The following is a 57,671-nucleotide window of genomic DNA, read 5'->3' as shown; positions in this document are numbered from 1 at the left end:
GCCGCGCTTGTTCCGATCATCAAGGAGGTGCTGGCCGAGGCGATTGAGGCAGGCGGTTCCTCCCTCAAGGACTTTCGGCAGGCGGACGGGGAATTGGGCTATTTCCAGCACAACTTTGACGTATACGGACGCGAGGGGGAGCCTTGCAACACGCCCGATTGCCCCAAGGTCATCCAAAGGATCGTGCAGTCGGGGCGGTCGTCTTTCTACTGTAGTCAATGTCAAAGATAGCTTGAAACGTGATCCGCCCGTGATATGCAGAGCGACCTGAGCGCAACAACAAAGAGCATTCTTGATGGCTTACGAAACGATCACGGTGGACGTGGACAATCATGTGGCATTGGTCACGCTGAACAGGCCCGATGCGCTTAATGCGCTCAACGACCAACTGATGAGCGAACTGGCCAGTGCGCTTAAGGCGGCACAAGACAACGACAAAGTGCGCTGTATCGTGATCACCGGATCGGAAAAGGCATTTGCCGCTGGCGCGGACATTGCCATGATGCGCGACAAGACTTTTGTCGAAGCCTTCGCCGGGGATCTGTTCACACCCGAATCCGATCAGATTATGCGGGTGCGCAAGCCGATCATCGCGGCTGTATCCGGCTATGCCCTGGGCGGCGGATGCGAATTGGCGATGATGTGCGACTTCATCATTTGTTCCGAAACCGCAAAGTTTGGCCAGCCCGAGATCAACCTCGGTGTGGTTGCGGGAATTGGCGGCACACAACGTCTGACCCGTTTGGTGGGCAAATCCAAAGCGATGGACATGAACCTTACGGGGCGTTTCATGGACGCCGCCGAGGCAGAACGGTCTGGCCTCGTGTCCCGCGTTGTTCCGGTGAAAAAGCTGATGGATGAAGCACTGGGCGCCGCAGGCAAGATCGCGGAGAAATCCATGATCTCTGTCATGGTTGTTAAAGAGGCCGTGAACCGCGCCTATGAAGTGCCGTTGCGGGAAGGTCTGTTGTTTGAACGGCGCGTGTTCCATTCGCTGTTTGCAACAGAAGATCAGAAAGAAGGCATGAGCGCCTTCCTTGAAAAGCGCGAAGCACAGTTCCGCGACAAGTAAACACCGCCCCGACAAAGGGGTTTGCATCGGCGGGCTTTCTCAACTATAGCCCGCCCCAATACATGCGCGTGCAGCCCGCTCTGGCTAGAATCACCTTTCCGGAAGATCCGGCATGGGTTTGGCGTCACGTGCCGAATTTTGAATTGAACCCGAAGGTAGATCCTCATGGCAAATACACCCCAAGCGAAGAAACGCGCCCGTCAGAACGAAAAGCGTTTCCAGATCAACAAAGCACGCCGTTCGCGCATCCGCACGTACCTGCGTAAGGTCGAAGAAGCGATCGCATCCGGAGACAAAGACGCAGCGACAGCCGCCCTGCAGGCCGCACAGCCAGAACTGATGCGCGGTGTGACCAAAGGCGTGTTCCACAAAAACACCGCCTCGCGGAAAATGTCCCGTCTGTCCTCACGGGTCAAAGCGCTGGGTTAATTTTGATCTTCTGATCAAACCAGAATCAGCTAATTGATTGATTAGAAAGGCGTCGCAATGCGGCGCCTTTTTTTGCAACTTTTTTTCCCGTTATACGCGTGAGAGATTCTTTTTGGTCGATTCACGAGTCAAGTTTGAAGATATGTTGAAGCGTGCCCGTGGTCCTTGCTATTTATGTCTTGCGAGTCACTTCGCAGGGGGGACAGGCCTCAGGCAATATATCGGTACGGGGGACGTGCCGCATTGTTTTGAGGTTGGTCAACGGCCCGTCTAAAAGGGGTCGTTTTAGGTCTGCCTCGGCGCTTATCGGCGCTGTGGCCCTGTCACAACAAAAGTGCGGACGGCGATGTTCGGCATCTGGATGTTCATCTTTTGGAACATTGGTGTTTGGTATGGCCGTTTTGCTCAAGGTCCGATGGACACAGGCCGATTCCGGGTGGGGTCGGAACCAAAACCTGTTTCCTGAGGGTAAAATAGGCATGTGTCCGGTTTCGCCGGTAATACATGGGCAGTTAGTACGTGGGACGAATAAAAAATGACGCAGGACCAATGGGGCGCAATCAGGCAGCGACTTCTCAAAACTGTCGGGCAGAACAATTTCACAACCTGGATTGAACCGCTTGTCCCCGGCCCCGTGTCGGAAGGAATTGCAACGCTCCATGTTCCAACCAATTTCTTTGGCAACTACGTCAGCCAGAATTTTGCCGACCTGATCTTGCATGAACTCAATGCCGAAGGGGTCGAGGTATCGCGCCTGAATTTCGCCTTGGCCGCGCCTTCAGGCGCCAGTGCCGCAAAACCTGTCATGCCCGCCAAAAAGCCCGCTGCGACACAGGCCGCGGCAAACACAAGTGTCCTGAACACCGCGCCGCTTGATCCGCGTTTCAGCTTTGACAATTTTGTCGTCGGCAAACCTAACGAATTGGCCCATGCCGCGGCCCGCCGTGTCGCCGAAGGTGGCCCCGTCACCTTTAACCCGCTGTTTCTCTATGGTGGTGTTGGCCTTGGTAAAACCCACCTGATGCATGCCATCGCGCTTGAACTGCAACAGCGCAAACCGCAGATGAATGTGCTGTATCTTTCCGCTGAACAGTTCATGTACCGGTTTGTCCAGGCGTTGCGCGACCGCAAGATGATGGACTTCAAAGAAATCTTTCGTTCCGTTGATGTTCTGATGGTTGATGATGTGCAATTTATTGCGGGCAAAGACAGCACGCAGGAAGAATTCTTTCACACCTTCAACGCACTGGTAGACCAGAACAAACAGATCATCATTTCCGCAGATCGCGCGCCCGGCGAGATCAAGGATCTTGAGGATCGCGTAAAATCACGGCTGCAATGTGGTTTGGTGGTGGATCTGCATCCAACGGATTACGAATTGCGCCTTGGCATCTTGCAAAGCAAGGTTGAGGTGCAGCGCCGCAACTATCCCGGCCTTGAGGTTGATGACGGCGTTCTGGAGTTTCTGGCGCATCGGATCAGTTCCAACGTGCGTGTCCTTGAAGGGGCTTTGACCCGGCTTTTCGCTTTTGCATCGCTTGTGGGCCGCGAGATCAACATGGAACTGACGCAAGACTGCCTTGCCGATGTTTTGCGCGATTCAGAGCGCAAGATCACCGTCGAAGAGATCCAGCGCAAAGTCAGCGATCATTACAACATCCGTCTTAGCGATATGATCGGCCCAAAACGCCTGCGCAGTTATGCCCGGCCCCGTCAGGTTGCGATGTATCTGTGCAAACAGATGACCAGTCGCAGCCTGCCAGAGATTGGCCGCCGCTTTGGCGGGCGCGACCATACCACCGTGATGCACGGAGTGCGGCGGATTGAAGAGTTGAAACAATCAGATGGCCAGATTGCCGAAGATCTGGAAATGCTGCGCCGCGCCCTTGAGGCGTGATCCGCAGACCATGCATGCGTGACCAAATGACAGGGGCCTTCGGGCCCCTCTTGCATTCCCCCCGCGAAAGCAACAAAAGTCTTGTGAAAGCGGGGGAACAAGGTAGTTTGCCTATCCCGGCAGTCCTGAGGGAGAAGGCACATGAAATTCAGCATCGAACGCGCCGCGTTGCTCAAAGCAGTCAGCCAGGCACAGTCTGTTGTTGAGCGGCGCAATACCATTCCGATCCTCGCCAATGTGCTGATAGAGGCGGAAGGCAGCGATGTGTCCTTCCGTGCCACCGATTTGGATATCGAAGTGGTCGACAAGGTTGGCGCACAGGTCGAACGTGCCGGTGCTACGACCGTTTCCGCCACTCTGCTGCATGAAATTGTGCGTAAGCTGCCCGATGGCGCCTTGATCAATCTGACCGCAGACAGTGCCGCCGGGCGGCTCACGGTTGAGGCTGGACGCTCCAACTTTAGCCTTGCGACCCTGCCCCGCGAAGATTTCCCTGTAATGGCCTCGTCTGAATATGCCTCGAACTTCAGCGCGCCTGCGCCGGTGCTGCGCCGCCTGTTCGACAAATCCAAATTCGCGATCTCAACCGAAGAAACACGGTACTATCTGAATGGTGTCTACATGCACACCGCAGATGCGGCGGGTGGCAAGGTGCTGCGCTGCGTGGCGACCGATGGTCACCGGCTTGCCCGGATCGACGCTGATCTGCCCGATGGTGCGGCAGAGATGCCCGGTGTGATTGTCCCGCGCAAAACCGTGGGTGAGCTGCGCAAACTGCTGGATGACGATGATTTGCAGGTTGCCGTGTCTGTTTCGGAAACCAAGGTCCGCTTTGCCACGCCAGAGATTACCCTGACGTCCAAGGTGATCGACGGCACATTCCCCGATTACACGCGGGTCATTCCGCAGGGCAACACCCGCAAGATGGAAGTTGACGCCAGCGATTTTGCGCAGGCGGTTGATCGTGTTGCTACGGTGAGCTCCGAACGGTCCCGCGCTGTGAAGTTGCAGCTGGACGAAGACCGTCTGATCTTGTCGGTCAACGCCCCCGACAGTGGCGCAGCCGAAGAGGAACTGGCGGTCGCTTACGGCGACGAGCGGCTTGAGATCGGCTTTAACGCCAAATACCTGCTGGAGATCGCCAGTCAGGTGGACCGCGAAAATGCGGTGTTCCTGTTCAACTCTTCCGGCGATCCGACATTGATGCGCGAAGGCAACGACGAATCTGCCGTTTACGTCGTCATGCCGATGCGTGTGTGAGGCAGGCGGAAACTTTCAAAGTTTCCGGCCGTTTTCTTTGAAAGAAAACGGGGCCGCCGATGGGTAAGTTATACCTCTCCCAGCTCACGCTGTCGCATTTTCGTTCGCACAAGCGGGCGGTGGTGGAATGTGGCGCGAGGCCACTGGCGATCTTCGGACCTAATGGTGCGGGCAAAACCAATCTGATCGAAGCGGTGTCTTTGCTGTCTCCGGGGCGCGGTCTGCGCCGGGCCAGCGCCGAAGACATGACGCGCAGGCCCGAAGCGCTGGGCTGGAAACTGACCGCGATTTTGCATTCGTTGCATCAAGTTCATGAAATTGAAGTTTGGTCAGAGGGCGGCAATGCCCGTCAGGTGCGCATTGACGGCAAAGCCGCGCCGCAAACTGCGCTGGGGCGGATCGCCCGCGTGCTTTGGCTGATCCCTGCGATGGACCGGTTGTGGATTGAAGGCGCGGAAGGTCGAAGGCGGTTTTTGGACCGCATGACGCTGAGTTTCCTACCTGACCACGCAGAGCATGCGCTGTCTTATGACAAGGCCATGCGCGAACGGAACCGACTGCTCAAGGATATGGTGCGCGAGCCGTCTTGGTATGCCGCGCTTGAGCGGCGCATGGCCGAGGCAGGCGCGGCTATTCACGCAGGCCGCCTTGAGGCGCTTAAGTCCATTGCAGAGGCACAGGAACAGGCACAAACCGCATTTCCGGCAGCGACCCTGTCATTGGAATGCGACATGCCCGCGGATGCAGATGGGTTGCAAGCCGCTCTGGCGGACAATCGCACCCGTGATCTGGCAGCAGGACGTACGTTGATCGGGCCGCATCGCGCCGAGCTGTTTGGCGTTTACGCAGCCAAAGGCATTCCTGCCAAGGATTGTTCAACCGGAGAGCAAAAGGCGCTGCTGGTTTCGTTGATCCTTGCCAATGCCCGCGCCTTGGCCAAGGACTTTGGTGCGCCGCCTTTGCTCTTGCTCGATGAGGTTGCCGCGCATCTGGATGCAAACAGGCAAGCCGCCCTTTACGATGAGATTTGCAGCCTTGGCGCGCAGGCATGGATGACCGGAACAGGGGCGGAAATGTTTGCCGCGCTGGGCGATCGCACACAGGTTCTGGAGGTCACAGAAGAGGCCGGAGAAAGCCGCGTGGCAGTCGCCCGCTGACACCTTGCCCGGCGGCACAAAATCTTGCCCCATTTGCGTGACAACCCTCTGCAAAACCATTATAAATCGGATAAAAGAAGAAGGTTTTTCCACATGTCCGAGAATGAGCAGACGCCACAGGAATATGGCGCCGATTCCATTAAGGTTCTCAAAGGCTTAGAAGCTGTCCGCAAACGGCCCGGCATGTACATCGGTGACACCGATGATGGCTCTGGTCTGCATCACATGGTCTATGAGGTCGTGGACAACGGAATTGACGAGGCATTGGCCGGTCATGCAGACGCCGTGACTGTCACAATCCACGAAGATCACTCCGTTTCGGTCAGTGACAACGGGCGCGGTATTCCGGTGGGTATCCACGAGGAAGAAGGCGTTTCCGCCGCCGAAGTGATCATGACCCAGCTGCACGCGGGCGGCAAATTCGACAGCAACTCCTACAAGGTGTCCGGCGGTCTGCACGGGGTGGGTGTCTCTGTTGTGAACGCGCTGTCAGACTGGCTTGAGCTGCGGATCTGGCGCGAAGGCAAGGAACACATCGCACGGTTCGAGGGTGGCTTTACCACCAAGCATCTGGAGGTCTTAGGCGACACCGATCGCACCGGCACCGAAGTGCGGTTCATGGCGTCTACCGATACTTTCTCGAACCTCGAATACTCATTTGAAACGCTTGAGAAACGCCTGCGCGAGTTGGCGTTTTTGAACTCTGGTGTCCGGATCATTCTGACCGATGAGCGACCGGCAGAGCCGCTGAGATCCGAATTGTTTTATGAGGGCGGCGTCAAAGAGTTTGTCAAATATCTCGACCGGCACAAAACCTCTGTCATGCCGGAACCGATCTTCATTGTTGGCGAAAAAGACGACATCGGTGTTGAGGTCGCAATGTGGTGGAATGACAGCTATCACGAGAATGTCCTGCCCTTCACCAACAACATCCCACAACGCGATGGCGGCACCCATATGGCGGGCTTTCGCGGGGCGCTGACCCGGACAATCAACAGCTATGCGCAGTCTTCGGGTATCGCAAAAAAGGAAAAGATCAACTTTACCGGCGATGACGCACGCGAAGGCCTGACCTGTGTTTTATCGGTCAAAGTGCCTGATCCAAAGTTCAGCTCGCAAACCAAAGACAAACTGGTGTCTTCGGAAGTCCGGCCAGCGGTTGAAGGCCTGGTGAACGAGAAATTGTCCGAATGGTTCGAAGAAAATCCCAACGAAGCACGGATCGTGGTCAGCAAAATCGTTGAAGCGGCCCATGCCCGCGAGGCGGCGCGAAAGGCCCGTGATCTGACCCGCCGCAAGACGGCGATGGATGTGAATTTCCTTGCTGGCAAGCTTAAAGACTGTTCCGAAAAAGACCCATCCAAAACCGAAGTCTTCCTTGTGGAGGGCGATTCCGCGGGTGGATCCGCGCAAACCGGACGTGACCGCCAGACCCAAGCGATCCTGCCCCTCAAGGGTAAGATCCTGAACGTGGAACGGGCGCGATTTGACCGGATGTTAGGCTCACAAGAGATTGGCAATCTGGTGATGGCGCTGGGCACCGGGATTGGCCGGGACGAATTTAACATCGACAAACTGCGCTATCATAAAATCGTCATCATGACGGATGCGGACGTAGACGGGGCGCACATTCGGACGCTGCTATTGACGTTCTTTTATCGCCAGATGCCACAGTTGATCGAAAACGGGCATCTCTACATCGCCCAGCCACCGCTTTACAAAGTGTCACGCGGCAAATCCGAGGTGTATCTCAAGGATCAGGCGGCAATGGACGATTATTTGATCCAGCAGGGCATCGAAGGCGCTTTGCTGCGCCAGGGCAATGGCGAAGAAATATCCGGCGCGGATCTGGCCCGGGTTGTTGATATGGCCCGCCAGTTGCGACGCGTGCTTGAGGCCTTCCCGACCCATTACCCCCGTCACATTCTGGAACAGGCTGCCATTGCCGGCGCGTTTGTTCCCGGTGCGGTGGACAGCAACCTGCAAGGCGTGGCCGACAAGATCGCAACCCGTCTGAACCTGATTGCGCTGGAATATGAAAAGGGTTGGGCTGGCCGGATCACCCAAGATCACGGTGTGCGTCTGGCCCGCATTCTGCGCGGTGTCGAAGAAGTGCGCACGCTGGATGGCAAGATGCTCCGCTCTGGCGAGGCGCGGCGCTCCGGCTCCTTTACGCAGCATTTGCAGGATGTCTATGACCTCCCCGCGACCTTGGTGCGCAAGGATCGCAGTCAGTTGATCCATGGCCCGCTTGATCTGTTGAGCGCGATCTTGTCCGAAGGGGAAAAGGGCCTGTCTTTGCAGCGGTACAAAGGATTGGGTGAAATGAACCCCGATCAGCTGTGGGAAACCACGCTTGATCCCGATGCCCGCACTCTGTTGCAGGTCAAGGTCGAGGACATGGCGGAGGCCGATGACCTGTTTACCAAGCTGATGGGCGATGTCGTCGAGCCGCGCCGGGAATTTATTCAGAAAAACGCGCTGAATGTGGAAAATCTGGATTTCTAAGAGATGTAGGATCGCGTGTTGTCGTGCGCGGTCCGAATATCCTGGCGCAAATTGCCCAGAAGCTTGCGTGAGCGTATTTCGCCAGACATCAATCCTTGCAAGGTAAGTCCACAGCCCCGTCGCTTTATACTTGGTCGTTGTCCACGAACGGCTTCAGCACTCCAGTGTTGACCAGCCCTTGTTCGACAGCGCTGATCACTTATTTCCCATTTCCAAAATCGCTCTACTTCTGACAGAATAGGGACATAGAATTCAGACGGGGACAACATAATGGTGCGTGGTACAGTTTTCGGTATCGTAGGATTAATCGGTATCGTCACAGGAGGAACCGCGTGGGCGCAAGATGCAACGCCTCGGCCTGCCAAGGTGGTGACGGTTGCGGCAAGTTCGGCGACAATTTCCCGCAAGTATCCCGCGATTGTGTTGCCCTCGCAGGAAATTGAACTGTCGTTCAAAGTATCAGGTCAGGTCGTTGAACTGCCGATCCGCGCAGCCTCAGAAATCAGCGCTGGCGATGTGATCGCGCAGATCGAAACGCGAGACTTTGAAAACCAGATCGCTCAGTTGCAAAGCAGCAAAGACCAAGCAGAGGCGCAGCTAGACGCTTTGCGCGCAGGTGCGCGACCAGAAGAAATTGCAGCGCTGGAAGCTGCCGTTGCTTCGGCGCAGGCGCAGGTCGAGCAAACCACAGATGCACTGGCGCGAGCGGAAACACTGCTGGAGCGCGGCGTTGCGACACGTGCGCAGGTCGAAGGTGCACAAGCCGAGGCGCGGGTGGCACAAGCAGGCTTGCGCGCGCAGCAAGAGCAGTTGCGCATCGGCGAGATTGGTGGGCGGCCAGAAGAGATCGCCGCAGCAGAAGCTGCGATGCGCGGGATCGACGCACAGATCAAAGTTGCACGCGACAACCTGTCAGACGCGACATTGACAGCGCCCTTCGACGGCATCATTGCCCGGCGCGATATCGAAAACTTCTCGAATGTGTCAGCCGGTCAAAGCATCGCGCTGCTACAACGGCTGCAGGTGGTTCATCTGGCGTTTGATATTCCCAGCCTTGATGTCACGGAACTGACCCGGAACGGGGCCAAGAGCATCAGCACTGTTGCGACATTCAACTCTTTGCCAGGTGAAGTATTTGAAACTGAGCTTGTCGAGTTTTCCGTTCAGGCCGATAGCGCCACGCAAACCTATCGCGGCCGCGTCTCGGTTGAAGTGCCGGACGGTGCTGTGATCCTGCCGGGCATGGTGGCCAATGTGGTTTCCTCAACCGGCGGGGCGGCGGCACAGGTCAGCGCGCCTTTGTCCGCAATCGCAGCCAAACCTGACGGATCACCCTTTGTTTGGGTTGTGGATGAAAACGGCAAAGTCTCCGGGCAAGACGTGACCCTTGGTGAGGCCAGCGGCGCGGGTGTCGTGGTCAACGAAGGCTTGTCTGACGGCGACACAATTGTGTCGGCAGGGGTGAGCGAGATCATCGAGGGCATGACCATCCGTCCCATCACACGCGTTGGGAACTAAGTCATGGATCTGGCCCGGTTTGCGCTGGAAAAGCGCCTGATTTCTGCTGTTGCAACAGTGTTGATCCTGTTTGCGGGATATTTCGCGTATACGGCTTTGCCTCGGTTCGAAGACCCTGAATTTGTCATACGGCAGGCCCAGATCATCACGCCATACCCCGGAGCCTCGGCTGAGGAGGTGGCAGCAGAAGTCACCGAAGTGGTGGAAAACGCCCTGCAACAATTGTCGGGTCTGGATGAAGTTCGATCCGTGTCTTCACCCGGTCTCAGCACGGTGACGGTCGAATTCACCATTGCGGCAACGCCCGGCTATTCAGAACTGGATCAGACATTTGCAAAAATGCGTGCAAAGATATCTGACTCGCAGTCGCAACTGCCGCCCAACGCACTCGAGAGCCAGGTCTATGATGATTTTGGTGACGTCTACGCACAGTACTACGCCATCACGGGCGACGGGTTCACGATCACCGACCTTTATGAATATGCCAAGGATTTGCAGCGCGAACTTGTGACTGTTGATGGCGTATCAAAGGTCGTGCTCAACGGCGTGCAGGAGGAAGTCATTTATGTCGAATATTCCCCTGAACGATTGACGGAACTGGGCCTCGCACCGCAACAAATCCAGCAACTTCTGGAAGGCCAGAACCTTGTCACACCCGGCGGTTCCATTGTGGCGGGCATGTCGCGGTTGTCCGTGCGGCCCGAGAGTGCTGTGGGATCGATTGACGCAATCGAGAACCTGCTGATTACCAATGCGCAGACGGGCACGTCGTTCCGCTTGGGCGATATCGCAACCGTGTCGCGGGGGCTGAAAGAACCGGCAGGCACTTTGCTGTTCCGCAACGGGGAGCAGGCGGTCGGCCTTGGCATCTCAAACCAGCGCGGCGGCAATGTGGTGAACATGTCGAACGCTGTGAAAGATCGCATTGCGGAGCTGGAGAGCGAACGACCGATCGGAATCAACGTTCTGCCGATCTCCGACCAGGGTGCGGCGGTCAAATCTTCTGTGGACGACTTTGTGGTGAACGTCGCGTTGGCCTTGGCCATCGTGGTGGGCACACTGCTGATATTTATGGGGCTGCGCTCTGGCATCCTGATGGGGGGCATCCTTCTGGTGACCATCGCAGGCACGCTCTTTGGGATGTATCTTTATGGTCTCAACATGCAGCGTATCTCGCTTGGCGCGCTGATTATTGCGCTAGGAATGCTGGTCGATAATGCCATCGTCGTGGTCGAAGGCACGCTGGTGCGGGTGCAGCGGGGCGAAGATGCGGGAAAGGCATCGCGGGCCGTGGTCAAGCAAACCATGTGGCCTTTGCTGGGCGGCACGGTCGTTGGCATTCTTGCGTTCTCTCCTATCGGTTTCTCGCCAGACAACACCGGCGAATACGCCGGCAGTCTGTTCTGGACCATTGGCATTGCCTTGCTGTTCTCATGGCTCGTGGCAATTTGGCTGACGCCTTACTACTGCACGGTGATGTTGAAGCAGGGGAAGGACGGCAATACGGACAAGAAAAACTTCATCCTGACAGGATACCGAAAACTCCTGAACCTCGCCATCAAGGCCAAGTGGATCACCGTTGGTGTCACCGTGGCGCTCTTTGTTTCGGCCATTGCGATGTTCAGCGCGGTGCCCGCTGGGTTCTTCCCGTCCTCCACGCGCGACCAGTTTGTGATCGACTATTTCCTGCCCCAGGGCGCCGACATCTCGCGGACCAACGCTGACCTGACCGAGATCGCCGCATACGCACGCGGGCTTGAGGGCGTCACGGGTACCAACACCGTTGTCGGCGGCGGTCATCTGCGCTTCATGCTGATCTACGAAGCGGAAGGTGGAAACGCGGCTTACGGACAGGTGTTGGTAGATGTCGAAGACTTCACCGTGATCGACGGGCTACGCACGGATTTGCAGGCTTATATTGATGAGACCTACCCAGAGGCCAACTCAAAGGTTTGGACATTTGTCCTCGGGCCGGGTGGTGGTTCCAAGATCGAAGCGCGTTTCTTTGGCGCTGATCCTGCCGTACTGCGCGATCTCGCTGGGCAGGCGAAGACCATCATGTCTGATGCAGGTGCCGTTGCGGTCAAAGATGACTGGCGGGAGCAAGTACAGGTCGTCCGTCCCATTGTTGACATAGAAAACGCCCGGCGGTTGGGCCTTACACAGGGCGAGATCTCCAATGCGATCTACAGCCATCTGACGGGAACAAACCTTGGTGTTTACCGCGAGCGAGACGAACTCAGGAATGTCATCATGCGTCCTGTTGAGGATGCCCGCAATGACATCAACCAGTTGCGTGACGTCCAAGTCTATAGCGCGGCCATCGGCGGCTATATCCCGATCTCTCAAGTGGTGGACCGCTTTGACATTGTGTTTGAGGCGGGCAACCTACGCCGCATTGACCGGGCTTTGGCGATCACTGCGCAGTCCGACAACGCACCCGGCGTGCTGTCGGGTGATCTGTTCGCGGCCGTCAAAGGCCCGATTGAGGATATCGCCCTCCCGCCCGGCTACAACATGGAATGGGAAGGCGAATACGGCAGTTCGCAGGAAGCCAACGCCGGTCTCGCCTCCACCATGCCCATCGGCTTTGGCGCGATGTTCATCGTGGTTCTGTTTCTGTTTAATGCATGGCGGCAGACGATCATCATCTGGCTTGCTGTGCCTCTGGCACTGATTGGCGTGATCTACGGCCTTGCGGGCACCCAAACCCCGCTGGAGTTCATGGCGATCCTTGGCATCCTGTCGCTGACTGGGATGCTGATCAAAAACGCGATTGTCTTGATTGATGAGACGGACACGCAGATCAGTGATGGCAAGGCGCGGATGTCTGCCGTGGTAGATTCCGCTGTCAGCCGTGTGCGCCCTGTGTCTTTGGGCGTGCTGACAACGGTGCTGGGCGTTGTGCCACTGCTGTGGGATCCGTTTTTTAAATCCCTCGCGGTTGTGATCATTTGCGGTCTCAGCTTTGCGACGGTCCTGACGCTCATCGTGGTTCCTGCGCTCTATGCTATCTTCTTTAGAGTGAAGCAGAATGAGATCGCAGCAGAGTAACAGACCAGGCGGGAGGAGAAGCATGAACGCACGCGTTCTCCCGCTCCTCCTGCTGCCAATTCTCGCAGGCTGTGCGCAAACGCCAGACAGAATTTCCTTTGCCCAGCCTCCCGCAAGCGCTTTGGTACAGGAGATCTATGTCACCTCCGGCAATCTACCGAGCGTTAAAGCGCGCGACCTCAAACAGGACCGAAACGCACGCACCAACTTTGTGCAGTATGACGTCTCAATCCCCGCCAACCATGCGTTGGGGCAGATCGAATGGCCGGATGGTGCAACCGACCCGCGAACCGATTTCGCGGTTGTGGATCAAAAGGATCTCGGCTCAAGTGCGGCGCTAATCAAAGCGATCCAGGCCGAGCAAGACGACGAGATCGCGCTCTTCGTCCACGGCTACAACAACACGCCCTCCGAGGCGCTTTACCGTTTTGCCCAGATCAGCCATGACTTTGAGATCACGACACCGCGTATCTTGTTCTCATGGCCCTCGGCCGGCACCGCAACCGGCTACATTTACGACCGTGACAGCGTGCTCTTCGCGCGTGATCCGCTGGCGGATCTGTTGACCGAAATTGCACGCAAGACGAACAAAGAGGTCACCCTCTTGGCCCATTCAATGGGTGCCCATCTGACAATGGAGGTGCTGCGCCAGCTTGCCATCACGGGCAGGCGCGACGTGCTGGATAACCTGCGCGTGGTGGCGCTTTTGGCGCCCGATATTGACCCAGATGTCTTCCGCGCGCAGGCCACAGCTATTGGCAAACTGCCTGACCCTTTCGTGATCCTGACAAACCGCGACGACAAAGCATTGAGTCTCTCGGCATTCCTCAACATCGGCCGTCAAAAAGTGGGTGATCTCAGCCGCGCTGCCGATGTGTCAGGGTTTGATATCACTCTATTCGACTTTACCGCGCTGGCCGATGGATCAAACCTCGATCATCTGGTCCCGGTGACATCCCCGGCCGCAATCTCGGTTCTGCGCGATCTGGTGCGTTCTGATCGAAAAGGTCAGATTGACCTATCTCAATTTGATGTCGGCGACGATGGCGTCATCCGGGCGCGACCCAGGAAAGGACTATAAAGTCATGCCAGAAATCATTGTCCCAGCGTTCATATCGGTAACTCTTGGCTTTGTGGTGTTTTTCCTCGGTGTGTTTTTGACGCGGAAAATTGTGGTGCTGGGCGACTATAATATCCCCGAACCGGTGTCTGGGGGCCTTGCCGTCGCGCTGCTGACCTGGGCGTTTTTCGCTTTCACAGGCCAGCAAATCACCTTTGATCTGGAGGTCCGCGATTACCTGCTCGTCGTGTTCTTTGCCACTATCGGCCTGAACGCGCGTATCTCTGATCTTTTTAAGGGCGGTCGCCTGTTGGTGCTGCTTCTGGCTCTGACCCTTAGCTTTATGGTTCTGCAAAATGTCGTCGGTTTGCTAGGCGTCACCCTCTTTGGCTTGCCAGCCGCGACATCAGTACTTGTCGGCTCCGCCTCTCTCATCGGTGGACATGGCACCGCGATTGCTTGGGGCCCTCAAATTGAGGAACTTACAGGTTTTGGTGCTGCTCCCGAGATGGGCGTGGCCTCTGCAACGCTGGGTCTGATCCTTGCAGCCGTCTTGGGTGGGCCGATTGCCAAACGCCTGATCGACCGCAACAACCTGCAGAGCGACGACAGCGAGGGCCCGATCGTTGGACTTGAATTTGACGACGCAGACAACCCTGAAGATCTGATAAACCATATTAGCCTCATGAGAGGCATGCTGGCGGTACATGTCGCAATCCTGCTGGGTTTTATCCTGCATATTGGGATAATCGAGGCGGGCGTGAAGTTGCCGCTCTTCGTACCCTGCCTTCTGGTTGGTATCGCGATGTCGAACACCATACCCTACTTATTCCCCACTATGACTTGGCCCGCACGCACCAAATCCCTCGCGGTTATTTCAGATTATTGCTTGTCGGTTTTCCTCGCCATGTCGCTGATGAGCCTGCAACTCTGGACCCTTGCCGAACTTGGCGGCCCCATTCTCGCTGTATTGGTCCTTCAAGTCATCATGACGGTCTGCTTTATCATGTTGATCTTCTTCCGCCTGATGGGCAGCAGCTATCAAGGTGCTGTCCTGAGCGCAGGGTTTGCAGGTTTCACGCTGGGGGCCACACCGACAGCCATCGCCAATATGTCTTCGGTGACCAAACGCTATGGCCCGGCACCACTGGCGTTCATTGTGTTGCCGCTAGTGTCGGCGTTCTTTGTCGATCTGGCGAACGCAGTGATCATTCAGTTCTTCGTCAGCTTTTAAGCAATCGATCCGTTCACTGTCTCCTGCGCTTAAGCAAAACGTAAGACCTTTCAGGTCAGCGTGTTACTCATCATCCGCTTGTTTTACGGCCCTCAAATGATCAAGGGAGGAGTGCGCACGGTTACGCGGCGTCTAATCGCGCGGTCTGTTACTTCAGCCCATTCACGGCAATATAGCGGGATAAATCCAAGATCAGCTGTCCGCGCGCCTTTGCAATCGCATTGGGCCCACCTTTTGGATCAAAACTCACGCTCAGGTCAAACAAACCTGACCTTTCGCGGCCCCCATCGCGGACTGCCACAAAGTACTGCCCGGTGGTGCGGAACACCCCGTCGCTGGTCGCAACGAGATCGGAAAACCGCAGTTCCAGCCGTGCGGAGGGAAAAGCCTCAAACGGCCAAGGCTCGGATGCGATGGCGCGGCCGGTCATCTGGGCGAGGTTGCGGCTCAGCTCAAGCGCGACCGCCCGTTCCGGCGCATCGGCCCAAAGGACGTCTGACGAACTTTTGAGCGTGCCGTCCGCCGCCTGCAAATGGATCTCATCTGCTGCTGCATAGCTTGGCAAAGACACATCGCGCACTTCAACCGATGAAAATGCAATGCGCACTTCTTCGGTCACAGGGGGCGTGCTGACGGCAAAACGTTCGGCGCTGCCGCAAGCGGCCAGCAGCAGCGTCAGACCCACAATCAAAGACCGGCGGTGAAATGTCATCTTATCGTCCCAGCAACAAAGAATTGGGGTTACGTTCAATGGTCCGCGCCAAAGATGCAAGGGCATCGGCGGCTTTCTGAATATCGCGCAGGGTGTCTTGAGCAGAGCGGCTGATCTCTTCGCCCTTGTTGTACCCTTCAATTGTGCGGCTCGCTTGGGCGAACAAGCTGGTCAGGCGGTCGACGATATTTGGCAGATCCTTAGCCGACACCGCTATGTTGTCCGCTGCATTCCGGGCCGATGCCAGCGTCTTGTTCACATTTTCAATCGCCCCGCCCTCGCGCAACTCCTGCAAGGTGTAGTTCACCTCATCCAGCGCCCGTTTCAACGATCCGGGCAAGGCGACCGCCGCATCCGTTCCGATCACCGCGTCTGCAGATTTGGTCAGCGCGGTCAGCTCATCCACCAGTTGGTTGAGCTCAAGCGTTTCGGCCTTGGCCGCAACAGCCTGGATCTGCTCCACCATTGCCGGCACCCCTTCAACAGAGGTCGTCACAGAATTTGCAGCAGCGGTTGCCCCCTCCAGAGCAGCGGACAGCCGTTCGGCAATCTGTTCGCGTTCCAGCGCCGCCACCAACGTTTCCACCCGCGTCAGCGTGGCGTTCAGGGCCACCGGGATATTTTGCACATCATCCGAGGTCACCAATCCCTGCAATTCAGCCAACAACAGGCGCAAATCCTGCGGTGTTTCACGCAGGTCTTCGTCGGTGACCAAGGCCTCGGCCGAGTTCAGGAATGAAATCGCGCTGTTGAGCAATTCTTCGATGGGCAAGTTGTTGATACGGGTGAAAACCCCCTCCACGGTCGCGGCCGCGTCGGATGTTTCGCTAAAGGTGGTGGGCAAGATGGGCAATGCATCGCCATCCGCGACCAGACGCGCGGGCGGTGCATCTTCTACCATCACCAACTCAACCTTGAGCCCGCCAGTCAGCAAACTGGCCGAAGCCAGCCGCGCGCGCAGGCCATTCGTGACACGTTCTTGCAAAAACAGCAGCGCGTTTTCTGCGTTGACGTCCACCGGCAGGCCCAAACGCGCCGGTTGGATAGAGAGATTTACGTTCAACCGCACACGGCTGTCGCCAAATTGATTGTAGTCCACAATGCCCGACAGCGCCTCAACCTCGCCAATCTTAAGGCCGCTCAATTCAACAGGTGCACCGACCACAAGGCCGGAAATATTGTCTTCGAAAATCACGCTCATCTTGAGCGGAGTGACCTCTGAGGCATTGAAGACCGAGTTCCGCGCCGTTTCCTTGTCCGGAAAAATCTCAAACACGGTGCCATCCTGAACACGGTCACCGCCCGACACAAAGGTATCAAAGGTGATCCCGCCGCCGACCAGTGTCGCAAGTGAGGAAAAATCAATCTCGGCACCCGCGGGGCCAAGCGTCACGCTAAACCCGGAGGCGTCCCAAAAGCGGGTGGAATTGTTGACGAGCGTCCGGTGCTCTTCGAATATCAACGCCTCGACCACGGCGTAATTGTTGCGCGGATCAATTTTGGCTCGGCCCACGCGGCCCACTTCGATACCCTTGTAGAGGATCGGCGCATTGTCCGTCAGTTGGCCGTTGGCCGTGGTTCTAAACGCAATCTCAAGGCCGGATTGCCCCGGACGGATCAGCGGTGCCTCGGATGCACCTTGAAAGAGGTTGGCAAAGGCACCGATCTTGTCGTCCCAAGACCCCTCGATATAGACACCGCTCAGAACGGTACTCAGGCCCGTGATGCCCTGCGCGGTCACCTCCGGTTGAACAATCCAAAACACCGCGCTGGCATCAATAAATGGTGCAACGTCCTTTTCCACACGAATCTGGGCCGTGACCTTGGACAATGAGGCGGTAAAGCCGACCTTTTCGACAACACCAATTGTCACATCCCGAAACTTCAGCTCGGTCTCGCCAGCCTGAATACCTGCGCCATTCTCAAACTCAACCGTGATCAACGGCCCGCGTTCGTTGTAGGATTGCCAAGCCACCGTCAACGCCACAAGCAGTGCAAGAATGGGAATGATCCAGATCACCGATGCCCCGCTCAGGAACACCTTGCGGGCGGGCGATACAGACACATCTGGCAGGTCGTCATTCATTGATCTCTGCGCCCCCATCACCGGCTGATTTGTCTTTGGCTTGAACGTCCCAGATCAGACGGGAATCGAACGCCTGCGCCGACAGCATCGTAAAGATAACCGAAAGCGCAAAGAACATAGCCGCAGTGCCGGGATTGATGGCGGCCAATGCCTTGAGTTGCACCAGAGATGACAGGATCGCAACCACAAAGATATCAATCATCGACCAGCGGCCGATGTACTCCACCACCTCATACAGGAATTGGCGCATGTTCTTGGAGACCATTGACCTGTTCTTGACGCTGAGCGCGAGAAACGCCACCGCCCAGAACTTGCCCAGGGGGATCACCACAGAGGCAAAGATGATGATCGCGGCGATGCCCAGATTGCCATGATGCGCCAGTTCAACCGCGCCGCCGATGATCGTGCTTTCATCCACCTGAAACAGCGTTCTGGTTTGCAGCATTGGAAACAGATTTGCGGGCACGTAGCAGATCAGCCCCATTACCCAATAGGCCCACACCCGTTGCAGGCTCATTGGGTCACGGGACACCAGCGCGTGACCGCAACGCGCACAGGTCTGCGTGCCCAGCGGCCATGCTTTGGAGCAGCGGCTGCAGGCGACGATACCCAGATCACGGGCGCTTACGATCTTTTTGGGTGTTCCAGAGAGTTCCATACAGACCATTTACACATGAAGCTGTCCTGCGCGATCACCAGAACAACAAGAATACCAAACATCCAGAACGCCGGACCAAAACCCACATGGGCCAGATCCGCGACTTTTACCAATGCAACAGCGCAGCCTATTGCAAAAATCTCGGCCATCGACCACGGACGCATTGCCTCTGACAATCGGAACGCGCGGATCGCGTGGCGGGCCGGTGGGCGGTCCAACACGACAGGCACCAACACATATAACGTCAAAAGCACCCGAAACAGCGGGAACAGAATTATCAATGCGGCAGTGGCCAATGACAGGATAATCATTGGTCCGCCTGAAAACGCCAAGGCCGCATCAAGGATAGAAACGGCGTTTTTGTTCCCGGCCGCGTCGATGGTCAAAAACGGAAATATCGCCGCACCAATGATCAGGAACAACACCGACAATGCCACCGCGATGATGTGCAGGCCTGCGTTTCTGCGCGGCGCAATCAGAACTTTGTGACAGCGTTGGCATTTGGCCCGCTCACCATGCTGCGGGCGGACAAGTTGAAAAACCGCATCGCATTGCGGGCAGACAATGACCTTGTCCAAATCCAATTGGCTATCTGTGGTGACGCTGTCTTTCATGAAAGCAGACTACCCGATCCTATATGGCGGCGATACGGGAATGTGGGGTTTCCGCCTGGCAGATCAAGTGGCGCCGGTTGGGGTTTTCATTGGCAGGTACGCCGAATTAGGCTCTGTTAAAGCGCTGCGATCTCTTGTTCGGAATACCCCAAGCGCCGCAGGATCTCTGACGTCTCAGCGCCCACTGCCCCGGGCGCGGCTGGTGGCCTTGGCTGGCTTCGCGAAAATCGGGGTGCTGGGGCGGATTGTGTCTTGCCTCCCACATCGACGAGCGACTGCCGGTGGGCCATATGCGGGTGGTCCGGCGCTTCGGAGAACCCAAGAACAGGGGCAACACAGGCATCCGATCCGTCAAAAACCTTGGCCCATTCATCCCGGTCCTTGCTGGCAAAAATATCGGCAAATCGATCGCTCATCTCTGGCCATGTTTTACGGTCGTTTTGTGAAGCGCGAAGATCCTCTGGGAGGTTCAACTTCTCCAACAGGATGGCGTAAAACTGCGGCTCTAACGCGCCCACAGAGATGTATTTACCATCGGCGCAGGCATAGCACCGATAAAAATGTGCGCCGCCATCCAACCAGTTCGCGCCGCGGTCCTGGCTCCAGAATCCCTGAGCCACCATTCCATGGATCAGCCCCATCATCGCGGGCACCCCGTCCACCATTGCGGCATCGACCACTTGCCCTTTTCCCGAGACCCCGCGCTCAATCATCGCAGACAGAATTCCAAAGATCAGAAACATTGTGCCACCGCCGTAATCCGCGACCATATTTAGGGGAGGCACGGGCGGAGCGTCCGGCGCCCCCATGGCATGAAGCGCCCCTGTTAGAGACAGATAATTGATGTCATGACCCGCTGTTTGCGACCACGGACCCTCCTGCCCCCAGCCGGTCATCCGCGCATAGATCAATGTTTCCGGGCAGGTGTCCGGGCCAAGGCCCAACCGCTCCATCACGCCGGGGCGGAACCCTTCGATCAACACATCACTTGCCGCAATCAGCCGCCGCGCGGCATCTAGACCCGCATCTGTCTTGAGGTTCAGCACAATGGATTTCTTGCCGCGACGATTTATGTCTGTTGGATCGGCGGACGCTGCGGCACGGTCCACGGTGATCACTTCGGCCCCCATATCAGCCAGCAATTGACCCGCAAGCGGCGCAGGGCCAAGGCCGGAAAATTCAACAACTTTCAGTGATGCTAGCGGACCTTGAGACATTTTGCGTTCCTTCGATGGCAATTGACCGCCAACAAATGCAAGCACCGCGCAAATAGCAAGTGCTTGCGTCAGCAGCCAAACCCGTCACATTGGAAACACCGCCTCACCCAATCGGAGACTTTGATGCCAGACCTCAAAAACATGACCCGCTTTGTACCATTTGCCGGGGTTGTCCTGTTGGGGTTGCTCTGTCTGATTTTGGTTTTTGCTTGGTCCGTTTGGTTCCTGCTGCCCTTGGCCGTTCTGACCGTGCTCAGCCTCATGGGCATCTATGACGTCCTGCAACCCAGCCATTCGATCCTGCGCAACTACCCCGTTCTGGGGCACATGCGTTTTTTCTTTGAGGGGATCAGACCGGAGATCCGCCAATATCTGATCGAATCCGATCAGGACGAAGAACCGTTCAGCCGCGATGACCGGTCTTTGGTCTATCAACGCGCCAAAGGGCAAGAAGACGCGCGGCCCTTCGGCACGCGAAAACGGGTTTATGAGGCGGGATATTCCTGGGTCACCCATTCGGTGCAACCAATACATATCACCAATCCTGATTTTCGGACGGTGATTGGCGGGCCGGATTGCAAGCAGCCCTATTCCGCCTCTCTGTATAATATCTCCGCGATGAGCTTTGGTTCGCTCTCCGCCAATGCCATTCAGGCACTGAACACCGGGGCGCAGATGGGCGGCTTTGCCCATGATACCGGCGAAGGATCGGTCAGCCGTTATCACAAGGCGGGCGGCGGTGATCTGATTTATCAGGTGGCGTCGGGCTATTTCGGATGCCGGGCCGAAGATGGCAATTTTGATCCGGAAAAGTTCCGTAAAACCGCGTCGCTGGACCAGATCAAGATGATTGAGCTGAAGCTGAGCCAAGGGGCAAAGCCGGGGCATGGCGGGCTGTTGCCTGCGTCCAAAATCAGCCCCGAGATTGCCGAGGCACGCGGTGTTCCGATGGGCAAGGATTGTGTGTCACCTGCCGCGCATCCGGCGTTCTCGACACCCATCGAAATGATGGAATTTATTGGCACCCTGCGAGAATTGTCAGGCGGCAAACCCGTGGGGTTCAAATTGTGCATCGGTCACAGGCGAGAATTTATGTGCATGGTCAAAGCGATGCTGGAAACAGGCATCACCCCTGATTTTATCGTCGTGGACGGGGCGGAAGGTGGCACCGGCGCCGCCCCGGTGGAGTTCTCCAACCATGTCGGCATGCCAATGATCGAGGGGCTGACATTTGTGCACAACACCCTGCGCGGGGCGGGCCTGCGCGAAGGGATCAAGATTGGCGCGGCCGGCAAGATCGTACACGCCTATGACATTGCCCGCGCCTTGGCCCTGGGGGCGGATTGGTGCAATTCGGCCCGCGGTTTCATGTTTGCTATCGGCTGTATTCAGGCGCAGGCCTGCCATACCAATCATTGTCCCGTCGGTGTCGCCACCCAAGACAAACTGCGGCAAAGGGCGCTGGATGTTGGCCACAAAAGCCAGCGGGTCGAGCGGTTTCATCGCAACACGATGGAAGCACTCGCCGAAATGACCGGTGCCGCAGGGTTGCATCATCCTGATGAGTTCCTGCCCCGGCACCTGATGATGCGGCAGGGCGACAACAGCGTCGTCGAAGGGAATGAGGTCTATCACTACCTGCCCGAGGGGTATCTTTTGGACGACAAGGCGGAGGATTTGCACGGCAACAAAACCCGTTGGGCTCGTGCCCGTGCAGACAGTTTTGCACCGGTGGATTAAGCTGCGTTAGTGCGGGCCAGACGCAAAGTGTTGCGCGGTTTGCCATTCGGACAGCTCAAAACGGCCCAATTGCCCTGGCGGCATCACCGCATCCAGCGCCTGCACAAAACCCGGCAGCGCGTCCTGCCCCCCAACGATGGCGACGCGGCCCAGTTTGTCCAATTGCGCCAGCAGGCGTTGTGACACCGCATTTTCGGCTGTGGGGCAATCCATTTGGGACGGCTCTGACAGGTCGATCACCGCATTCACGGATCCTTCATCCTCAAGATAAGGGTCAAGCCGGGCCTCAAGCACATCAAGATCAGTCGCGGCGATGTTGCCGGTCAGATGTAGCCGCAATGTTTGTGGTGCCAATTCTTCAATCGCAATCATTCCATGCATCCCTCAACTGAGCCAAAGCCAGCCTTATTGGGAACAGCAAAATATGAGGATTTCGTTTACGCGATGACGTTTTGTTCCGCTTGCGCATCAATCTGGGCGTTGATGGACCCGCCAAGAAGCACCAGAAAACTGCTGATCCAAAGCCAAATCAACATCGCGATCACGGCTCCGATCGACCCGTAGACCTGATTGTAATTGCCAAAGTTCGCCACATAGAACGAGAATCCGACCGACAAAACGATCCAGGAAAACACCGCAAGCACCGCACCCGGCGACACCCAGGACACCCGCGCCCGGTGCCTGTTCAACCCGTGGCGATACAAAAGCCCGACACCAACAAACAGAACAATCAGCGCAATAGACCAGCGCAGAAAATCCACCAGAAGGCCCGCAAGAAATCCAAGAGGGAAAAAGGACAACACCACAGGGATCACAACCAATGTCAGCAGCGCAACGATGCCCACCGCAACCATTGCCAAGGTCACCAACAAAGCGCGCAGGTAGTGCCGCGCGGTGTTTCTGTTGGGGCGGTTATAGACATTGTTAAGCCCGGTCATCATCGCGCCCACACCGGCCCGCGCGGACCAAAGTGCAAACACCAGTGACAGAAACCCTGCCCATCCCAATGTATCCGCATTTGCAGTCACCAACGCCACCACCTGATCATTGATGATCTGGTACACGTCATCCGGCAGCAGGCCGCGCATCTCTTCCAGCTGGGCCACGACGACAACCGGATCAGATATCAAACCAAGCAAAGCGATCAGCGCGGCCAAAGCCGGAAACAGAGATAGCATTGAGAAAAACGCTACGCCTGCGGCGATCAGGGCAAGGTTATTCTCTGCAATCTGGGCAAAACTTGCCCGCATCGCTTGCCAAAGCACGCCGACGGATAGGGCCGGGCGACTGGTCAAGGATGCCACCTTGTTTTGGATCTATTCCGGCTCCACGTCATCGCGCACTTGTCCCAATGCCACGAGGGTAAATATCAATGTTCCACCAATAATGTTACCCGCCAAAACCGGCAGGAAGAACCCGAGTATTGCAGGGCCTGCCGGCAAGCCGCCTTGCAGCACCAAAACCGCCATTTCCACCGATCCGGCAACGATATGGGTGAAATCCCCTGCCGCGATCAGCCATGTGAACACCAAGATCAACCAAAACGCCGACGCGGAAGCTTGCGGCAGCATCCAGACAATCAGCGCCACGATAATACCAGCCGGAATGGCCCGCCAAAACGACTGGCTCGCACCCATTCCTGTGGCGTGTTGGGACAATCCCTCAATCGCGGGCATCAGATCTGGTGACAGCGCCGGAGTGAATACAAACAGGGCAGCGGCGGCAAAAGCGCCAACAACATTGGCCCCCAAAACAATGCCCCACAGGCGCATCATACAGCCAAAAGCGTACCATGTGCGTTCCTGCATGATCGGCAAGACCGTGGTGATCGTGTTTTCCGTAAACAGCTGCATGCGGCCCATGATCACCGCCAAAAAACCAAGCGAATAACCAAGGTTCTCAATCAAGTACCGCCCCGGCGTATCGGGCAGATAGGTACGCAAAACAGCCTCGCCCAGTACTGAGAGGCTGATCAACATACCTGCCGCGATCCCTGACCAGATCAGTGATCGTTTGGTGCGGCGCAATTCTTCTTCGCCGTCGCGCCGGATCACTTCGTAGATCAGTTTGGGCGACAGCGCGGCGGCGTCATTAACGGATTGCTCTTCCATCTCTTCTTCGAGTTCGGGGTCTTGGGTCTGGTTCATTTGGCAATCCTGTTATCCGCAACAGCCTTGAACTAGCGCAGACCGCCTCAAGGAAAAGGCCTGTCAGAAAATCGGAGGTATTGTGCACCGCTACTGGCAGGGGGCTTGCCTTACCGCGCGATGCGGTAAACGATGCGGCCATGACAACATCTCTTGCCTCCGCCATTGCCGCCAAACGTGACGATCTGATCGCGCTGACCCAAGATCTGATCCGTATTCCAACGCTCAACCCGCCCGGTCAGGACTATCGCCTGATCTGCGAATATCTGGACAAACGCCTGTCGGCGCATGGATTTGAAACACAACTGATCCGCGCACATGGCACACCGGGTGACAGCACAAAATACCCCCGTTGGAACATCATCGCCCGGCGCGAAGGGCGTCATGCGGGCGATTGCGTACATTTCAATAGCCACACAGATGTGGTCGAGGTCGGCGCAGGCTGGACCTTTGATCCCTTCGGCGCCGAGATTTCGGATGGCAAGATTTACGGGCGCGGCACCTGCGATATGAAGGGGGGGTTGGCGGCTTCGATTATCGCGGCAGAAGCCTTTATCGAAACGCATCCCGAATTTGCCGGCGCGATTGAGATTTCAGGCACCGCGGATGAAGAATCCGGCGGCTATGGCGGTGTCGCCTATCTGGCCGAGCATGGCTATTTTGACCCGGCGCGCGTGCAACATGTGATCATTCCCGAACCCTTGAACAAAGATCGCATTTGTCTGGGCCATCGCGGCGGCTGGTGGGCAGAGATCGAGACAAAGGGCGAGATTGCCCATGGGTCTATGCCATTTTTGGGCGATTGCGCTGTGCGACACATGGGCGCGGTCCTGACCGAATTTGAGGACAAACTGTTCCCGGCGATGGCGGCGCGTTGGACGGAGATGCCCGTGGTGCCCGAAGGGGCGCGGCAATCGACCATGAACATCAATTCTATTCATGGCGGTCAAAAGGAACAGGATGACGATTTCACCGGCCTGCCCGCCCATTGTGTGCCGGACAGTTGCCGTATCGTGATCGACCGGCGGTTTTTGGTCGAAGAACCCTTGGACCAAGTGCGCGGCGAAGTGACTGATCTGCTGGAAGGATTGCGCGAGAGCCGTGCCGATTTTGACTATGAACTGACCGAGTTGAATTCCGTCCTGCCCTCCATGACCGATAAGAACGCGCCAGTGGTGCAAACCGTGGCTAAGGCCATTGAGGATGTGATGGGCAAACCGCCTGAATATGTCGCGTCTCCGGGCACTTACGATCAAAAACATATCGACCGGATTGGCAAGTTGAAGAACTGTATCGCCTATGGGCCGGGGGTTCTGGAACTGGCGCATAAACCCGATGAATGGATTGGCATCGACGATATGATCGACAGTGCCAAGGTTATGGGCGCGGCGCTGCAAACTCTGCTGTTGCCTCAGGGCTGATCGTCAAAGGCCGTCGCAGACCGGATCGCAAGGCCGCTGACAATGGCGGTCATAGCCGCGCCGCGATGCATTTGCGCCGCGGGAAGCCTTTGGCGCAGGGCATCTTCGACCACCTGCATTAGGCCGGAACCACCCACAAAAATCAGCTTGTTCACCTCTGCCGCAGATACATGCCCCATCGACAAGGTGGCCTCCGCCGCCTCGCCAATCTGATCTGCGAGCGGCGTGAGCTTTCTGTGCATAAACGTAGCGGGCAACGGCAGAGTTGCGCCGCGCTTTAACATGCCCACATGGATCACCGGATCCGTTTGCGCGGGGTCATTGGCCATGATCTTGCCGGCCTCCACCGCAAAGGCCAGATCATGACCCAATTCATCCTCCAGCACTTTCTCAAGCCGTGCCAGACGTTTGGGGTGCACGGCGAATTTGGCCAATTCCCGCGCTGCACGGCGGGTGTCAGGGCCGTAAAGAAACGGAATCTTCTGCCACGTTGCCAGATCATTAAAGATCGCGTTGGGCGCAACATGGGTGTCATTGCCAAAGGCATGCCGGATGTCACTGCCCATGCCCAGCTGCGGCATCACCTTGGCGATACTCAAACGCCGGTCAAAATCGGTACCGCCAATGCGCACACCGTGGCTGGCCAGAATATCAATGTCACCGCCCTGCCCCTGCCGGAAAAGAGTGAAATCAGAGGTACCCCCACCAATGTCGACCACCAGACCAAGGTCGCCGTCTTCCAGCACGGCCCGATTGGCGATCGCAGCCGCCTCGGGCTCATTCAGGAAACGCACATCGGAAAACCCGGCGCGGGTGTAGGCTTCGGTCAGATCCAGCAAAGCTTGATCATTGCGGGCCTGATCTGCGGTGTGAAACTGGACAGGCCGCCCGGACAGCGCCCGATCAAAGGTTTCACCGGTTGCCGCCTCGGCGCGGCGTTTCACCTCGGCCAAAAACCGGCCAACAATGTCGATGAAATCCAACCGTTCCCCCAAAAGCATCCGGCTTTCACGCATCAAACGGGTGCCAAGCAGGCTTTTGAGACCCCGCATATACCGGCCTTCCTCGCCCGACAAAAGCGCCTGCGCGGCCCGCTCTCCAACTCTCATCTTCTTGGCGTCAAAGTCAAAAAACACCGCCGTCGGAAGGGTCTGCGCCCCCGCCTCAAGGTCAATCAGAACCGGCGCGCCGCCGCGAACATACCCGGCCGCCGAATTGGATGTGCCAAAATCAATGCCCAACGTGGATGACATCACAGGCCCCCGCCCCATCAAAAGGCCGGTGCATACCTCCACTGCTGACCAAAGGCAAACAGAGCCAAGGAAAGCTGGCCTTAAGCCCGATTCTTTTGTTAACGTCAGGTATAACCAATCGGGAGACCACCATGTTCCACCTTCGCACCATTCTGCTGGGCGCAAGTACCGCCGCCCTGATGGCAGGCACAGCCATGGCCAAAGATGATCTTACCTTGGCCATGCAGCTTGAACCGCCGCACCTTGATCCGACCTCTGCTGCGGCTGGGGCTATCGATTCTGTGCTATATTCCAATGTGTTCGAGGGGCTGACCCGGTTTATGGGCGATGGCTCCGTCGTTCCGGGCCTGGCTGAATCCTGGGAGATTTCCGATGATGGCCTGACTTATACGTTCAAACTGCGCTCAGGTGTGACATTCCATGATGGAACCACCATGGACGCCGAGGATGTGAAGTTCAGCCTTGACCGGATCAACGCCGAAGACAGCGCAAATGCGCAAAAGGCGCTGTATTCCGCGATCTCGGGCGTGACCGTGATTGACCCCATGACGGTTGAGATCACGCTGTCCGAACCCAACGGCAACATGTTGTTCAACCTTGCCTGGGGTGACGCTGTGATCGTTGCGCCGGAAAGCATTGAGAACATCAAGCAACAGCCCATCGGCACTGGCGCGTTCAAATTTGACAGTTGGTCCCAAGGCGACAAAATCGAGATCAGCCGCAATCCGGATTACTGGGGCACCCCTGCGGTGCTGTCCAAGGCCACGTTCAAGTTTATCTCGGACCCAACGGCGGCTTTTGCTGCTATGATGGCCGAAGATGTGGACGTTTTCAGCGGCTTCCCAGCGCCCGAAAACCTGCCGCAATTCGAAGCCGACCCGCGTTTTCAGGTTCTGATCGGGTCTACCGAAGGCGAAACAATCCTGTCGACCAACAACAAGATGCCACCCTTTGACAACGTCAAAGTACGGGCCGCCGTGGCGCATGCGATTGACCGTCAGGCCATCGTGGATGGCGCGATGTTCGGCTATGGCACCCCTATCGGCACCCATTTCGCACCACACAATCCGGCCTATGTCGATCACACCGGGATGAGCAATTATGACCCCGAACGCGCCAAGGCGCTGCTGGCCGAGGCAGGCTTTCCAGACGGGTTTGAAACCACATTGCACCTGCCGCCGCCATCCTACGCCCGCCGCGGCGGCGAGATCATCGCAGCGCAGCTTGCCGCAGTTGGGATCAAGGCCGAGATCAGCAATGTGGAGTGGGCGCAGTGGTTGGAAACCGTGTTCAAAGGCAAGAACTTTGGCCTGACCATCGTTAGCCACACAGAGCCGATGGATATCGGGATCTATGCCAACCCGGATTATTACTTCCAGTATGACAACCCTGCCTTCCAAGAGCTGATGACGAAACTCAACAGCACAACAGACCCCGACATGCGCACCTCGATGCTGGGTGAAGCGCAGAACATCATCTCGAATGATTATGTGAACGGTTACCTGTTCCAGCTTGCTGCGATGTCAGTGGCAAAAGCTGGTGTTCAGGGTTTGTGGGCCAATGCGCCGACACAGGCCAACGACCTTACAGCGGTCAGCTGGGCGGAGTAATCTTGGAGCCAAAAAATACGAAAAGGCCCCGCGGTTGTCGGGGCCTTTTCTTTTTGGTCACTTGCGGCGCGTCACGCCATTTTCATTTTGAAATCGAAGCAAATCGCCGGCTGAAACTGTCGATACAATAAGACCGGTGCCATAAGCTGTCAGCCCTGCAACACGAAATTCGCCCGCCGGGAGGACGCTCTGCACATCCACTGCATAGGTGGCGCCATCAGGCGATTTGCAGCGCACGGGAGCTTTGGCATTTGCGGCAGGATAGTCGATCTTTCCAGGCACTGCTGGTGTCTGCAATCTGCCCGACGGTAGGGTCACAGAACATTCGGTTCCGGCAGGAAAATCCTGAAACAGGATTGAGATTTTCGATTTGGGGTTCAGGCTCGGTGCGCTTGCTGTTGGCGCATTTGATCCAACACAGGCCGCCAGCGCCACCATCATGGCCGCGCTCATTATGATCTTTTTCATTTTGTCACTCTTGAACATATTTCAACTTTTGCGGGCATATTGCTACATTGCTTCCCCGTCAATGTATGACACCGGCACAGCGGCGCGGCGTTTTTGCCACAGCCTAGCCTCCGCGCTTTACCGGCTCTTGTCCTTGGATGCCAAAGACCAAACATCATGCCCATGACAAACGCCCAAAACCCCGCCCCGCAAAGCCGACTGGCTGGTCTGGACCTTGCCAGATACCTCGCCTTTGTCGGGATGGTCATCGTGAATTTTAAGATCGCGATGGGCGCGGACAATGATGGTGGAGTGCTTGGCCTGCTGAGCGGAGCCTTGGAGGGGCGGGCGGCGGCGACTTTTGTTGTGCTTGCCGGGATCGGGCTTGGCCTTGCCGGTAGCAAAGCCTTGGATCTGACCATATCGGTGTCGCTGCGCCGGGCGGTGTTTCTATTGGCGATTGGCCTGTTGAACATGCTGATTTTTGAGGCCGACATTCTGCATTATTATGCCTTCTACTTTCTGTTCGGCGTGTTGCTTTTGCCTCTGTCCTCACGTGCATTGGTCTGGGTCATTCTGGCGCTCAACCTTGGGTTTGTCGCGATGGTGTTTGTATTCGAATATGACACTGGCTGGAACTAGGAGACCTTTGCCTATGCCGATTTCTGGACGCCTGCGGGCTTTGTCCGGAACTTGTTTTTCAACGGCTGGCATCCGGTTATTCCCTGGCTTGGGTTTCTCTTGTTCGGGATCATTCTCAGCCGCTTTGCTCTGTCAGAACGCAGGGTTCAAATGGCGCTTGTCGGCTTTGGCACTGGCGCACTTGCGTTTGCAGAGGGCTCCAGCATCGGCCTGACAAATGTGCTGGTGCCGCTTGACCCTGAGTTTGGGTTGCTGGTCACAACCGATCCTATTCCGCCAATGCCGCTTTATAGTTTAGCGGGTTTCGGGGCTGCGTCATTGGTGATTGGGCTGTGCCTTTTGTTGGCTGGGCCTTTGGGCAAATGGCATATTTTGCCGTTGATCGTCCCTGCGGGGCGGCAAACGCTGACGCTCTATATTGCGCATATTCTGGTGGGCATGGGCACCATTGAGACATTGGGGATGTTGGGCGGCCAGACCACGGCGCAGGCGGTTAGCGCCGCATTGTTGTTCAGCCTTGGCGCAACGATGTACGCCTATCTATGGTCTAAGCTGTTTAAGCGCGGTCCGATTGAGGCCTTGATGCGCAAACTGGCGGGCTAATGCCCCCAGATCAAAGCACTGGTCGCTTCAACAACTGACGCACTGCCTCTTTGACCTCGTCGCGCACATCGCCTTGGCGGGGGTCATCTTGCAACGTGGTGAACCAATGCTCTGGCGGGTTCTTGCCGCGGCGGTTGCCGTCAAACCGCAAGGCCCGAAGAACCGCTTCGGCCTTCTCCGGCATCGTTGCGGGCAGGTGATGCCCGTTCAAAATACCCCAAACCCCGGTCCACAGACGGCCAACTGACCACGGGTTATAACCGCCGCCACCCAGCACCAGCAGCCTTGGCGCCATGTTCATGAGGCGGCGCAGGATATCCCAATGAGCGTTATTGCTAAGCTGGAGATGTGAGAGCGGATCTTCTTCGACCGCATCTGCCCCGCATAGCAGCACAATCGCATCGGGCATAAAGGCCTGTACACGCGGGAGGATCAGCGCATCGCGCACAAAGGTCATTTCACTGTCATTAAACCCACGCGGCACCGCAACGTTTAGCGCATTGCCGCCGCCATCGTTTTCCACCGGCCCGCTGCGCGGCCAAAGCCGTGCCTCATGCACCGAGATCATCAGGCAATCGGGATCACCGCCAAAACCAACTTCGACCCCGTCAGGGTGGTGGGCATCAATATCGACAAAAGCGATCCGCCGCACACCAAACCGGCGCAGGCTAAGCATCGCAAGCACCGGATCGTTGAGATAGCAAAACCCGTTGGCGCGGTTCGGCATTCCGTGATGGGTGCCGCCAGCAGGGTTATAAACAACACCGCCTTCGCGCAGCAACTCTCCTGCCAGGATGGACCCGCCTGCCGCTGTGGCCGGGCGGCGAAAAATCTCGGGGAACACCGGATTTGTCACGCTGCCAATATCGTGACGGGCAAGATCCTGAGCGGTTGCGATCTGATCTGCTTCGACCCGCTGCAACGCGCCGATGTAATCTGCTGTGTGCCAATTCACCAATGCCTCAGGCTTGGCCCGAGGAGAGGTGACAAATTGGCTTATCGGCAACCAACCAAGGGCCCGCGACAGGTCCATCACGGTGGACACTCGCGGCACACGCAAAGGATGCCATCGACCATAGCTAGAGCCGCGATAAATTTCATGTCCGATGAAGAGGGGGCTGATCATGCGTCTTACTTAACCCAAGCGCCGGGTCTTGCCATCATCGCATACAAAAGGGGCACCCAAAAGGATGCCCCAATTTGTTCAACTGCCCGCTGTTTTAGCGTGTGCCAGCGGATCCGATAGCTGCTTCGGAGATCATTGCGTCCAAGTTGGTGTCGCAAGTCCGCTCAAGCAGCGCCATTTCGTCATCGCCGATGGTATTTTCATCAGCGGTCAGCGAGGATTCGTTCGCTGTCGCCTCGGCGCCCGTCGCATTGCCGTTGTCGCTGTCGGTGGCTTCTGCGGCTGTCACGCCGTCACCATCGTCTGTCGCAGTGGCGCTGTCTTCCATGCTTTCACCGTCATCGCCCGTTGCGATCTCGGCCAAGGCCATCTGTGCCACTTTCATACGGTCCTCGGCGCCCAGATCTTTCCACTCGGCACATGTCATGGATGTGCTCATGTGGCCGTCTGCAAATGCAGGGGCAGACACGGTGCCCATAAGGGCGGCGATGGCAAGGGTTTTTACAGTCGTGTTCATTGTTACTCTCCAAAACTCATTAACTTCACCAAACCAACCAGCCGCCCGGTATTTGGTTCCCAAAGAAAACGGCTCGGCCATTGGGCCTCTCGCCAACTCGTTATTAATAAACACTTATATTGCACGTCACGAAAATGGCATCCGTGTGAATGACCAGTCAAACCCTACTGACAAAGCGTCAATTCACCGCGTTTTCGTCGCGGCAAAGCGGCCAAACCCCTCTGGACCCGCCCCGCTCCTGCGCCTAACCTTCCTGCAATGCTACGCTATACGATCAAACGCCTGATTTCGCTGTTTATCAGCCTTGCTGTGGCGTCGATTGTGATTTTTGCGGTGATTGAGATCGCCCCGGGTGATCCGGCTTCCTTTATGCTGGGAATGAACGCGCAACCCGAAACGCTGGCCGCATTGCGCGCCGAGCTTGGCCTCGATGTCCCCAAGGTGCAGCGCTACCTGACTTGGGTGGGCGGCATGCTCAGCGGTGATTTCGGCACCTCCTATACCTACCGCACCCCCGTGATGGATATGATTTCTGACCGTTTGTGGGTGTCTTTGCCACTGGCCCTTTACGCTTTGGTTCTCAGCACCGCTTTGGCCTTCCCTGCCGGAATTTACGCCGCCTCCCGTCGGGGGCAAGCGGGCGACATCGGCGTGATGGGCGCGACACAACTGGGCGTGGCGGTGCCAAACTTTTGGTTTGCGATGATGCTGGTGCTGATCTTTGCGATCAACCTGCGCTGGTTTGCGGCGGGTGGTTTTGTTGGCTGGGACAAAGGGCTTTGGGCCGGTCTGCATGCATTGACCCTGCCCGCCATCGCGCTGGCATTGCCGCAGGCCGCCATTCTGGCCCGCGTCATGCGATCCTCCCTGCTGGATGTGCTGGGCGAAGATTTTATGCGCACTGCGCGGGCGAAGGGTCTGACCGCCCGGCAAGCGCTGTGGCGGCACGGGCTGCGCAATGCGTTGATCCCGGTGCTGACCATCATTGGTTTGCAGTTTTCCTTCCTGCTGGCCGGATCCATTATCATTGAACAAGTGTTTTACCTTCCGGGCCTTGGCCGATTGGTCTTTCAATCCATTTCTGCCCGCGATCTGATCGTGGTGGAATCGGTGGTGATGCTCTTGGTGTTCTCGGTGATCACCGTCAATTTCCTTGTGGATCTGGCCTATGCTGCCGTTGATCCGCGGCTGAGGTCGCGCACATGATCCGCAATTTGATCATCGGCGGCGTGCTGTCTGCGGTGTTTGTCTGCGCCGCATTGATCAGCTTTGTCTGGACCCCTTATGACCACGCCGCCCTGGACATCGCCAACAAGCTGAAGACGCCCAATGCGTTGCACCTGCTGGGCACCGATCACTTTGGCCGCGATATACTCAGCATGATCATGGTTGGCGCTCGCACCTCCATCGCGGTGGCGCTGGTGGCTGTTGGCATCGGGATGGGCCTTGGTGTGCCTCTGGGCCTCTGGGCTGCTGCGCGACAGGGGACCTGGCTGGATGAATTGATCATGCGCGGCAATGATCTGGTGTTTGCTTTTCCCAGCCTTGTGATTGCCATTCTGATCACCGCGATCTTTGGCGCTGGCGCGATCAATGCGATCATTGCTATTGGCATCTTTAACATTCCGGTCTTTGCCCGGATCACCCGTGGTGCGGCGCTGTCGCTGTGGCGACGGGAGTTTATTCTGGCCGCGCGGGTCGCTGGAAAATCCGCCGCTCGGATCTCTGTGGAACATATTCTGCCGAATGTGACCAATCTGCTTATTGTGCAGGGGACAATCCAGTTTTCCTTGGGCATTCTGGCCGAGGCGGGCCTTAGCTATGTTGGCCTTGGCGCGCAACCGCCAACGCCATCCTGGGGGCGGATGCTGGCCGATGCGCAAACCTTGGTCAGCATTGCACCGCATATGGCGCTGGTGCCGGGGTTCGCGATCATCCTTACAGTGCTGGGCCTGAACCTGATGGGCGACGGGTTGCGCGACTATCTGGATCCCAGGTTGCGGGTGGCGCGGGTATGAACTTGCTTGAAATCACCAACCTGTCGCTGTCCATTCACGCGCTCAAGATCCTGCGTGACGTGACCCTCTCTGTCGCGCCGGGTGAAATTGTCGCTGTGACAGGGGAAAGCGGTTCTGGCAAATCCCTGACCGCGCTGGCCACGATGCAACTGTTGCCCAAGGGGGCCGAACTGAGCGGCCATATCATGTTAGGCGATCAAGATCTGACAGAACTGACCGAGGCACAATTGTGCGAGATTCGCGGCAATGATGTCGGCATGGTGTTTCAGGAACCGATGACCGCGCTGAACCCCGTGCAGACCATCGGCGCACAGGTGGCCGAGACCATTCGCGTACATCACCGCGATGTTTCCCGGCAAGAGGCAGAGGCCCGTGCCGCTGAAACCCTGGCCCGTGTTGGTCTGCCTCAGGACCGCTTTCCCCTGTCGCGCTATCCTCATGAGCTGAGCGGCGGTCAGCGCCAGCGGGTTGTGATCGCCATGGCCATCGCCCTGCGCCCGCGTTTGTTGATCGCGGATGAACCGACAACGGCATTGGATGTGACCACGCAAGCGCAGATATTGGCGCTGCTGAAAAAACTGGCCCAAGAAGACGGCATGGGCCTGCTGATGATCACCCACGATCTGGCCGTGGTGGCGGATATGGCCGACCGGATCATCGTCATGCGGCATGGCGAAGTGGTGGAGCAAGGTGAGACGCGGTCATTGCTTCAGAACATGCGCCACCCCTACACCAAGATGTTGTTCGAGGCCTCCGGCCACCGCGTGTCGCTGCCTGAGCCGCCACCGCCACAGCCGCTGCTTGAGGTGCGCAATGTGATCCGCGATTACCGATTGCCGCGTACCAGCCTGTTTGGGCATCCGGGGCATTTTCGGGCGGTAAACGATGTGTCTTTCACCATTCAGCGTGGTGAACGGCTGGGCCTTGTTGGGGAATCGGGTTGTGGCAAATCCACTTTGACCCGTGCCCTACTGGGGCTGGAGCAGGTACAGGGTGGCAGCATCACGTTGAACGGTGCGCCGGTGTTCAGTGGAACACGGCCCAATCTGGATGTCCGCCGCCAGATGCAGGTGGTGTTTCAAGATCCATTCGGCAGTTTCAATCCACGGCACCGCGTGGATCGTTTGATCACCGAGCCATTTCATCTGCTGCATGACCCGCCGCAGGGCGCGGATCGCACCCGTGCAATTGATGAGGCGCTGACGGCCGTGGGACTGACCCACAAAGACGCCAGCAAATACATCCATGAGTTCTCCGGCGGTCAGCGCCAGCGCATCGCCATCGCCCGCGCCCTGATCATCCGGCCCGAGCTGATCTTGTTTGACGAGGCCGTCAGCGCCCTGGATGTGTCCGTGCGGGCGCAAATCCTTGATCTGCTGGCGGACCTTTGCGGCGCTTATGATCTGACCTATCTGTTTATTTCCCACGATCTATCCGTGGTGCGCACCGTGACGGATCGGGTGCTGGTGATGAAATCAGGCGAAATTGTCGAACAGGGCCAAACCGAAGACGTATTTGAACGCCCCGCGCATACTTATACGCAATCTCTGATCGCCGCCGCGCCGGTGCTTCCCCAGTTTGAGCAGGCCCGCGCATGACCCGTCGCATCAGCATCACGCCCGTGTCAGAGCAGAAACGCGGGGTTATCGACGCTATGTCGAAGGCCTATTTCAGAGAGCTTCTGCCGGAGGGGCCCGTCTATTATCCAAACGCTCTGGATCGTTACTGGATCGAACCCGGCCGGCATCCTTACGTGATTGAATTGGATGGCACGCCTGTGGGCTTTGCCCTTGTGTGGAACCATGAGGATGGTTGCCACCAGTTGACGGAGTTCACCATTCAACCTGCCTTTCGCAATCGTGGGATCGGGACAGAAGCGGCAACGCTGATCTTTCAGGCGCTGGGTGGTGATTGGGTCTTGGGCGTTGCCAAGAACGCACCAAATGGCATGGCTTTCTGGCGGCAGTGCCTTGAAAGCTGTGACGCGATATTCGAGATCGCCGAAGGTCCGCCGCGCACTGACAATCAATGCGGCAGCTATGCATTTCGGGTCGGGCGATGACCCAGCGCACTTGCACCCAAAACCAAAGGACAATTGCATGAAACCCGGACCAAAGAACCTGATCACCGATGTCTCCGGTCTGTTGGTTGGTAACGCGCAGGATGATGCGCTGAAGTCAGGGACAACAGTTGTCACAGCCGCCGATCCCTTTGTGGCCTCTGTGCATGTGATGGGCGGTGCGCCGGGATCACGCGAAACGGATCTGCTCGCACCCGATAAATCCGTGACAGAGGTAGAGGCGCTGGTGCTTTCCGGCGGGTCGGCCTATGGGCTTGATGCCTGTTCCGGCGTGGTGGACGGGTTGCGCGCGCAGGGGCGCGGATTTCAGGTGCGCGGCGCGGTGATCCCTTTGGTGCCGGGGGCCATCCTGTTTGATCTGCTCAATGGCGGTGAAAAAGACTGGACCGAGAACCCCTATCGCGCACTAGGTCGTGCGGCGTTTGAGGATGCCTCGGATCAGTTTACGCTGGGCAGTGTTGGGGCAGGCACGGGCGCATTGACGGCGATGGTCAAAGGCGGGCTCGGATCGGCCTCGTTGGTTTTGCCAGACGGGAGCACGGTCGGTGCGCTCGTTGCGGCCAACCCTGTTGGCGCGGTGACCACACCCGGCGACGAACACTTTTTCGCGGCACCATTTGAGATCGGGGATGAATTTGGCGGCCAAGGCGTTGATCCCGCGACGGGTCTGGGTCTGCAATTGGACAGCCGCAAGATGCAAGCCATGTCACCACGTGAAAACACCACCATCGCCATCATTGCTACCGATGCCCCATTGACCAAGGCACAATGCCAGCGGGTAGCGGTGGCCGCCCATGACGGCATTGCCCGCGCCACGGTTCCGGCCCATACGCCGCACGATGGTGATCTGGTCTTTGCCCTGTCCACGGGCACCGGCGCATCGGTGCCAGACACCACCTTGATCGGTCATGCTGCCGCGCAATGTCTTGCCCGCGCTATCGCCCGCGCCGCCTTTGAGGCGACACCGGCCCCCGGCGACCTTTTGCCCTGTTGGAGGACACTCAATGCCTGATCTGGCACTCGAAGATATCACCTTGCACTATGAAATAGACGGCAGCGGCCCGCCGCTTTTGCTGCTCGCTGGGATGATGGGTGACAATGCCAGTTGGGGCGCTTTGCTGCGACTTTTGACACCGCATTTTACGGTCATTCGCCCCGACAACCGCACCACCGGCCAGACCACCCCTTGGGATGCGCCGGTGAGTGTGGGCCAAATGGCCGAAGACGCCGTCGCGCTGATGCGGCATTTGGGTCATAAGCGTTATCACGTCACCGGCCATTCGATGGGCGGGCTGATGGCGATGGAATTGTCGGGGTTGGTGGGCGATGCGATGGCCTCGCTGACCATTCTGGCCTCTGCGCCCGTGCGGGTTCCGCGCACGATGCATGTCTTCGATACATTGCTGGCCATTCGCCGCAGCGAGGGTGGCGAGACGCATTGGCTCAATGCCCTATACCCTTGGGCATTCCGGCCCGCGTTTTTCGAGAACCCAAAGAACAGCGCAATGGCTGTTGAGGCGGCGCTGGCCTATCCCCATGCTCAGACCGCCGATGCCATGGCCCATCAGATCGAAGCCCTACGCAACTTTCGCCCGCGCACCCGCGCATCAGATATCAAGACACCGACACAGGTGATCTTTGCCGCCGATGATCTGATGATCCCCGAGGCCGCAGGGCGCAAAGCCTTCGCCGCCATCGAAGGGGTCTCACAGATCACGCTGCCCGATGCAGGCCATTCGATTCACTGGGACGCACCCGAAGCCGTGGCAGAACGGGTCATCGCCCATGCGCAGGCTCACACCGCGTCAGGCTGATTTGCAGGTGCGGCCTGTGCCAAGGCTGGCACCGCCATGCAGGCCTCATGAATGCGGCGGATCGTTGGGTATGGGGTCATATCGACCTCGAACCGTGCGTTGTTAAGGACTTGAGCGTAAAGGCACAGATCGGCCAAACCAACCGTGTCACCATGGCAGAAAGTGCCTATCTCCGGCTCCGCTGCCAGCCGTGTTTCTAGCGCCTCCATGCCCGCGCTGGCCCATGTGCGGAACCACGCCGCCTTGCCCGCTGCATCCACGCCAAATTCGGCTTCGAGATGTTTGAGAATGCGCAGATTGTTCACTGGATGAATGTCCAGGGCGACGATCTGTGCAAGGCTACGCACCCGCGCCCGCGCCCATGGATCGGACGGCAGCAGTGCTGGCTCGGGATACACCTCATCCAGCCATTCCAAAATCGCCAGGGATTGCGGCAATGCGCCCTGCGGAGTGACCAAAGTGGGCACCAGTCCGGATGGGTTCAGCGCCAGATGTGCGGCGCTGGCTTGTTCACCTTTGAGCAAGGACAATGGGATGTAATCATAGCTAAGCCCCTTGAGGTTTAGCGCGGCCCGCACCCGAACCGATGTCGAGGAGCGGAAGTAATTGTGCAATGCCAGATCAGTCATGCGCGGTCTCCTATGGTCACTTCGAGGGTTCCGATGCCATCCACACCCCCGGTGATCACATCACCAGGGACCACCGCGCCAACACCGGCAGGGGTGCCTGTCATGATCAGGTCGCCGGGGGCCAGCGTCATCGCCCGCGACAGGATCGCAACTGTTTCGCGGACCGACCAGATCAGATCGGACAGATCCGCATCCTGCCGCAACTCTCCGTTCACCGACAGCCAGATGCGCCCGGTCTCGACACTTGGCACATCCGCGATCGACTTGATCGCAGAGATCGGCGCAGAGTTGTCAAAGGCTTTGCCCCAATCCCACGGGCGGCCCATCTTTTTCGCCTCGCCTTGCAGGTCGCGGCGGGTCATATCAAGGCCCACGGCTGCGCCCCAAACATGGGTCATCACATCCGCCTCGGCAATGTTTGATCCGCCCTTGCCCAGCGCAATCACCAGCTCAATCTCGTGATGCAAATCTTCGGTCAGCTTTGGGTATGGCAAGGTGAAAGGGGTATCCACAGCGGCATCGGCCGGTTTGGTGAAAAAGAACGGCGCCTCTCGTGTGGGGTCTTTGCCCATCTCGCGGGCATGTGCCTCGTAATTCCGGCCCACACAGAAAATCCGCCGCACCGGAAATCGGTCTGAGCTGCCCTGCACGGCGAGGCTGGCCTGTTTCGGCGCGTTGATCACATACATCGGCATTCCCTTTCGTTTGCCCTGCGAGATACAGGCCGCGCCACCTAAACGCAGGTCGGCGGAAACCTCAATGCCATGCCACTTGGCTAGGACGGGGTCGCAAGATCCTTAAGGATCGGGCAATCGGGGCGATCATCCCCTGCGCAGGCCTCGACCAGATGCCCAAGGGTATCGCGCATCGCCGAGAGTTCGGTAAGCTTGCGATCAATCTCGGCCAGGTGTTCCTTGGCGATTTGTTTCACATCCGCACTGGCACGGCCCTTGTCATCATAAAGGGCCAATAGGCTGCGACAACTTTCAACCGGAAACCCCAGTGACCGCGCACGGGCTAGAAACGCCAGTTTGTGTTGGTCGTTTTCACTGAACACGCGGTATCCGTTGCTTTGCCGGTTTGGGCTGACTAATCCGATGTCTTCGTAATAACGGATGGTTTTTGCGGGCAGACCTGTGGCCGCCCCGACCTCTTTGATGTTCATTTGGCCCCTCCTGCACGTCTCAGCCGCAGCGCATTTGTCAGAACAAAGACAGACGAAAATGCCATCGCGCCCGCCGCCATAGCCGGCGACAAAAGCATCCCGAAGGCAGGGTAAAGCAGACCCGCCGCGACCGGAATCAACAAGATATTATACCCAAAAGCCCAGACCAGATTTTGCCTGATGTTGCGCAGGGTCAGACGTGAAATGTCAAAGGCGGCGACAACTCCGTCCAGCGTGCCGGACATCAGCACAACATCCGCTGTTTCAATCGCAACATCGGTGCCGGTTCCGATGGCGATGCCCACATCCGCATGGGCCAGCACGGGTGCATCGTTGATCCCGTCGCCAACAAAGGCAACGCGCCGATCCGGCCCGCCAAGCCCCTCAAGCGCGGTGATTTTTCCCTCTGGCAGAACCTCTGCGATCACCTTGTCGATGCCCAGCGCCCGCGCCACGGCTTGTCCGGTTTTTTCCCCGTCGCCAGTGATCATCGCAACCTCGATCCCGCGAGACTTGAGCGCGGCAATGGCATCGCGGCTTTCGGCTTTGATCGGATCAGACACCGCAATCAGGGCAATGGCGTGAACTCCACGCGCGGCAAAGAAGACTGTTTTGCCATCCTCGGCCAGTTTCGCTGCATCCTGTTGCAATTCCGAAATGTCGATCCCGGCGTCAGCCATCATCGCCGCGTTACCGATCCGGATCAGATCGGCCCCGACCCGAGCGGTAGCTCCCTGACCTGAAACTGCGGTAAAATCTTCGGCCACCGGGATCGGAACGCCCTCTGCTTGCGCTGCTGCAACAACGGCCCGAGCCACCGGGTGTTCTGACAACGCCTCAACCGCTGCGATGTGGGACAGTACCTCTGTCCGGCCAAAGCCTTGCGCAATCTGCAACGCCGTCAGGCTTGGCCGTCCCTCCGTCAAGGTGCCGGTTTTGTCAAAGGCAACCACATCCACCCCGCTCAGCGATTGCAGGGCGTCCCCTTGCCGGAACAGCACACCCAATTGCGCCGCTCGCCCTGTGCCGACCATGATTGAGGTTGGCGTGGCGAGGCCCATCGCGCAGGGGCAGGCGATGATCAGTACCGAAACACCCGCGACCAAAGCATGTGAGACCACCGGCGCAGGCCCGAACAGGAGCCATATCACCACCGTCAGCACGGCAGTCAAAAGAACAGCGGGCACAAACCACAGGGTCACCCGATCTACCAAAGCCTGAATGGGCAGGCGTGCGTTCTGGGCTTGCTGCACCATCTTAATGATCTGGGACAAGGTCGTATCCTGTCCGGTGCGGGTCACCACACAAGTCAGGCTGCCGTTGCCGTTGATCGTGCCGCCGGTGAGCGCATCGCCGGGAGATTTGACCACTGGCATCGGCTCTCCGGTGATCATGCTTTCGTCAACGTTGCCGGAACCTGATTTCACACTCGCATCAATGGCAATCCGTTCGCCGGGGCGCGTGCGAAAGATGTCGCCGGGACGCAGGTCTTCGATCGAGGTTTCGATCCAATCCGCGCCCGATTGGACCATTGCCGTTCTTGGTTGCAGGCCAATCAGCTTTTGGATCGCAGTGCCGGTCTGGCCTTTGGCGCGGGCCTCAAACCAGCGGCCCAGCAGGATCAATGCCACAATCACCGCCGCCGCTTCGAAATACACAACGCGGCTGTCTTGTGGCAGCAAGGCTGGCACAAACAACGCCACAGTCGAATAGCTCCACGCCGCCCCGGCACCGAGGGCAACCAAACTGTCCATATTGGGCGCACGGCGCAGCAATGCCCGACCGCCCTGCACAAAGAACGCCCGGCCCGGTCCGATCAGGACAAGGGTCGTAAGGATGAACTGGATGATCCAACTGGTCTGATGCCCAATGGTGCGTCCAATGAGGTGATGCAGCGCAGGCACCATGTGACCGCCCATTTCCAGAATGAAAACCGGCAACGCGAGACCCATCGCGAGGATCATCGCGCGTTTGTGAGTTTCGGCCTCTTCGGCCTTGGTGGCGGCGCGGTCTGGCATTTGGCCCTGCTCAAGAACCGTTCCGGGGTAGCCCGCATCAGCAGAGGCGGCGATCAATTCTGTAGGCGAGGTGATACCCGGCACGTACCGGATCTGCGCCGACTCATCGGCAAGATTGACCTGTGACGCCACAACGCCCGGAACTGCCTGCAACGCCTTATCCAGACGTCCGACGCAGGATGCACAGGACATGCCGGTGATCGCCAATGTCAGGGTCTGCGTGGCCGCCGGATATCCGGCCTGGTCCAAGGCGGTGATGGCTTTTGTCTTGGCTTGGTCGTCATCGGCAGAAAAATGCGCCGTTTCATCGGCAAGATTTACAGTGACACCTTCAACCCCCTCAACAGCTTCCAGCGCCCGCGCCGCACGGCCCACACAGCCGCCGCAGGACATATTCATCACCGGAATTGAGATTGTTGGTGTTTGCGACATGGCCCTGCTCCTTGGCTGACAGCCCTCACATAAGGGTTCCAGTCACTAGAAGGTCAAGGGGCAACTGCCGCCGTTTTCAGGTTTTCAGCAATGCGCCGTAGTGATCCATCCCGCGCAGTAGCTGCGCCTGATAGGTCGCGGCATCAATATTGGCACCGCAAACCACAACGCCAACCCGCTTTCCCTGCAAGCTTTTGCGCAGGGGGCCCAGCAGACCGGCCATCGCCGCCCCGGCGGCGGGTTCCACCGCAAGTTTCGCCTCTTGTTGAAGTGCAACCATACCAGCGCAGATCTGATCATCGGTGACACGCACCATGTCATCCACGTAAGCCGCGCAAAGAGCATGCCCCAAAGGCAAAGCCATGGGCGGTCCAAGGCTATCGGCGATGGTTTCGACCTTGTCCAGCGTCACGGGCTGACCCGCAGCCAAGGACCGCGACATACTGTCAGCGCCGGTGGGTTCCACGCCAAAGACCATGCAGCCCGGCTTGTGCAATTTGACCGCCGCCGCGATGCCACTGATCAGCCCGCCGCCGCCCACGGAGACAACCACCGCATCCAGATCGGGCATATCCGATATGAACTCATAACCAACCCCTGCCGTGCCGAGGGCCGTGTTCACCCCTTCGAACGGGTGAATAAAGGTCCGCCCTTCTTCGGTCGACAAGCGCTCAGCCTCGGCAAAGGTCGGCGCACCGGGGGCCCGCAAGATCACCTCGGCGCCTTCGGCCTCCGCGCGGGCAATCCGGAATGGGTTTGCGTTGTCTTGCATCACCACCTTGGCAGAAAGGCCGGTCACACGTGCCGCCCATGCTGCAGCGATGGCATGGTTGCCCGCACTGGCCGCGGTGATCCCCGCTTTCTTGTCCGCCTCGGGGATCGACATGGCATTGGACAGCGCCCCGCGCGCCTTAAAGGTGCCAGTGTGCTGAAAACACTCCAGCTTAAGCGCGACATGACCGCCGCCCATAACTTGCCTGATCAAATGCGAGGGCAACGGGATCGATGGCGTATGGGCAATATGCGCCCGCAATTGTTCTGTTCGTTGGCGGATGAGATCTGCTGTGATCTCGCTGATGTCCACGGTGTTGTCTGCTCCCATGTCGTGTCCTTTATGGTTTTGCACCCAAACCGGGCCATGTTTGAACTCATCCACAAACAGGGCGCGGTCAAAAAAACCGGCAAACCTCTGCTTGTCTTTGCTAATGTCGCTTGAAACTTGGTAAACTGCTAGCCTAACAGGCAATTGAATTATCCGGTTGCCTTGCAACCCAGGCAAGACGACGGGCAAAAAGGACAACCGATGGCAGCGAACAACATCACCCCTGTTATTCTGTGCGGGGGATCGGGCACCCGACTTTGGCCTGTTTCACGCAAGAGCTTTCCCAAACAGTTCATCAATCTGATAGGGGACGGAAGCTTGTTTCAACAATCCAGTGCCCGTCTGTCAGGGGCGGGATTTGCTGCGCCGTTGATTGTCACCAACTCTGATTTCCGGTTTATCGCAACCCAACAGCTGGGCGATGCGGGAATTGACCCCGGTGCGGTTCTGATCGAACCCGAGGCCCGCAACACAGCCCCGGCCTTGCTGGCTGCGGCGCTGGTTCTGGCGCAGGACGATCCGCAAGGCCTGATGTTGGCAGCGCCGTCAGATCATTACATCACGCAGGCAGACGCGTTTCGCAGCAGTATAAAACGCGGTTTGGACGCCGCAAAGGCCGGTCAGATTGTGACCTTTGGCATTACACCTGACCGCCCTGAAACCGGCTATGGTTATCTTGAGCTGGGGGATGGCGGGCAAAACGGGGCTGTTCCGCTTAAACGATTTGTGGAAAAGCCAGAGCTGGGCGAAGCAAAGCGCATGTTGGCCGATGGTGGCTATCTGTGGAACGCGGGTATCTTTATGTACACTGCGCAGACGTTGATTGATGCCTTTGCCGCCCATGCGCCCGAAATGTTGGCCGATGTGTCCGCCTCCGTGGATGCGGCCAAACCCGACCTTGGCTTCCTGCGCCTTGACCCTGATGCATGGGCCAAATGCGAGGATATTTCTGTTGATTTTGCGATCATGGAAAAGGTCGGCAATCTTTCCGTAGTGGCGCATGAGGGCGATTGGTCAGATCTGGGCGGCTGGGGCGCGGTGCATCAGCATGCTCAGTCTGACAGGAACGGAGTTGCGACACAGGGTGCCGCGCTGGCTGTGGATTGTGCCAATACGCTACTGCGGTCCGAAAATGATGCGCAGCAACTGGTTGGCCTCGGCCTAGAAAACATCGTTGCCGTTGCGATGCCCGATGCGGTTCTGGTGGCCGATCAGAGCCGCGTTGCCGATCTGGGCACTGTGGTTAAACAAATGCGCAGCGCCAGCATCCCGCAGGCCGATACGTTCCCCAAGGATCACCGCCCATGGGGCTTCTTTGAATCGCTGATCGTTGGCGAGGGGTTTCAGGTCAAACGGATCGTGGTCACCCCCGGCGCAGCACTCAGCCTGCAAAGCCACAAACACCGGTCTGAACACTGGATTGTCGTTGTCGGCACCGCCAAGGTAACGGTCGGCCCTGATATGGAAAATCTGGACGTCAAAATGATCAACGCCAATGAATCGGTCTATATTCCGCTGGGTGCGATCCACCGCATGGAGAACCCCGGCGACGTTCCGATGGAATTGATTGAGGTGCAGACAGGCGACTATCTGGGCGAGGATGATATTGTTCGCTATGAGGACGTCTATGCACGTGGTCAGGGTGCAAAAGGTTAACAAAACCTCAGAAATCTGAGTGCCATTAACCATGTATTAGCCATTTTGACAGAGCGTTTGTCCCGAAAGGGAGGGACGTTCATGGCCCGTGTCGATTTGGTTAACGCCTATCTCAAAGAGGGTATTCTTGAGGTTGGCGGCTGGTGCGTTCCACAATTGTGGCAGACACTTTGGCCGCTTTATCAAGAGATTGGCGATGGTCCAGTTGCCGAGATTGGCGTGTTTGAGGGCAAGTTTCTCATCGGGCTATGCAAGACCTTTGGCACCTCGAAAAAGAACATGGCCACCGCGATTGATGTCTTTCATATGCAGCAGTTCAATCTTGACGGCGCGGGGGTCGGCAACCTTGAAAAACTCCAACACAACCTGCGCCGCCAAGGGATTCAAAAGAACCATGTGCATTGCGTCACGGCCGATTCTTTGGCCCTGAGGGCACCGGATCTCGCCGAATTTCTAGGGCGCACCGGCCCTGCACATTTCTTTAGCGTCGATGGCTGTCATGAGGTTGTCCATACCGTCAACGACATTGAATTTGCGATGTATGTGACCGCGCCCAATGGCATCATCGCGGTGGATGATTACACCAATGCGAACTGGCCCGGCGTGCAGGAGGCCGTCGCGCGGATGTATCTGATGGGGAACTACAGTTTTGTGCCGCTGGTGGTCACGGCCAACAAACTGTTGCTGTGTTCCTATTCCTTTCATGACCGTTATCTCAAGGCGGTGCACAGCTATATCAAAACCAACCACCCCAAGACCCAGATGAAGAAGGTCAAACGCTTTGGGTTTGATACGCTGACAGTGATGCCCAACCATGCAGTTTGGGAAGATCTGGTCTGACCTTAGTCCGTCAAATCCTTGAGGTAGGCACCATATTCGTTTTTCTCAAACATTTCGGCGCGTTTGGCCAGTTCATCGTCGGTGATCCAGCCTTGTTCATGCGCGATCTCTTCGAGACTGCCGGTCTGAAGCCCTTGCCGCTGGGTCAGGGTCCGCACAAAGTTTCCGGCATCAAGCAGGCTGGCGTGCGTGCCTGTATCAAGCCAAGCATAGCCGCGCCCCATCCGGTTGACCCGAAGCGCGCCTTTCTTGAGGTACATTTCCAGCAATGTCGTAATCTCAAGTTCACCGCGTTCCGAAGGCGTGACCTCTCGCGCCAATCGCGGTGCGTCGGCATCCAGAAAGTAGAGGCCCGTAACGGCATAGTTTGACGGTGGCACATCCGGCTTCTCAATGATCTGGCGGGCGGTGCCATCGGCATCAAACCCAACCACGCCATAGCGTTCCGGATCCGCCACGTGATAGCCAAAAACCGTGCCGCCGCTTTCTTGTGCATCGGCATCCGCCAGCAATTCAGGCAGGCCGTGACCAAAAAAGATGTTATCCCCAAGCACCATCGCCGAGGGCGCACCATCCAGAAAATCCTCCGCCAGAATATAGGCCTGCGCCAGCCCATCCGGCGAGGGTTGCACGATATAGGTCAGCGAAATACCCCATTGGCTGCCGTCACCAAGACTGCGCTGAAACTGGGCTTGATCCTGCGGCGTCGTGATCATGGCAATTTCGCGGATACCTGCCAGCATCAGAACCGAGATCGGATAGTAGATCATCGGTTTGTCATAGATCGGCAAAAGCTGTTTCGAGATCCCGATGGTGATCGGATAGAGCCGCGTGCCAGAGCCGCCCGCCAGAATTATGCCTTTGCGCTGTGTCATTTGGATGCTCCGAGATCTTTGAGAATTTGGGTGAGGCTGGCTTGCCACTGCGGGCGCTCAATGCCGAAGGTCTTGTGTGTTGTGCCGCAATCCATACGCGAGTTGAGAGGGCGTTTGGCCGGCGTTGGATAGTCGGATGATGGGATGTCGTGCACCGTGCAATTCAATCCGGCCTCATCAAAAATGGCGCGGGCAAAGTCTGCCCAACTGCAATCAGGGGCGCCAGAGAAATGGTAGGTGCCGGTCTTGTCTGGGGCATCTGTCAATTGCAGGGCAATCCGGTGACAGGCGGCCGCAATATCTGCAGCGGCTGTTGGCCCGCCGATCTGGTCGGCCACCACGTTAAGGCTGTCCCGCTCTGCCCCGAGGCGCAGCATCGTCTTAATGAAATTGGCCCCATGCGCCGAGACCACCCAAGAGGTCCGCAAAATCGCATGTGCGCCGCCCGCATCGCGCACGGCCATTTCCCCTGCCAGCTTGCTGCGCCCATAGGCGCCCAAAGGCGCGGTCGCATCATCCGGCTGCCAAGGCATTTCACCATGCCCCGCAAAGACATAGTCGGTGGAGATCTGCACCAACGGTACGCCCAACGCGGCACAGGCCCGCGCCATCGCGCCGGGTGCCGTTCCGTTGACCAATGTCGCTTGCGCCTCATCTGTCTCGGCTGCATCCACCGCAGTGTAGGCGGCGGCGTTGATCACTGCGGCGGGCTTGTGCAATCGGATCGCGTCGCCGCAGCCTGCCGGATCACTGAGGTCTGCTGTATCGCGGCCAAGGCATAAAGTTTCTGGCAATTTCGCCAGCTCTTGCGCAACCTGCCCCGTTTTCCCAAACACAAGGATCGTCATCGCCCGTTACCCTTTGTTGCCCAGACGAACGCCGACACCATCGCGGTCTTGCAAAGCCCGCCACCATGTTTCGTTGTCCAGATACCACTGCACGGTTTTCTCCAACCCTTCATCCAGCGTCACAGAGGGTCGCCAGCCCAGTTCATCACGAATCCGAGCCGGATCAATAGCATAGCGCAGGTCGTGTCCGGCACGGTCTTGGACAAATGTGATCTGATCTGCATAGCTGCCCGCCTTGGGTCGCTTTTCATCAAGAATCGCACAGATACTGCGCACCAGATCGATATTTCGAGCCTCGTTTTCACCGCCAATGTTGTAGCTGCGGCCCAAAGCGCCCTTTTCCAACACCAGCAAAAGCGCATCTGCGTGGTCCTCGACAAAAAGCCAATCGCGCACGTTCTCGCCCTTGCCATAGACCGGAATACCCTTACCCGCCAAAGCGTTCAGGATCACGACGGGCACCAGTTTCTCAGGGAAATGATAAGGGCCATAGTTGTTGGAACAATTGGTCAAGACAACGGGCAAACCGTAGGTCTCATGCCAAGCCCGCACCAAATGATCGCTTGATGCTTTGGAGGCCGAATAGGGCGAACGCGGATCATAGGGCGTGTCTTCGGTGAACATGCCTGTCGCCCCAAGGCTGCCAAAAACTTCATCGGTGGAAATGTGGTGAAACCGGAAATCATCCGGTTTGCCTGCGCCTGCCCAATACCCACGGGCCGCTTCGAGCATGTTATAGGTGCCGGTGATGTTGGTTTCGATAAAATCACCCGGCCCGTCGATGGACCGATCCACATGGGATTCCGCTGCCAGATGCATCACGCACTGCGGCTTATGCGCGGCAAACACCCGGTCCAGCGCGGCCCGGTCACGAATGTCTACATGCTCAAAAGAGTAGAGTGGGTCATCAGCCACGGAGGCAAGGTTTTCCAAACAGCCCGCATAGGTCAGCGCGTCAAGATTGATCACCTCATGACCGCGTGAGATTGCCAGCCGAATGACGGCTGATCCAATAAACCCTGCGCCACCTGTCACCAAGATCTTCATGATGCACCCTCAACGGTGAAGGGGCTCTCGAAATCGGAGAACAGCTGCGCACTGCTGTCTTTTTCTGACAGGATCGCATCGCCGCTCAATCCCCAGTCAATCGCGATTTCTGGGTCATCGAACCGCACCGCGCCGTCACATTCAGGTGCGTAATAGTCGCTGCATTTATAGATGATTTCTGTGTCAGGTGCCCTTGTCGCAAATCCGTGCAAGAACCCTGCGGGGATCAAAAGCTGCAATCCGTTTTCGGCAGTCAGGTCATAACCAACCCATTGGCCATAGGTCACGCTGCCTTTGCGGGCATCCACTGCCACGTCAAAAAGCGCCCCGCGCCCGCAGCGAACAAGCTTGGCCTGCGCATGGGGCGGCGATTGAAAATGCAGACCGCGCACCGTGTTCACAGCCGATGACAGCGAATGATTGTCCTGCACAAAATCCAGATCAATTCCATGATCCGCCATCTTGCGGCGATTCCAGCTTTCGCTAAAGAATCCGCGGTCGTCGCCAAACCTAGGAGGGCTCAACAACAGCACGCCGGAAAGTTTGGTCTGGGTTACAAAATCCACACAATCGCTCCGTCACTTTGGTCCTCAAGGGCGTAGCAAGCACCCGGCCGAAAGTCACGGAACGATTGGGAAACGTGGTGTTTCTATTTCTGGCTGTCGCTTTCGCGGATCTCTTTGAGGATGTCATCATCGCTCAGATGCGCAGGCACCTTAATGCGCCCGATACCGGGCAGAACGGTCTGCCGGTACTCTGTATCTGCGTTGGTCTTCATTGTTTTTGGACGCTTGGCCATTCTATTTCCCCATTGTTGCAAGTGTGAAAAGGCGGTTACTTCCCAGCCGGTTTTCGATGTACATTTTCGGCGTGGCCCCGGTGGTATCAATGGACAGGGTGATCTCTCCATCCGGTCCGGTGGTTCCGGTCAACGGCCCCGACAGGTAATTGACGCTACCTGCCGGGTTGGCGAACATTTCACCAAAGTTTGTCGCATCGATCAGAGTGCCGGTCACTGCAAACAGATAGAACCGCGCCGCGATGTTGACGCTCATCCACATCATGATGCGCGATGGGTTCGACCAAGGAATTTCAAACGACCATGCCGTATCGTTCAGAATGAACACATCTTCAAAGAACTGCTGCCCACTATTGAACTGCACAGCCCCGGTGGAATTTTCAATGCTCAGGCCAGTGTGAAACGTGCTGCCATCCGGGCTGACCTTGATGGCGAAATCATCATTGCCTGCGGTGCCCATTTCCGCCCGGCCCGAGAACCCTGTTTGAAACAGCAAGCTGGCGGTATCCGCTGCGGTGTCTTTGTTCAGTTTCAATTGATGACCGCCACCGTCATGGGTGAGTAACGTCGCATCGGCGGCGACCGATAGGCGGTTGGTTGCATTGGCAGTGGTTCCAACCCCAACCATCGGAAGGTTCTGAAAATCCAGCGCCGGTATGGCGTCGACCCAAAGCGCCCCATCGAACCGCAGCTGTGTTCCTGTGGTTGCCAAATCCGCCCGCCACCCCGTGCGCGGGTCAAAAAATACCCACGCCGCATCGGCCCAAACCGCGATGGCTTGGTCCTGCCCCGCCCATGCCCCGGTTGCAGAGGCACCCACAATATATCGGTCTCCCTGCGCGGGACCGGCGGGCGGTGCGGTCAAACCCGCATCAAGCACGGCAAGCTGCGTCACTGCATCCAGAATGCGCAGCGCCTCGTTGTGGGTGACATGTTTCTGGGCCTGCGCCGGCTGGATATAGGGCAGTGACAAGATCGGAGATTGCTCTGACATGGACGTTCCTTTTGGGTTGCCAAAACGTGAATGCAGCGGACCCTGTGGCACCGGCGTAAACAATTTCGGGGCAACCGCGCGGTTGCCGCCAATTTGATGCAACATCAGTCAGTTAAACTTCGCCAGAAAACCCAAAGCATTGCCACAATCCCGGCACCGCAATAGCCGTTTTGCCCGCCATTCCCGCCTTCAAACAGTTGAGGTGTTTTATGGTCAGAGCTGATTTTTCAGTGCATGCGCCGCTTTTCGGCACAGAGGAAAACGCGTTGGTTGGGATCAACGATCTGCTGGTCTTGCCAGATACAAATGGCGGCACATTATACACCGCCACCCGCGGCGATGGTTGGCTCAGCGCCTTTGATATCGGCGACGGTGTAGGGCAAACCGAGCTGAAAGGGCATTGGCGGATCAGCCCACAATACCTTCAGCTTGAGACAACGGATCTGGTCCTGAAAGGTGCCGACCAGCTGTTCATGGCGGGATTGAACAGTGCTGACTTGCAAGGCGTTTCCTTGGATGCGGATCGATCAGGCACACCGTTTACCAATGCTATTTCGGTCACCACCCAAAACACCAATGCGCGGTTTTTTACGGAGGTCGCGTTGGAAGAGACCGGCCAGTCCGGGATCGCCGCATTGCGCGGTGGGGGTGTCGTCCTGGTGTCCTTTGGATCTGGCGGGCAATTGACAGTTGCCGAAATGGATGCAGGTGGCGCATTGGACAGTGCCCGCGCCGCAGATGTGCTCACCGCCAGCCACAATGGCGAGACCTACGCCTTTGCCAGCTATGGCACCGAAGACAGCGTCAGCATGTTCAAAAAGACAGCAGGCGGATTGTTTGAACATCTCACTAACATTGGCACCGAGGATGGGCTTTGGGTGGATCGCCCCGGCGCGATGGCCATGACAACCGCGGTGGATGGCGGGATGTATCTGGTAACGGCCGCCTCCGGCAGCGGATCATTGTCGGTCATGTCTATCACAGCTGGCGGCATGATCCCCGTAGATCACATATTGGACAGCGCCCAAACCCGGTTTGCAGATGCCTCTCACGTGACCAGCATATCTATTGGCGCACAGGACTTTGTGCTCGCTGCCGGGTCTGATGCGGGGATCAGTCTCTTTGCGATGTTGCCCGGTGGCCGGCTCCAACATGTGACAAGTATGGAAGCAACGGCTGATGCCCCGCTGAACGGCATCACCGCGCTTGAGGCGATGGCCACCCCGGACGGCATTCGCATCTGGGCATCAACCGAGGCTGCACCGTTCCTATCAGAGTTTTCTGTCGATCTTCAAACCCTCGGGATCAGTGCCAACTCTGGCAATGGCGGCGGAGCGCTGACTGGATCGGACTCCGATGACATCCTAAGCGGTGGTGCGGGGGCCGATCATATCAATGGCGGCAGCGGTGATGACCTGATTTCAGATGGCGCAGGAGAGGATACATTGCGCGGCGGTGGCGGCGCCGACACCTTTGTTCTGACCGCCGATGACGCGCAGGACCGCATCGTCGATTTCCAAGCCACCGCGGACCGCATCGACATCTCCGCCTTCAGCCAAATCAACGGCGTTGGTGCCGCAGTTATCACCTCGCGCAGTCATGGGGCGGACTTGCGGATCGGTGATGACATCACCGAAATCCACAGTGCAACCGGCACCTCTCTTGATGCAGACGATTTTGATTTTGGCAATTTGATCACCGGCGACCGGGTGGAAACCGACCCCGGACGATACCCCGGGGCCACAAATCCACCCCGTTCGGACCCGATCCCTGACCCAGAACCGGTCGAAGATCCCCAGCCGATAAACTCCACAATCTGGCAGGAAGCGCCCGAATTTGTTTTACAGCGCGAGGGCGCCGATCAAACCGGAACAGAACGCGGCGAAGCAATGTATCGATTTGGCTCTGACGACCGGCTTTTGGGGGGCGGCGGAAACGACACCATTCAAGCGGGCGCAGGCAATGACAGTGTTGGCGGAGATGCCGGAAACGATGAAATTCACGGCGGAGGAGGTCGTGATTTTCTGGTGGGCGCGGGCGGATTTGACACCATCAATGGCGGTGATGGCGACGATACGATCTGCGGCGACAGCCATGCCGATTCCCTCAATGGCGGTGATGGGCAGGACATTATCCTAGGCGGCGAAGGATTTGACCAAATCAACGCAGGAAGCGGCGCCGACCGCGTTTGGGCCGGTGCTGCGCCGGATCGGGTCTATGGTGGGGATGGCGACGATTGGCTAAGCGCTGGCAGCAACTATGGCACGTCTGTCGATGGAATATGGGGTGAAGGCGGCAATGACACGTTGTTTGGCAACGCTGGGTTTGACTACCTTAATGGCGGCGAGGGCGACGATCTAATTGACGGGGGTCATCAGGCGGACAACCTCTATGGCGAGGATGGCAATGATACTTTGATCGGGGATCAGGGGTTCGACCGATTGTTCGGCGGTGACGGAAACGATGTGTTGTCAGGTGGTGAAATGGGTGACGCCCTGTTTGGCGAGGAGGGGAATGACACGCTTGATGGCGGTGAGGGGGATGATCGGTTCTTTGGCGGCACAGGCGACGACCGTTTGCTGGGCGGCACCGGGGTGGATACCCTTCAGGGCGGTGCCGGGTTTGATACGATAGAGGGCGGTGCGGGCGATGATCTGCTGTTTGGCAACTTCAACGCGGATCATTTCGTGTTTGCCGATGGTCATGGCCATGACCGCGTGGCCGATTTCGAAACCCAAAGCGATCAAGAGGTGCCGGACCTGTCGGGCCTGAGTTCTTTGAACAGTTTTGCCGATGTGATGAACGTGGCGCGGCAGTCGGGCTGGGATGTGGTGATTGACACGGCCCCCAATTCCTCCATCCGACTGATCAAGACCGATCTTCAGGATCTCAGTGAGGATGATATCGTCTTTTAGGTGGTTTCTTGTTCCAGCAAAACTTGGGACATCAACCGCTCCAACTCCGCAGCCTGACTGGCAAAATCTGCGATCTTTTGCGGCGCTTGCTGTGCGGGGTGCGCTTCAATTGCTTGGCTTATCTGATGGCGCAATGGCGCTGGGTCAGGTCCGATGGGTATCAATTGATCTTGCGCAATCAACCCGTGTTCGGTGCTGCCACCGCTGTCCGTTTGGATCACTTGGATGCCCCGCGCCAGCGCCGCTCGGATGACCAAACCAAAGGTTTCTTTCCATTGCGACATGAAAAATAGCACGTCGATCTTGGCAAAAAAAGCATCCATATCGTCCTGTGAATACCTTGAATGAACCTCCCATTCTCCCGGCAGGTCGAAAAAATCATGCCCTTGCCACCATGATCCATCGACACTTCCATCGACCAAAAGCACGCGAAAATCGGCCCTTGAAACGCCCGCAAATGCGGCCCTGATCACAGGCCATCCCTTTATTTGGGAGGGACCACCGACAAACCCAAAGACAACACGTGGATCTTGTTCACGGCGTTCCCTTTGAGCTTTGAGAAAACCCTTTTCAGGCAGGCGCACACCGTTTTCCCACACCACGCCCCGCCCAGATGCAAACCCCGATTTTTCACACAGGTTTTTCGCAAATTGGCTGGGATATGTAACCAATTGCGCCTGATTTCCGATGCTCTGCAGGTGTTCAAACCGTGTCTTGGCTGCCCAAAAGTTTTGGACACAACCTTTGCACTCCTTGATGCGCACCGGATCCTGCCCGCAGTAGGTTTGATCCATTTGGATCATAAACTGCCGTTCACAAATCCACCAAAAGTCATGCACGCTTAGGATCACCGGCACATTTTGATCCCGCGCCGCGGTGATAACGCCAGTGCCCAGATCCTGAAGGCAATGCGCATGAACAACATCAGGAGACAGGGAATGGATCAATTCAGCGATCCGCGCCGTGATGGCGGGATTGTCATAAGCCTCGCCATAACTGCGCCAGGCTGGAACGTTGATTTGATAGTTTGCGATGCCCTCGGTCTCTGATTTGAGGACAGCATAATCCGCAATTCCCGCACGGCAGCACAAAGAGACCGCCGTCACCCGAAAGCCGCCCCGGCGGATCAATGCACGCGCGACCTGCTCGGCAACGACGGTAGCACCGCCGTAGGAATGCGGGGCGAAAAAGACGTTGGCCGCCAGTACATGGCGCATCTTCATCCCTCCACCCAGCGGATCAGCTCGGGTGCAATGATGTGCGGTTCTGCATGACCGCTCCAGCGTGTTTCGACATCTTTGCGGGCGGCAAGACCCATTTGCCTCGTTTGGGAAGGGTCGTTTGCAAGCACTTCAAGGGCACCGCCCCAGTCGGACGGTTTTTGCGCAATCAAGCCAGTTTGCCCATGGCGCACAACGGCGGCAAGATCACCAACCGTCCCAACAACCGAAGGCACCCCAACAGCCGCCGCATCCAGCACCCGCACCGCAGATTTACACCCGTTAAATGCATCCTCGCCCAAAGGCATCACTGTGCAATCGGCTTGTGCAAGAGTGGCAAGATATTGGCCGTAGTCCGAGAACTTGTACCGCTCAATCTGCCCGTTCAGTTCGCCTGGAAGGGCCTTTGGGTCGAAATGCCCCATGACCATCAAACGACGTTTTGGATCGGCCAGAACAAATGTGGACAGCTCCTTGATGATTTCCTCCAGATCCGCCTCATGCCCCTGAGAGCCGCTGGCAAATGCCACTCGAAACCTCCCATCCTCGATCTGCTCGGCATTCATCGCCTTGGCCCCCTGATCAAGGGTTTGGCTATCAGCAAAGTTGCGACGCAAATAGACAGGTCTGGGGGAATAAAGCGCGGCATGCACGATCATTCCCGGTGTCGAAACCGACAAGGCATCGGCGCCGTTCATCATGTCCAGATACTTAGGTGCTTCATTCACAAAATGCGATTTGAGCGCCGGATCGACCGCGTTCATGTTGCCATAAGTGCCATAGGCGGAAACCGAAAAGAGCGGATCGTCCAGATCATAAAGAATGGGCAACCGCAACCGCCGCGCCTCGTATCGCAACATCTGGGTAACGTCGGTGCATTTCAGGCGATATTCAAAAAGATGGGTGGCCTGCTGCAGGATCGAAGTGGCGCGGGGAATATCCTCGTAATGGGCATAGGTAAACTCAGCGCCCCGCCCCTGCCAAAAATGCGCCAGCTGCTCCACACGGTATTTGCGGCATTGCGGCAGGTTCAGATCCCCGATCAAGGCAATCTGCCTGCGGCGTTGTAGTGTGGCCGGGGCGGCATGGATGTGGAAGGCGTTGTGTTGTGCCAGATCTTGCCAGACTGAGCTGAGGTAATGCGCCTCCGTGTTTGGTGGACCTTCAGGCGCGCGCGCCAAAGCGCTTGATCCTTGGCCGCGCATCCGGCGTGCAAGGTATCGCCCGGCCTTGCCCAAGGCGTTGGCAAGACCGTCCTGACGTGCGGTTCTGGCAAAACGCCTCATTAGCATTTGCCAAGATCTTGGCCCCATCTCAAAGCTGCTCCGATTAAACCTTTGAAATGTTAATACTTTGCTAACTCTTAACGATCTATGAATCTCAGGTGTCTTCTTTAACCAATGAGTATTCAGTGCCTGCTATCACCCGCGACATGAGCAAAACTGTGACCATTCTGATGGGTGTTCTGAACGGGGCAAGGTGGCTGCACCCGCAGCTCAATAGTATCGCGGAACAAGATCATGAGGCTTGGGTCATACGGTTCAGCGATGATGGATCAACCGATCTCAGCGCAGATATTATAGCCGGATTTTCCGAAAAACATCCTGATCGGGTTCACCGCGGGACCGGTCCGAAATCGGGCTTTGGCGACAACTACATGCAGCTGATCCGCGACTTGCCCAAGCAGGCTGGATACACCGCCTTTGCGGATCAGGACGACATCTGGATCAGGGACAAACTGGGACGTGCGGTTGCCGCGCTTGCCCGCTCAGGGGAAAAGCCCGCGTTGTACTGCGGCCGACGATGGCTTTGGTATCCCAAGATGGATCGGCGTATCAAATCGCCCCAGCCCAGTCGGGAATTTGGGTTCCGGAACGCGCTGATTGAGAATGTCGCGGCTGGCAACACTGTCATGTTAAACCCAGCTGCCGCGCGGTTGGCGAGGCAGGCGGCGCGAATGATCACAAAGCCGGTTTTTGCCCATGATTGGTGGCTTTACCAATTGATCACAGGGGCCGGAGGCAAGGTGGTGTTTGACCATGGTCCACCCTGTATTCTGTATCGGCAACACAGCGCCAATGCGGTCGGTGCGGGTCATGGCATTGCCGTTCAAATCAGGCGCAAGACCGACGTCCTCAAGGGTAATTTCGCGAGGCGGATCAAGCAGAATCTTGCCGTTCTCGATCAGATCAAACCGCTTTTGACCGAAGAATCGCTTCGCGATCTGCGCCGTTTTGAATTGGCCCGCAATGCCGCCTTGCATCAGCGTTTACTGCTCTTGAATGTGTCTGAAGTCAGCGCTTATGGGTCCAAATAGTGTCATTTGCTAAGAGAGGGTTTGTTGCTCATCGTAACCACCGAGGAGTGGACGATGAGAAAGACAACGAAGAGCCCCGGCGAGAAGATCGTCAAAGACATCAAGCGTGCGACCCGCAAGAATTATTCATCCGAAGAGAAGATTAGGATCGTGCTGGATGGCCTACGAGGCGAAGACAGCATTGCAGAACTGTGCCGTCGTGAAGGCATATCGCAGGGCATCTATTACAAATGGTCCAAGGACTTCATGGAAGCCGGTAAAAAGCGTTTGGCCGGCGATACGGCGCGTGCAGCGAACACTGATGAGGTCAAGGAACTGCGTCGCGAGGCAAAGGATCTCAAGGAGGTGGTTGCGGAGCAGACGCTCGAATTGCGACTTCTCAAAAAAAGCATGCTCGGGGATGGGGGCGACCACGAATGAGATATGCCGCATCAGAAAAACAGGAGATCATCCGGCTGGTCGAGGAAAGCCATCTGTCGGCCCGTGTGACACTGGCCAAGCTCGGCATTCCACGTACCACGTTTTACCGCTGGTATGATCGGTATCTGCAGCGTGGTGAGGCTGGATTGCAGGATCAATCACCGAGGCCAAAGCACGTCTGGAACCGCGTGCCCGACGAGGTGAAGCGCAAGGTTGTCGACTTCGCCTTGCAGGAAACGGAACTGTCACCGCGCGAGCTAGCAGTGACGTTCACGGATCAGGAACGCTACTTTGTCTCGGAATCCACGGTCTATCGCACACTCAAGGCCCATGATCTGATCACCAGCCCCGCCTTCATCGTGCTCAAGGCAGCCAATGAGTTCCAGCACAAGACAACTGGGATTAACCAGCTTTGGCAAACAGACTTCACCTATATCAAGGTGCTGGGATGGGGCTGGTTCTATCTCAGCACGGTCCTCGACGATTACAGCCGCTACATC

At 57.4% G+C, this 57,671-nt stretch carries 51 protein-coding genes and 1 pseudogene (1 of these 52 running past the window's edge); 27 read left to right on the top strand and 25 right to left on the bottom strand.

Features of this window, described 5'->3' with window-relative positions; genetic code table 11:
* From mutM to gltS, 11 genes are all read left to right on the top strand, one after another.
* A protein-coding gene (mutM, locus tag C8N31_RS09495) for a bifunctional DNA-formamidopyrimidine glycosylase/DNA-(apurinic or apyrimidinic site) lyase (RefSeq protein ID WP_025049249.1) crosses the window boundary here: on the top strand, window positions 1-231 show its final stretch. It extends 621 nt beyond the left edge of the window; only the last 231 of its 852 coding nucleotides appear in the window; its start codon lies off the left edge, out of view; its stop codon occupies window positions 229-231.
* A 64-nt stretch (window positions 232-295) separates the two neighbouring features.
* A complete protein-coding gene (locus C8N31_RS09490) occupies window positions 296-1,072 on the top strand; it encodes an enoyl-CoA hydratase (protein WP_025049248.1) in 777 nt (258 codons plus the stop codon).
* Between the two features lie 165 nt (window positions 1,073-1,237).
* Complete coding sequence (rpsT, locus tag C8N31_RS09485) at window positions 1,238-1,501, top strand: 30S ribosomal protein S20 (protein WP_025049247.1); 264 nt, start codon at window positions 1,238-1,240, stop codon at window positions 1,499-1,501.
* A gap of 535 nt (window positions 1,502-2,036) precedes the next feature.
* Window positions 2,037-3,398 carry a chromosomal replication initiator protein DnaA gene (dnaA, locus tag C8N31_RS09480; RefSeq protein ID WP_025049246.1) on the top strand — a complete coding sequence of 454 codons (1,362 nt, stop codon included), beginning with the start codon at window positions 2,037-2,039 and terminating at the stop codon, window positions 3,396-3,398.
* 141 nt (window positions 3,399-3,539) lie between these two features.
* Complete coding sequence (gene dnaN, locus C8N31_RS09475; protein ID WP_025049245.1) at window positions 3,540-4,658, top strand: DNA polymerase III subunit beta; 1,119 nt, start codon at window positions 3,540-3,542, stop codon at window positions 4,656-4,658.
* A 59-nt stretch (window positions 4,659-4,717) separates the two neighbouring features.
* Window positions 4,718-5,815 (top strand): DNA replication/repair protein RecF, encoded by a 1,098-nt coding sequence (gene recF / locus C8N31_RS09470; RefSeq protein WP_025049244.1) that lies wholly within the window; start codon window positions 4,718-4,720, stop codon window positions 5,813-5,815.
* Window positions 5,816-5,908: 93 nt separating this feature from the next.
* Window positions 5,909-8,323, top strand: coding sequence for a DNA topoisomerase (ATP-hydrolyzing) subunit B (gyrB, locus tag C8N31_RS09465; protein WP_025049243.1), 2,415 nt, complete (start codon window positions 5,909-5,911; stop codon window positions 8,321-8,323).
* 270 nt (window positions 8,324-8,593) lie between these two features.
* Entirely contained in the window at window positions 8,594-9,841 is a 1,248-nt protein-coding gene (locus tag C8N31_RS09460) for an efflux RND transporter periplasmic adaptor subunit (RefSeq protein WP_025049242.1), read from the top strand.
* A gap of 3 nt (window positions 9,842-9,844) precedes the next feature.
* Window positions 9,845-12,895 (top strand): efflux RND transporter permease subunit, encoded by a 3,051-nt coding sequence (locus C8N31_RS09455; protein WP_025049241.1) that lies wholly within the window; start codon window positions 9,845-9,847, stop codon window positions 12,893-12,895.
* 121 nt (window positions 12,896-13,016) lie between these two features.
* Entirely contained in the window at window positions 13,017-13,976 is a 960-nt protein-coding gene (locus tag C8N31_RS09450) for an alpha/beta hydrolase (RefSeq protein ID WP_025049240.1), read from the top strand.
* 4 nt (window positions 13,977-13,980) lie between these two features.
* Entirely contained in the window at window positions 13,981-15,189 is a 1,209-nt protein-coding gene (gltS, locus tag C8N31_RS09445) for a sodium/glutamate symporter (protein WP_025049239.1), read from the top strand.
* 148 nt (window positions 15,190-15,337) lie between these two features.
* Here the strand turns inward: gltS and C8N31_RS09440 are convergent, their stop codons facing one another.
* From C8N31_RS09440 to C8N31_RS09420, 5 genes are all read right to left on the bottom strand, one after another.
* Window positions 15,338-15,901: a PqiC family protein gene (locus C8N31_RS09440; protein WP_025049238.1), complete on the bottom strand. Its 564-nt coding sequence runs from the start codon at window positions 15,899-15,901 to the stop codon at window positions 15,338-15,340.
* Between the two features lies 1 nt (window position 15,902).
* Window positions 15,903-17,987: a PqiB family protein gene (locus tag C8N31_RS09435; protein WP_025049237.1), complete on the bottom strand. Its 2,085-nt coding sequence runs from the start codon at window positions 17,985-17,987 to the stop codon at window positions 15,903-15,905.
* The gene (locus tag C8N31_RS09430) at window positions 17,980-18,654 is read right to left on the bottom strand and encodes a paraquat-inducible protein A (protein WP_174233517.1); all 675 of its coding nucleotides are present in this window, start codon (window positions 18,652-18,654) and stop codon (window positions 17,980-17,982) included. Before C8N31_RS09430 ends, C8N31_RS09435 begins: the two co-directional genes overlap by 8 nt.
* The gene (locus C8N31_RS09425; RefSeq protein ID WP_025049235.1) at window positions 18,612-19,259 is read right to left on the bottom strand and encodes a paraquat-inducible protein A; all 648 of its coding nucleotides are present in this window, start codon (window positions 19,257-19,259) and stop codon (window positions 18,612-18,614) included. Before C8N31_RS09425 ends, C8N31_RS09430 begins: the two co-directional genes overlap by 43 nt.
* A gap of 116 nt (window positions 19,260-19,375) precedes the next feature.
* Window positions 19,376-20,476 carry a CaiB/BaiF CoA transferase family protein gene (locus C8N31_RS09420; RefSeq protein WP_025049234.1) on the bottom strand — a complete coding sequence of 367 codons (1,101 nt, stop codon included), beginning with the start codon at window positions 20,474-20,476 and terminating at the stop codon, window positions 19,376-19,378.
* A 123-nt stretch (window positions 20,477-20,599) separates the two neighbouring features.
* On the opposite strand from C8N31_RS09420, the gene C8N31_RS09415 reads away from it, so the two are divergent.
* Window positions 20,600-22,216 carry an FMN-binding glutamate synthase family protein gene (locus tag C8N31_RS09415; protein ID WP_025049233.1) on the top strand — a complete coding sequence of 539 codons (1,617 nt, stop codon included), beginning with the start codon at window positions 20,600-20,602 and terminating at the stop codon, window positions 22,214-22,216.
* A gap of 6 nt (window positions 22,217-22,222) precedes the next feature.
* Here C8N31_RS09415 and C8N31_RS09410 read toward each other — a convergent pair whose 3' ends face one another.
* The 3 genes from C8N31_RS09410 to C8N31_RS09400 all read right to left on the bottom strand — a co-directional run bounded on the left by C8N31_RS09410 (window position 22,223) and on the right by C8N31_RS09400 (window position 24,363).
* Window positions 22,223-22,588 carry a SpoIIAA family protein gene (locus C8N31_RS09410; RefSeq protein WP_025049232.1) on the bottom strand — a complete coding sequence of 122 codons (366 nt, stop codon included), beginning with the start codon at window positions 22,586-22,588 and terminating at the stop codon, window positions 22,223-22,225.
* A gap of 65 nt (window positions 22,589-22,653) precedes the next feature.
* Window positions 22,654-23,511: a YihY/virulence factor BrkB family protein gene (locus C8N31_RS09405; RefSeq protein ID WP_025049231.1), complete on the bottom strand. Its 858-nt coding sequence runs from the start codon at window positions 23,509-23,511 to the stop codon at window positions 22,654-22,656.
* A 21-nt stretch (window positions 23,512-23,532) separates the two neighbouring features.
* The gene (locus tag C8N31_RS09400) at window positions 23,533-24,363 is read right to left on the bottom strand and encodes a formate/nitrite transporter family protein (protein WP_025049230.1); all 831 of its coding nucleotides are present in this window, start codon (window positions 24,361-24,363) and stop codon (window positions 23,533-23,535) included.
* Window positions 24,364-24,503: 140 nt separating this feature from the next.
* On the opposite strand from C8N31_RS09400, the gene C8N31_RS09395 reads away from it, so the two are divergent.
* A complete protein-coding gene (locus tag C8N31_RS09395) occupies window positions 24,504-25,784 on the top strand; it encodes an acetylornithine deacetylase/succinyl-diaminopimelate desuccinylase family protein (protein ID WP_025049229.1) in 1,281 nt (426 codons plus the stop codon).
* On the opposite strand, the gene C8N31_RS09390 is transcribed toward C8N31_RS09395, so the two are convergent.
* Window positions 25,775-27,037, bottom strand: a complete 1,263-nt coding sequence (locus C8N31_RS09390) for an Hsp70 family protein (protein WP_025049228.1) — start codon at window positions 27,035-27,037, stop codon at window positions 25,775-25,777. The genes C8N31_RS09395 and C8N31_RS09390 overlap by 10 nt on opposite strands.
* 131 nt (window positions 27,038-27,168) lie before the next feature.
* On the opposite strand from C8N31_RS09390, the gene C8N31_RS09385 reads away from it, so the two are divergent.
* Window positions 27,169-28,647, top strand: a complete 1,479-nt coding sequence (locus C8N31_RS09385; protein WP_025049227.1) for an ABC transporter substrate-binding protein — start codon at window positions 27,169-27,171, stop codon at window positions 28,645-28,647.
* A gap of 57 nt (window positions 28,648-28,704) precedes the next feature.
* On the opposite strand, the gene C8N31_RS09380 is transcribed toward C8N31_RS09385, so the two are convergent.
* Window positions 28,705-29,115, bottom strand: a complete 411-nt coding sequence (locus C8N31_RS09380) for a hypothetical protein (protein ID WP_146173122.1) — start codon at window positions 29,113-29,115, stop codon at window positions 28,705-28,707.
* Window positions 29,116-29,277: 162 nt separating this feature from the next.
* Between C8N31_RS09380 and C8N31_RS20560 the strand changes: the two genes are divergently transcribed.
* Complete coding sequence (locus tag C8N31_RS20560; RefSeq protein WP_231476874.1) at window positions 29,278-29,736, top strand: DUF418 domain-containing protein; 459 nt, start codon at window positions 29,278-29,280, stop codon at window positions 29,734-29,736.
* A gap of 51 nt (window positions 29,737-29,787) precedes the next feature.
* The gene (locus C8N31_RS20555; protein ID WP_231476872.1) at window positions 29,788-30,339 is read left to right on the top strand and encodes a DUF418 domain-containing protein; all 552 of its coding nucleotides are present in this window, start codon (window positions 29,788-29,790) and stop codon (window positions 30,337-30,339) included.
* A 10-nt stretch (window positions 30,340-30,349) separates the two neighbouring features.
* Here C8N31_RS20555 and C8N31_RS09370 read toward each other — a convergent pair whose 3' ends face one another.
* Window positions 30,350-31,465: an acetoin utilization protein AcuC gene (locus C8N31_RS09370; RefSeq protein ID WP_025049225.1), complete on the bottom strand. Its 1,116-nt coding sequence runs from the start codon at window positions 31,463-31,465 to the stop codon at window positions 30,350-30,352.
* A gap of 94 nt (window positions 31,466-31,559) precedes the next feature.
* Window positions 31,560-31,982: a hypothetical protein gene (locus C8N31_RS09365; protein WP_025049224.1), complete on the bottom strand. Its 423-nt coding sequence runs from the start codon at window positions 31,980-31,982 to the stop codon at window positions 31,560-31,562.
* Between the two features lie 258 nt (window positions 31,983-32,240).
* Here C8N31_RS09365 and C8N31_RS09360 point away from each other — a divergent pair, with 258 nt between their 5' ends.
* From C8N31_RS09360 to C8N31_RS09335, 6 genes are read left to right on the top strand one after another with little or no spacing between them, the layout of a single operon-like run.
* Complete coding sequence (locus C8N31_RS09360) at window positions 32,241-33,188, top strand: ABC transporter permease (protein WP_025049223.1); 948 nt, start codon at window positions 32,241-32,243, stop codon at window positions 33,186-33,188.
* A complete protein-coding gene (locus C8N31_RS09355; protein ID WP_025049222.1) occupies window positions 33,185-34,000 on the top strand; it encodes an ABC transporter permease in 816 nt (271 codons plus the stop codon). The genes C8N31_RS09360 and C8N31_RS09355 overlap by 4 nt, the downstream gene beginning before the upstream one ends.
* Window positions 33,997-35,598, top strand: a complete 1,602-nt coding sequence (locus C8N31_RS09350) for an ABC transporter ATP-binding protein (protein ID WP_025049221.1) — start codon at window positions 33,997-33,999, stop codon at window positions 35,596-35,598. The genes C8N31_RS09355 and C8N31_RS09350 overlap by 4 nt, the downstream gene beginning before the upstream one ends.
* A complete protein-coding gene (locus C8N31_RS09345) occupies window positions 35,595-36,062 on the top strand; it encodes a GNAT family N-acetyltransferase (RefSeq protein WP_025049220.1) in 468 nt (155 codons plus the stop codon). Before C8N31_RS09350 ends, C8N31_RS09345 begins: the two co-directional genes overlap by 4 nt.
* A 37-nt stretch (window positions 36,063-36,099) precedes the next feature.
* Window positions 36,100-37,092 carry a P1 family peptidase gene (locus C8N31_RS09340; RefSeq protein WP_025049219.1) on the top strand — a complete coding sequence of 331 codons (993 nt, stop codon included), beginning with the start codon at window positions 36,100-36,102 and terminating at the stop codon, window positions 37,090-37,092.
* Window positions 37,085-37,894, top strand: coding sequence for an alpha/beta fold hydrolase (locus C8N31_RS09335; RefSeq protein ID WP_025049218.1), 810 nt, complete (start codon window positions 37,085-37,087; stop codon window positions 37,892-37,894). Before C8N31_RS09340 ends, C8N31_RS09335 begins: the two co-directional genes overlap by 8 nt.
* Here C8N31_RS09335 and maiA read toward each other — a convergent pair.
* The 5 genes from maiA to C8N31_RS09310 all read right to left on the bottom strand — a co-directional run bounded on the left by maiA (window position 37,876) and on the right by C8N31_RS09310 (window position 43,240).
* A complete protein-coding gene (maiA, locus tag C8N31_RS09330) occupies window positions 37,876-38,523 on the bottom strand; it encodes a maleylacetoacetate isomerase (RefSeq protein ID WP_025049217.1) in 648 nt (215 codons plus the stop codon). The genes C8N31_RS09335 and maiA overlap by 19 nt on opposite strands.
* On the bottom strand, window positions 38,520-39,212 hold the full coding sequence (locus C8N31_RS09325) for a fumarylacetoacetate hydrolase family protein (RefSeq protein ID WP_197021531.1): 693 nt from the start codon (window positions 39,210-39,212) through the stop codon (window positions 38,520-38,522). The genes maiA and C8N31_RS09325 overlap by 4 nt, the downstream gene beginning before the upstream one ends.
* Window positions 39,213-39,298: 86 nt before the next feature.
* Complete coding sequence (cueR, locus tag C8N31_RS09320) at window positions 39,299-39,688, bottom strand: Cu(I)-responsive transcriptional regulator (RefSeq protein ID WP_025049215.1); 390 nt, start codon at window positions 39,686-39,688, stop codon at window positions 39,299-39,301.
* On the bottom strand, window positions 39,685-42,138 hold the full coding sequence (locus tag C8N31_RS09315) for a heavy metal translocating P-type ATPase (RefSeq protein ID WP_025049214.1): 2,454 nt from the start codon (window positions 42,136-42,138) through the stop codon (window positions 39,685-39,687). The genes cueR and C8N31_RS09315 overlap by 4 nt, the downstream gene beginning before the upstream one ends.
* 76 nt (window positions 42,139-42,214) lie before the next feature.
* Window positions 42,215-43,240 (bottom strand): pyridoxal-phosphate dependent enzyme, encoded by a 1,026-nt coding sequence (locus C8N31_RS09310; RefSeq protein ID WP_037918808.1) that lies wholly within the window; start codon window positions 43,238-43,240, stop codon window positions 42,215-42,217.
* A 201-nt stretch (window positions 43,241-43,441) separates the two neighbouring features.
* Here C8N31_RS09310 and C8N31_RS09305 point away from each other — a divergent pair, with 201 nt between their 5' ends.
* Window positions 43,442-44,896, top strand: a complete 1,455-nt coding sequence (locus tag C8N31_RS09305; protein WP_037918806.1) for a mannose-1-phosphate guanylyltransferase/mannose-6-phosphate isomerase — start codon at window positions 43,442-43,444, stop codon at window positions 44,894-44,896.
* Window positions 44,897-44,977: 81 nt separating this feature from the next.
* A complete protein-coding gene (locus C8N31_RS09300; protein ID WP_025049211.1) occupies window positions 44,978-45,736 on the top strand; it encodes a class I SAM-dependent methyltransferase in 759 nt (252 codons plus the stop codon).
* Between the two features lie 2 nt (window positions 45,737-45,738).
* Here C8N31_RS09300 and rfbA read toward each other — a convergent pair whose 3' ends face one another.
* From rfbA to C8N31_RS09275, 6 genes are all read right to left on the bottom strand, one after another.
* A complete protein-coding gene (gene rfbA, locus C8N31_RS09295; protein ID WP_025049210.1) occupies window positions 45,739-46,611 on the bottom strand; it encodes a glucose-1-phosphate thymidylyltransferase RfbA in 873 nt (290 codons plus the stop codon).
* Window positions 46,608-47,459, bottom strand: a complete 852-nt coding sequence (gene rfbD, locus C8N31_RS09290; protein WP_025049209.1) for a dTDP-4-dehydrorhamnose reductase — start codon at window positions 47,457-47,459, stop codon at window positions 46,608-46,610. The genes rfbA and rfbD overlap by 4 nt, the downstream gene beginning before the upstream one ends.
* Before the next feature lie 6 nt (window positions 47,460-47,465).
* Window positions 47,466-48,506: a dTDP-glucose 4,6-dehydratase gene (gene rfbB, locus C8N31_RS09285; protein WP_025049208.1), complete on the bottom strand. Its 1,041-nt coding sequence runs from the start codon at window positions 48,504-48,506 to the stop codon at window positions 47,466-47,468.
* Entirely contained in the window at window positions 48,503-49,072 is a 570-nt protein-coding gene (rfbC, locus tag C8N31_RS09280; RefSeq protein WP_025049207.1) for a dTDP-4-dehydrorhamnose 3,5-epimerase, read from the bottom strand. The genes rfbB and rfbC overlap by 4 nt, the downstream gene beginning before the upstream one ends.
* Window positions 49,073-49,155: 83 nt before the next feature.
* On the bottom strand, window positions 49,156-49,305 hold the full coding sequence (locus C8N31_RS20350; RefSeq protein ID WP_170116160.1) for a hypothetical protein: 150 nt from the start codon (window positions 49,303-49,305) through the stop codon (window positions 49,156-49,158).
* A gap of 1 nt (window position 49,306) precedes the next feature.
* Window positions 49,307-50,299, bottom strand: coding sequence for a DUF2793 domain-containing protein (locus C8N31_RS09275; RefSeq protein ID WP_025049206.1), 993 nt, complete (start codon window positions 50,297-50,299; stop codon window positions 49,307-49,309).
* Window positions 50,300-50,508: 209 nt separating this feature from the next.
* Here C8N31_RS09275 and C8N31_RS09270 point away from each other — a divergent pair, with 209 nt between their 5' ends.
* Entirely contained in the window at window positions 50,509-53,214 is a 2,706-nt protein-coding gene (locus C8N31_RS09270) for a calcium-binding protein (RefSeq protein WP_025049205.1), read from the top strand.
* Here C8N31_RS09270 and C8N31_RS09265 read toward each other — a convergent pair.
* Entirely contained in the window at window positions 53,211-54,431 is a 1,221-nt protein-coding gene (locus C8N31_RS09265; protein ID WP_170116159.1) for a glycosyltransferase, read from the bottom strand. The two genes, C8N31_RS09270 and C8N31_RS09265, sit on opposite strands and share 4 nt — an antisense overlap.
* 2 nt (window positions 54,432-54,433) lie before the next feature.
* Window positions 54,434-55,720: a glycosyltransferase gene (locus C8N31_RS09260; RefSeq protein WP_025049203.1), complete on the bottom strand. Its 1,287-nt coding sequence runs from the start codon at window positions 55,718-55,720 to the stop codon at window positions 54,434-54,436.
* Between the two features lie 125 nt (window positions 55,721-55,845).
* Between C8N31_RS09260 and C8N31_RS09255 the strand changes: the two genes are divergently transcribed.
* Complete coding sequence (locus C8N31_RS09255) at window positions 55,846-56,751, top strand: glycosyltransferase (RefSeq protein WP_146173121.1); 906 nt, start codon at window positions 55,846-55,848, stop codon at window positions 56,749-56,751.
* Between the two features lie 54 nt (window positions 56,752-56,805).
* Window positions 56,806-57,671: pseudogene (locus C8N31_RS09250) on the top strand (helix-turn-helix domain-containing protein); the annotation flags it as partial.

Source organism: Sulfitobacter mediterraneus (assembly GCF_003054325.1).
GTDB classification, from domain to species: Bacteria; Pseudomonadota; Alphaproteobacteria; order Rhodobacterales; family Rhodobacteraceae; genus Sulfitobacter; species Sulfitobacter mediterraneus.
Note: the sequence above shows the minus strand (reverse complement) of the source record. Positions and strands in the feature narration are given on the sequence as shown.

Coding starts and splice junctions, on each gene's coding strand:
- C8N31_RS09265 (WP_170116159.1), bottom strand. CDS start 54,431: ATGCGCCATGTACTGGCGGCCAACGTCTTTTTCGCCCCGCATTCCTAC.
- C8N31_RS09300 (WP_025049211.1), top strand. CDS start 44,978: ATGGCCCGTGTCGATTTGGTTAACGCCTATCTCAAAGAGGGTATTCTT.
- C8N31_RS09415 (WP_025049233.1), top strand. CDS start 20,600: ATGCCAGACCTCAAAAACATGACCCGCTTTGTACCATTTGCCGGGGTT.
- C8N31_RS09430 (WP_174233517.1), bottom strand. CDS start 18,654: ATGGTCTGTATGGAACTCTCTGGAACACCCAAAAAGATCGTAAGCGCC.
- C8N31_RS09305 (WP_037918806.1), top strand. CDS start 43,442: ATGGCAGCGAACAACATCACCCCTGTTATTCTGTGCGGGGGATCGGGC.
- C8N31_RS09345 (WP_025049220.1), top strand. CDS start 35,595: ATGACCCGTCGCATCAGCATCACGCCCGTGTCAGAGCAGAAACGCGGG.
- C8N31_RS09380 (WP_146173122.1), bottom strand. CDS start 29,115: ATGAAAAAGATCATAATGAGCGCGGCCATGATGGTGGCGCTGGCGGCC.
- C8N31_RS09360 (WP_025049223.1), top strand. CDS start 32,241: ATGCTACGCTATACGATCAAACGCCTGATTTCGCTGTTTATCAGCCTT.
- C8N31_RS09355 (WP_025049222.1), top strand. CDS start 33,185: ATGATCCGCAATTTGATCATCGGCGGCGTGCTGTCTGCGGTGTTTGTC.
- C8N31_RS09490 (WP_025049248.1), top strand. CDS start 296: ATGGCTTACGAAACGATCACGGTGGACGTGGACAATCATGTGGCATTG.
- C8N31_RS09455 (WP_025049241.1), top strand. CDS start 9,845: ATGGATCTGGCCCGGTTTGCGCTGGAAAAGCGCCTGATTTCTGCTGTT.
- C8N31_RS09395 (WP_025049229.1), top strand. CDS start 24,504: ATGACAACATCTCTTGCCTCCGCCATTGCCGCCAAACGTGACGATCTG.
- C8N31_RS09440 (WP_025049238.1), bottom strand. CDS start 15,901: ATGACATTTCACCGCCGGTCTTTGATTGTGGGTCTGACGCTGCTGCTG.
- C8N31_RS20560 (WP_231476874.1), top strand. CDS start 29,278: ATGACAAACGCCCAAAACCCCGCCCCGCAAAGCCGACTGGCTGGTCTG.
- C8N31_RS09350 (WP_025049221.1), top strand. CDS start 33,997: ATGAACTTGCTTGAAATCACCAACCTGTCGCTGTCCATTCACGCGCTC.
- C8N31_RS09340 (WP_025049219.1), top strand. CDS start 36,100: ATGAAACCCGGACCAAAGAACCTGATCACCGATGTCTCCGGTCTGTTG.
- rfbD (WP_025049209.1), bottom strand. CDS start 47,459: ATGACGATCCTTGTGTTTGGGAAAACGGGGCAGGTTGCGCAAGAGCTG.
- C8N31_RS09425 (WP_025049235.1), bottom strand. CDS start 19,259: ATGAAAGACAGCGTCACCACAGATAGCCAATTGGATTTGGACAAGGTC.
- gltS (WP_025049239.1), top strand. CDS start 13,981: ATGCCAGAAATCATTGTCCCAGCGTTCATATCGGTAACTCTTGGCTTT.
- C8N31_RS09370 (WP_025049225.1), bottom strand. CDS start 31,465: ATGATCAGCCCCCTCTTCATCGGACATGAAATTTATCGCGGCTCTAGC.
- gyrB (WP_025049243.1), top strand. CDS start 5,909: ATGTCCGAGAATGAGCAGACGCCACAGGAATATGGCGCCGATTCCATT.
- C8N31_RS20350 (WP_170116160.1), bottom strand. CDS start 49,305: ATGGCCAAGCGTCCAAAAACAATGAAGACCAACGCAGATACAGAGTAC.
- recF (WP_025049244.1), top strand. CDS start 4,718: ATGGGTAAGTTATACCTCTCCCAGCTCACGCTGTCGCATTTTCGTTCG.
- C8N31_RS09365 (WP_025049224.1), bottom strand. CDS start 31,982: ATGAACACGACTGTAAAAACCCTTGCCATCGCCGCCCTTATGGGCACC.
- rfbB (WP_025049208.1), bottom strand. CDS start 48,506: ATGAAGATCTTGGTGACAGGTGGCGCAGGGTTTATTGGATCAGCCGTC.
- cueR (WP_025049215.1), bottom strand. CDS start 39,688: ATGAACATCAAAGAGGTCGGGGCGGCCACAGGTCTGCCCGCAAAAACC.
- dnaN (WP_025049245.1), top strand. CDS start 3,540: ATGAAATTCAGCATCGAACGCGCCGCGTTGCTCAAAGCAGTCAGCCAG.
- C8N31_RS09315 (WP_025049214.1), bottom strand. CDS start 42,138: ATGTCGCAAACACCAACAATCTCAATTCCGGTGATGAATATGTCCTGC.
- C8N31_RS09390 (WP_025049228.1), bottom strand. CDS start 27,037: ATGTCATCCACGTTGGGCATTGATTTTGGCACATCCAATTCGGCGGCC.
- C8N31_RS09310 (WP_037918808.1), bottom strand. CDS start 43,240: ATGGGAGCAGACAACACCGTGGACATCAGCGAGATCACAGCAGATCTC.
- C8N31_RS09335 (WP_025049218.1), top strand. CDS start 37,085: ATGCCTGATCTGGCACTCGAAGATATCACCTTGCACTATGAAATAGAC.
- C8N31_RS09325 (WP_197021531.1), bottom strand. CDS start 39,212: ATGTATGTGATCAACGCGCCGAAACAGGCCAGCCTCGCCGTGCAGGGC.
- C8N31_RS09410 (WP_025049232.1), bottom strand. CDS start 22,588: ATGATTGCGATTGAAGAATTGGCACCACAAACATTGCGGCTACATCTG.
- rfbA (WP_025049210.1), bottom strand. CDS start 46,611: ATGACACAGCGCAAAGGCATAATTCTGGCGGGCGGCTCTGGCACGCGG.
- C8N31_RS09270 (WP_025049205.1), top strand. CDS start 50,509: ATGGTCAGAGCTGATTTTTCAGTGCATGCGCCGCTTTTCGGCACAGAG.
- C8N31_RS09400 (WP_025049230.1), bottom strand. CDS start 24,363: ATGAACCAGACCCAAGACCCCGAACTCGAAGAAGAGATGGAAGAGCAA.
- maiA (WP_025049217.1), bottom strand. CDS start 38,523: ATGACTGATCTGGCATTGCACAATTACTTCCGCTCCTCGACATCGGTT.
- rpsT (WP_025049247.1), top strand. CDS start 1,238: ATGGCAAATACACCCCAAGCGAAGAAACGCGCCCGTCAGAACGAAAAG.
- C8N31_RS09435 (WP_025049237.1), bottom strand. CDS start 17,987: ATGAATGACGACCTGCCAGATGTGTCTGTATCGCCCGCCCGCAAGGTG.
- C8N31_RS09460 (WP_025049242.1), top strand. CDS start 8,594: ATGGTGCGTGGTACAGTTTTCGGTATCGTAGGATTAATCGGTATCGTC.
- C8N31_RS09260 (WP_025049203.1), bottom strand. CDS start 55,720: ATGAGGCGTTTTGCCAGAACCGCACGTCAGGACGGTCTTGCCAACGCC.
- C8N31_RS09275 (WP_025049206.1), bottom strand. CDS start 50,299: ATGTCAGAGCAATCTCCGATCTTGTCACTGCCCTATATCCAGCCGGCG.
- C8N31_RS09420 (WP_025049234.1), bottom strand. CDS start 20,476: ATGTCTCAAGGTCCGCTAGCATCACTGAAAGTTGTTGAATTTTCCGGC.
- dnaA (WP_025049246.1), top strand. CDS start 2,037: ATGACGCAGGACCAATGGGGCGCAATCAGGCAGCGACTTCTCAAAACT.
- C8N31_RS09385 (WP_025049227.1), top strand. CDS start 27,169: ATGTTCCACCTTCGCACCATTCTGCTGGGCGCAAGTACCGCCGCCCTG.